54 protein-coding genes and 2 tRNA genes (1 of these 56 running past the window's edge) are annotated in these 57,671 nt (G+C 42.2%); 19 read left to right on the top strand and 37 right to left on the bottom strand.

What is annotated here, in order from left to right:
* Both ubiU and FVA72_RS19715 read left to right on the top strand, forming a co-directional pair.
* Window positions 1-798: the 3' portion of a ubiquinone anaerobic biosynthesis protein UbiU gene (gene ubiU / locus FVA72_RS19710; RefSeq protein ID WP_094961644.1), read on the top strand. Its footprint begins 198 nt before the window's first position; the window shows 798 of its 996 coding nt (coding positions 199-996); its start codon lies beyond the left edge, outside the window; its stop codon occupies window positions 796-798.
* Window positions 799-815: 17 nt separating this feature from the next.
* Window positions 816-1,691, top strand: a complete 876-nt coding sequence (locus tag FVA72_RS19715; RefSeq protein ID WP_096864325.1) for a U32 family peptidase — start codon at window positions 816-818, stop codon at window positions 1,689-1,691.
* 39 nt (window positions 1,692-1,730) lie between these two features.
* Here the strand turns inward: FVA72_RS19715 and FVA72_RS19720 are convergent, their stop codons facing one another.
* The 5 genes from FVA72_RS19720 to FVA72_RS19740 all read right to left on the bottom strand — a co-directional run bounded on the left by FVA72_RS19720 (window position 1,731) and on the right by FVA72_RS19740 (window position 5,729).
* On the bottom strand, window positions 1,731-2,048 hold the full coding sequence (locus tag FVA72_RS19720) for a type II toxin-antitoxin system YafQ family toxin (protein WP_110591061.1): 318 nt from the start codon (window positions 2,046-2,048) through the stop codon (window positions 1,731-1,733).
* Window positions 2,029-2,316: a type II toxin-antitoxin system RelB/DinJ family antitoxin gene (locus tag FVA72_RS19725; protein WP_004905876.1), complete on the bottom strand. Its 288-nt coding sequence runs from the start codon at window positions 2,314-2,316 to the stop codon at window positions 2,029-2,031. Before FVA72_RS19725 ends, FVA72_RS19720 begins: the two co-directional genes overlap by 20 nt.
* A gap of 130 nt (window positions 2,317-2,446) precedes the next feature.
* Entirely contained in the window at window positions 2,447-3,601 is a 1,155-nt protein-coding gene (locus FVA72_RS19730; protein ID WP_004905877.1) for an ABC transporter permease, read from the bottom strand.
* Window positions 3,601-4,746: an ABC transporter permease gene (locus tag FVA72_RS19735; protein WP_004905879.1), complete on the bottom strand. Its 1,146-nt coding sequence runs from the start codon at window positions 4,744-4,746 to the stop codon at window positions 3,601-3,603. The genes FVA72_RS19730 and FVA72_RS19735 overlap by 1 nt, the downstream gene beginning before the upstream one ends.
* Window positions 4,747-4,757: 11 nt before the next feature.
* Window positions 4,758-5,729 carry an HlyD family secretion protein gene (locus FVA72_RS19740; RefSeq protein ID WP_110591060.1) on the bottom strand — a complete coding sequence of 324 codons (972 nt, stop codon included), beginning with the start codon at window positions 5,727-5,729 and terminating at the stop codon, window positions 4,758-4,760.
* Between the two features lie 781 nt (window positions 5,730-6,510).
* On the opposite strand from FVA72_RS19740, the gene FVA72_RS19745 reads away from it, so the two are divergent.
* The 4 genes from FVA72_RS19745 to FVA72_RS19760 all read left to right on the top strand — a co-directional run bounded on the left by FVA72_RS19745 (window position 6,511) and on the right by FVA72_RS19760 (window position 9,715).
* Complete coding sequence (locus FVA72_RS19745; protein WP_094961673.1) at window positions 6,511-8,196, top strand: sensor histidine kinase; 1,686 nt, start codon at window positions 6,511-6,513, stop codon at window positions 8,194-8,196.
* Window positions 8,197-8,215: 19 nt separating this feature from the next.
* Window positions 8,216-8,932: a two-component system response regulator BtsR gene (gene btsR, locus FVA72_RS19750; protein ID WP_004905884.1), complete on the top strand. Its 717-nt coding sequence runs from the start codon at window positions 8,216-8,218 to the stop codon at window positions 8,930-8,932.
* Between the two features lie 153 nt (window positions 8,933-9,085).
* Window positions 9,086-9,355, top strand: coding sequence for a hypothetical protein (locus FVA72_RS19755; RefSeq protein ID WP_110591059.1), 270 nt, complete (start codon window positions 9,086-9,088; stop codon window positions 9,353-9,355).
* A 15-nt stretch (window positions 9,356-9,370) separates the two neighbouring features.
* Window positions 9,371-9,715: a type II toxin-antitoxin system RelE/ParE family toxin gene (locus tag FVA72_RS19760; RefSeq protein WP_164456148.1), complete on the top strand. Its 345-nt coding sequence runs from the start codon at window positions 9,371-9,373 to the stop codon at window positions 9,713-9,715.
* Window positions 9,716-9,796: 81 nt separating this feature from the next.
* Here FVA72_RS19760 and FVA72_RS19765 read toward each other — a convergent pair whose 3' ends face one another.
* From FVA72_RS19765 to rlmE, 16 genes are all read right to left on the bottom strand, one after another.
* The gene (locus tag FVA72_RS19765; protein WP_110591058.1) at window positions 9,797-11,728 is read right to left on the bottom strand and encodes a DEAD/DEAH family ATP-dependent RNA helicase; all 1,932 of its coding nucleotides are present in this window, start codon (window positions 11,726-11,728) and stop codon (window positions 9,797-9,799) included.
* A 170-nt stretch (window positions 11,729-11,898) separates the two neighbouring features.
* Window positions 11,899-12,816: a lipoprotein NlpI gene (gene nlpI / locus FVA72_RS19770; RefSeq protein ID WP_243154726.1), complete on the bottom strand. Its 918-nt coding sequence runs from the start codon at window positions 12,814-12,816 to the stop codon at window positions 11,899-11,901.
* A gap of 93 nt (window positions 12,817-12,909) precedes the next feature.
* Window positions 12,910-15,033 (bottom strand): polyribonucleotide nucleotidyltransferase, encoded by a 2,124-nt coding sequence (pnp, locus tag FVA72_RS19775; protein ID WP_094961648.1) that lies wholly within the window; start codon window positions 15,031-15,033, stop codon window positions 12,910-12,912.
* A 403-nt stretch (window positions 15,034-15,436) separates the two neighbouring features.
* A complete protein-coding gene (gene rpsO, locus FVA72_RS19780; RefSeq protein WP_004905890.1) occupies window positions 15,437-15,706 on the bottom strand; it encodes a 30S ribosomal protein S15 in 270 nt (89 codons plus the stop codon).
* A gap of 112 nt (window positions 15,707-15,818) precedes the next feature.
* Entirely contained in the window at window positions 15,819-16,772 is a 954-nt protein-coding gene (gene truB, locus FVA72_RS19785; RefSeq protein ID WP_110591057.1) for a tRNA pseudouridine(55) synthase TruB, read from the bottom strand.
* Window positions 16,772-17,182 carry a 30S ribosome-binding factor RbfA gene (rbfA, locus tag FVA72_RS19790; RefSeq protein WP_004905894.1) on the bottom strand — a complete coding sequence of 137 codons (411 nt, stop codon included), beginning with the start codon at window positions 17,180-17,182 and terminating at the stop codon, window positions 16,772-16,774. The genes truB and rbfA overlap by 1 nt, the downstream gene beginning before the upstream one ends.
* 86 nt (window positions 17,183-17,268) lie before the next feature.
* Window positions 17,269-20,007, bottom strand: a complete 2,739-nt coding sequence (gene infB / locus FVA72_RS19795; protein ID WP_094961650.1) for a translation initiation factor IF-2 — start codon at window positions 20,005-20,007, stop codon at window positions 17,269-17,271.
* A 23-nt stretch (window positions 20,008-20,030) separates the two neighbouring features.
* Window positions 20,031-21,539 (bottom strand): transcription termination factor NusA, encoded by a 1,509-nt coding sequence (nusA, locus tag FVA72_RS19800; RefSeq protein WP_004905898.1) that lies wholly within the window; start codon window positions 21,537-21,539, stop codon window positions 20,031-20,033.
* Between the two features lie 23 nt (window positions 21,540-21,562).
* A complete protein-coding gene (gene rimP, locus FVA72_RS19805) occupies window positions 21,563-22,015 on the bottom strand; it encodes a ribosome maturation factor RimP (protein WP_036958775.1) in 453 nt (150 codons plus the stop codon).
* Window positions 22,016-22,267: 252 nt separating this feature from the next.
* A tRNA-Met gene (locus FVA72_RS19810) sits at window positions 22,268-22,344 on the bottom strand.
* A 58-nt stretch (window positions 22,345-22,402) separates the two neighbouring features.
* Window positions 22,403-22,492, bottom strand: a tRNA-Leu gene (locus FVA72_RS19815).
* A gap of 115 nt (window positions 22,493-22,607) precedes the next feature.
* Window positions 22,608-22,952 carry a preprotein translocase subunit SecG gene (gene secG / locus FVA72_RS19820; RefSeq protein WP_004905902.1) on the bottom strand — a complete coding sequence of 115 codons (345 nt, stop codon included), beginning with the start codon at window positions 22,950-22,952 and terminating at the stop codon, window positions 22,608-22,610.
* A 220-nt stretch (window positions 22,953-23,172) separates the two neighbouring features.
* Entirely contained in the window at window positions 23,173-24,510 is a 1,338-nt protein-coding gene (glmM, locus tag FVA72_RS19825; protein ID WP_004905906.1) for a phosphoglucosamine mutase, read from the bottom strand.
* A 4-nt stretch (window positions 24,511-24,514) separates the two neighbouring features.
* Window positions 24,515-25,351, bottom strand: coding sequence for a dihydropteroate synthase (gene folP / locus FVA72_RS19830; RefSeq protein ID WP_110591056.1), 837 nt, complete (start codon window positions 25,349-25,351; stop codon window positions 24,515-24,517).
* Between the two features lie 66 nt (window positions 25,352-25,417).
* A complete protein-coding gene (gene ftsH, locus FVA72_RS19835) occupies window positions 25,418-27,397 on the bottom strand; it encodes an ATP-dependent zinc metalloprotease FtsH (RefSeq protein ID WP_110591055.1) in 1,980 nt (659 codons plus the stop codon).
* A 57-nt stretch (window positions 27,398-27,454) separates the two neighbouring features.
* Window positions 27,455-28,084: a 23S rRNA (uridine(2552)-2'-O)-methyltransferase RlmE gene (gene rlmE, locus FVA72_RS19840; protein WP_004905912.1), complete on the bottom strand. Its 630-nt coding sequence runs from the start codon at window positions 28,082-28,084 to the stop codon at window positions 27,455-27,457.
* Window positions 28,085-28,219: 135 nt separating this feature from the next.
* On the opposite strand from rlmE, the gene yhbY reads away from it, so the two are divergent.
* Window positions 28,220-28,513 (top strand): ribosome assembly RNA-binding protein YhbY, encoded by a 294-nt coding sequence (gene yhbY / locus FVA72_RS19845; protein ID WP_004905914.1) that lies wholly within the window; start codon window positions 28,220-28,222, stop codon window positions 28,511-28,513.
* A 118-nt stretch (window positions 28,514-28,631) separates the two neighbouring features.
* Here the strand turns inward: yhbY and greA are convergent, their stop codons facing one another.
* A complete protein-coding gene (greA, locus tag FVA72_RS19850; protein ID WP_004905916.1) occupies window positions 28,632-29,108 on the bottom strand; it encodes a transcription elongation factor GreA in 477 nt (158 codons plus the stop codon).
* A 245-nt stretch (window positions 29,109-29,353) separates the two neighbouring features.
* Here greA and dacB point away from each other — a divergent pair, with 245 nt between their 5' ends.
* Entirely contained in the window at window positions 29,354-30,802 is a 1,449-nt protein-coding gene (gene dacB / locus FVA72_RS19855; protein ID WP_110591054.1) for a serine-type D-Ala-D-Ala carboxypeptidase, read from the top strand.
* A gap of 60 nt (window positions 30,803-30,862) precedes the next feature.
* Here dacB and cgtA read toward each other — a convergent pair whose 3' ends face one another.
* The 3 genes from cgtA to rplU form a co-directional block, all read right to left on the bottom strand.
* Window positions 30,863-32,038: an Obg family GTPase CgtA gene (gene cgtA / locus FVA72_RS19860; protein WP_036958779.1), complete on the bottom strand. Its 1,176-nt coding sequence runs from the start codon at window positions 32,036-32,038 to the stop codon at window positions 30,863-30,865.
* Window positions 32,039-32,203: 165 nt separating this feature from the next.
* Window positions 32,204-32,461: a 50S ribosomal protein L27 gene (gene rpmA, locus FVA72_RS19865; RefSeq protein ID WP_004905922.1), complete on the bottom strand. Its 258-nt coding sequence runs from the start codon at window positions 32,459-32,461 to the stop codon at window positions 32,204-32,206.
* 19 nt (window positions 32,462-32,480) lie between these two features.
* The gene (rplU, locus tag FVA72_RS19870; RefSeq protein ID WP_004905925.1) at window positions 32,481-32,789 is read right to left on the bottom strand and encodes a 50S ribosomal protein L21; all 309 of its coding nucleotides are present in this window, start codon (window positions 32,787-32,789) and stop codon (window positions 32,481-32,483) included.
* 334 nt (window positions 32,790-33,123) lie between these two features.
* Between rplU and ispB the strand changes: the two genes are divergently transcribed.
* Entirely contained in the window at window positions 33,124-34,095 is a 972-nt protein-coding gene (gene ispB, locus FVA72_RS19875) for an octaprenyl diphosphate synthase (RefSeq protein ID WP_004905927.1), read from the top strand.
* 40 nt (window positions 34,096-34,135) lie between these two features.
* On the opposite strand, the gene FVA72_RS19880 is transcribed toward ispB, so the two are convergent.
* Both FVA72_RS19880 and FVA72_RS19885 read right to left on the bottom strand, forming a co-directional pair.
* Window positions 34,136-34,498 carry a DNA-binding protein gene (locus FVA72_RS19880; RefSeq protein WP_004905928.1) on the bottom strand — a complete coding sequence of 121 codons (363 nt, stop codon included), beginning with the start codon at window positions 34,496-34,498 and terminating at the stop codon, window positions 34,136-34,138.
* Window positions 34,499-34,630: 132 nt separating this feature from the next.
* The gene (locus FVA72_RS19885) at window positions 34,631-34,978 is read right to left on the bottom strand and encodes a DNA-binding protein (RefSeq protein ID WP_004905929.1); all 348 of its coding nucleotides are present in this window, start codon (window positions 34,976-34,978) and stop codon (window positions 34,631-34,633) included.
* Between the two features lie 516 nt (window positions 34,979-35,494).
* Between FVA72_RS19885 and FVA72_RS19890 the strand changes: the two genes are divergently transcribed.
* Window positions 35,495-35,767: a helix-turn-helix domain-containing protein gene (locus tag FVA72_RS19890; RefSeq protein WP_004905930.1), complete on the top strand. Its 273-nt coding sequence runs from the start codon at window positions 35,495-35,497 to the stop codon at window positions 35,765-35,767.
* A 94-nt stretch (window positions 35,768-35,861) separates the two neighbouring features.
* On the opposite strand, the gene metC is transcribed toward FVA72_RS19890, so the two are convergent.
* Window positions 35,862-37,034 carry a cystathionine beta-lyase gene (gene metC, locus FVA72_RS19895; protein WP_094961656.1) on the bottom strand — a complete coding sequence of 391 codons (1,173 nt, stop codon included), beginning with the start codon at window positions 37,032-37,034 and terminating at the stop codon, window positions 35,862-35,864.
* Between the two features lie 25 nt (window positions 37,035-37,059).
* The gene (locus FVA72_RS19900; protein ID WP_232062811.1) at window positions 37,060-38,247 is read right to left on the bottom strand and encodes an amino acid permease; all 1,188 of its coding nucleotides are present in this window, start codon (window positions 38,245-38,247) and stop codon (window positions 37,060-37,062) included.
* Window positions 38,248-38,506: 259 nt separating this feature from the next.
* Between FVA72_RS19900 and FVA72_RS19905 the strand changes: the two genes are divergently transcribed.
* Window positions 38,507-39,481 carry a LysR family transcriptional regulator gene (locus tag FVA72_RS19905; RefSeq protein WP_004905935.1) on the top strand — a complete coding sequence of 325 codons (975 nt, stop codon included), beginning with the start codon at window positions 38,507-38,509 and terminating at the stop codon, window positions 39,479-39,481.
* 79 nt (window positions 39,482-39,560) lie between these two features.
* Here FVA72_RS19905 and mdh read toward each other — a convergent pair whose 3' ends face one another.
* A complete protein-coding gene (gene mdh / locus FVA72_RS19910; RefSeq protein ID WP_004905937.1) occupies window positions 39,561-40,499 on the bottom strand; it encodes a malate dehydrogenase in 939 nt (312 codons plus the stop codon).
* A 493-nt stretch (window positions 40,500-40,992) separates the two neighbouring features.
* Between mdh and argR the strand changes: the two genes are divergently transcribed.
* Both argR and FVA72_RS19920 read left to right on the top strand, forming a co-directional pair.
* Complete coding sequence (gene argR, locus FVA72_RS19915; RefSeq protein WP_004907450.1) at window positions 40,993-41,463, top strand: transcriptional regulator ArgR; 471 nt, start codon at window positions 40,993-40,995, stop codon at window positions 41,461-41,463.
* An 85-nt stretch (window positions 41,464-41,548) separates the two neighbouring features.
* Complete coding sequence (locus tag FVA72_RS19920) at window positions 41,549-41,965, top strand: DUF6122 family protein (RefSeq protein WP_110591053.1); 417 nt, start codon at window positions 41,549-41,551, stop codon at window positions 41,963-41,965.
* A 43-nt stretch (window positions 41,966-42,008) separates the two neighbouring features.
* Here FVA72_RS19920 and mpl read toward each other — a convergent pair whose 3' ends face one another.
* The gene (gene mpl, locus FVA72_RS19925; RefSeq protein ID WP_110591052.1) at window positions 42,009-43,391 is read right to left on the bottom strand and encodes a UDP-N-acetylmuramate:L-alanyl-gamma-D-glutamyl-meso-diaminopimelate ligase; all 1,383 of its coding nucleotides are present in this window, start codon (window positions 43,389-43,391) and stop codon (window positions 42,009-42,011) included.
* A gap of 163 nt (window positions 43,392-43,554) precedes the next feature.
* On the opposite strand from mpl, the gene fbp reads away from it, so the two are divergent.
* Both fbp and ppa read left to right on the top strand, forming a co-directional pair.
* The gene (fbp, locus tag FVA72_RS19930) at window positions 43,555-44,562 is read left to right on the top strand and encodes a class 1 fructose-bisphosphatase (RefSeq protein ID WP_004905947.1); all 1,008 of its coding nucleotides are present in this window, start codon (window positions 43,555-43,557) and stop codon (window positions 44,560-44,562) included.
* Window positions 44,563-44,767: 205 nt separating this feature from the next.
* A complete protein-coding gene (gene ppa / locus FVA72_RS19935) occupies window positions 44,768-45,298 on the top strand; it encodes an inorganic diphosphatase (protein ID WP_004905951.1) in 531 nt (176 codons plus the stop codon).
* Between the two features lie 144 nt (window positions 45,299-45,442).
* On the opposite strand, the gene FVA72_RS19940 is transcribed toward ppa, so the two are convergent.
* The 3 genes from FVA72_RS19940 to tamA are packed head-to-tail and all read right to left on the bottom strand — an operon-like array spanning window position 45,443 to window position 51,309.
* Complete coding sequence (locus FVA72_RS19940) at window positions 45,443-45,790, bottom strand: gamma-glutamylcyclotransferase family protein (RefSeq protein WP_004905952.1); 348 nt, start codon at window positions 45,788-45,790, stop codon at window positions 45,443-45,445.
* A gap of 3 nt (window positions 45,791-45,793) precedes the next feature.
* Window positions 45,794-49,570 carry an autotransporter assembly complex protein TamB gene (gene tamB, locus FVA72_RS19945; RefSeq protein ID WP_096864337.1) on the bottom strand — a complete coding sequence of 1,259 codons (3,777 nt, stop codon included), beginning with the start codon at window positions 49,568-49,570 and terminating at the stop codon, window positions 45,794-45,796.
* A complete protein-coding gene (gene tamA / locus FVA72_RS19950) occupies window positions 49,567-51,309 on the bottom strand; it encodes an autotransporter assembly complex protein TamA (protein WP_094961660.1) in 1,743 nt (580 codons plus the stop codon). Before tamA ends, tamB begins: the two co-directional genes overlap by 4 nt.
* Before the next feature lie 133 nt (window positions 51,310-51,442).
* On the opposite strand from tamA, the gene msrA reads away from it, so the two are divergent.
* Both msrA and FVA72_RS19960 read left to right on the top strand, forming a co-directional pair.
* Complete coding sequence (gene msrA, locus FVA72_RS19955) at window positions 51,443-52,084, top strand: peptide-methionine (S)-S-oxide reductase MsrA (protein WP_110591051.1); 642 nt, start codon at window positions 51,443-51,445, stop codon at window positions 52,082-52,084.
* Between the two features lie 253 nt (window positions 52,085-52,337).
* Window positions 52,338-53,705, top strand: a complete 1,368-nt coding sequence (locus FVA72_RS19960) for a hemolysin family protein (protein ID WP_004905961.1) — start codon at window positions 52,338-52,340, stop codon at window positions 53,703-53,705.
* A gap of 74 nt (window positions 53,706-53,779) precedes the next feature.
* Here FVA72_RS19960 and FVA72_RS19965 read toward each other — a convergent pair whose 3' ends face one another.
* The gene (locus tag FVA72_RS19965) at window positions 53,780-53,986 is read right to left on the bottom strand and encodes a DUF1107 domain-containing protein (protein WP_004905964.1); all 207 of its coding nucleotides are present in this window, start codon (window positions 53,984-53,986) and stop codon (window positions 53,780-53,782) included.
* Between the two features lie 290 nt (window positions 53,987-54,276).
* Between FVA72_RS19965 and FVA72_RS19970 the strand changes: the two genes are divergently transcribed.
* Window positions 54,277-54,837: a YtfJ family protein gene (locus FVA72_RS19970; RefSeq protein ID WP_110591050.1), complete on the top strand. Its 561-nt coding sequence runs from the start codon at window positions 54,277-54,279 to the stop codon at window positions 54,835-54,837.
* A 195-nt stretch (window positions 54,838-55,032) separates the two neighbouring features.
* On the opposite strand, the gene qseC is transcribed toward FVA72_RS19970, so the two are convergent.
* Entirely contained in the window at window positions 55,033-56,394 is a 1,362-nt protein-coding gene (qseC, locus tag FVA72_RS19975; RefSeq protein WP_110592550.1) for a quorum sensing histidine kinase QseC, read from the bottom strand.
* Window positions 56,394-57,056, bottom strand: coding sequence for a quorum sensing response regulator transcription factor QseB (gene qseB / locus FVA72_RS19980; RefSeq protein ID WP_004905970.1), 663 nt, complete (start codon window positions 57,054-57,056; stop codon window positions 56,394-56,396). The genes qseC and qseB overlap by 1 nt, the downstream gene beginning before the upstream one ends.
* Before the next feature lie 179 nt (window positions 57,057-57,235).
* Here qseB and FVA72_RS19985 point away from each other — a divergent pair, with 179 nt between their 5' ends.
* Window positions 57,236-57,640, top strand: a complete 405-nt coding sequence (locus FVA72_RS19985) for a YgiW/YdeI family stress tolerance OB fold protein (protein ID WP_036958838.1) — start codon at window positions 57,236-57,238, stop codon at window positions 57,638-57,640.
* Window positions 57,641-57,671 lie beyond the last annotated feature (31 nt).

Genomic DNA, 57,671 nt, shown 5'->3' on the forward strand with positions numbered 1-57,671 from the left:
ACATTTGCGCACCCTAACGGTTACGAACGTTGGCAAAACTCTGTCGATCTTGCCGCGGATCTCGGTGCCGATGCCTTGATCTTAGCCGATATCGCAATGTTAGAGTACGCGGCAAATAAATACCCGCATATTGAAAGGCATGTTTCTGTTCAAGCCTCTGCGACCAATACTGAAGCCATACGCTTCTATGAACGTAATTTTCAAGTCCATCGTGTCGTCCTGCCGCGCGTGCTATCTATTCACCAAGTGAAACAATTAGCCAAAAATAGCCCTGTACCGCTTGAAGTATTTGCTTTTGGTAGTTTATGCATCATGGCTGAAGGCCGCTGCTATCTGTCTTCTTATCTCACGGGTGAGTCGCCAAATACCGTAGGAGCATGCTCTCCAGCCCGTTTTGTTCGTTGGCAACAAACTGAGGAAGGAATGGAATCACGCCTTAATAATGTGTTGATAGACCGTTACCAAAAAGATGAAAATGCCGGTTACCCAACACTATGTAAAGGACGTTATCTTGTCGATGAACAGAAATATCATGTCCTTGAAGAGCCCACCAGCCTCAACACCATTGAATTATTACCTGAATTAATGGCAGCGAATATTGCCTCTGTCAAAATTGAAGGCCGCCAGCGCAGTCCTGCTTATGTGACTGAAGTGACCCGTATTTGGCGCCAAGCCATCGACCGCTACAAATCCAACCCGAATAACTTTGTCACCGACCCTAAATGGCTAAAAGCATTAGGTGGGCTTTCTGAAGGAAGCCAAACTACATTGGGTGCCTATCATCGTAAATGGCAGTAATTTAAAAGGTAAATATCATGCAGTACTCGTTAGGATCTATTCTTTATTACTGGCCAAAGCAAACGCTGGAAGATTTTTATCAACACGCCGTTCAAAGTGACGCCGATATTATCTATCTCGGTGAGACTGTGTGCAGTAAACGTCGAGAAATGAAGCCCAATGATTGGATAGAACTCGCACAACAACTCGCGAAAAGTGGTAAACAGATTGTGCTGAGCACCCTTGCTCTCCTTCAAGCACCTTCAGAACTTAAAGAGATCAGCAAATTAGTTGATAATGGCGAGTTTCTCGTTGAAGCCCATGATTTTGGTGTGGTCAACATGTTAGCCGAGAGAGGACTTCCTTTTGTCGCGGGCCACGGTTTGAATTGCTATAACGCACAAACCTTAAATATTCTCTTACGCCAAGGCATGGTGCGCTGGTGTATGCCTGTAGAACTTTCTCGTGATTGGCTAGTCAATTTACTTCACCAATGTGATGACATCGGTATTCGTGGCAAATTTGATGTTGAAGTGATGAGCTACGGTCACTTACCACTTGCCTATTCCGCACGCTGTTTTACTGCGCGCTCTGAAAATAAGCAAAAAGACGAGTGTGAAACTTGCTGTATAAACTACCCACAAGGGCGCAAGGTGCTTTCCCAAGAACACCAACAGGTGTTTACATTAAATGGCATTCAAACGCTCAGTGGTGCTTGCTATAACCTTGGCAATGACCTGCATTCAATGCATGATCTTGTAGATATTGTGCGCATTTCCCCTGAAAGTATAGAATCCCTTGAGATAATCAAACAGTTTAAAGCCAATGAAAATGGGGATATTCCGCTGAATATCGTAAACCAAAACTGTAATGGTTATTGGCGACAAATTGCAGGGTTGTTGCTAGTGCCTTGATATACAATAGGTAATGAGCTCGAACTATAGCTCATTACCTTAACCAAATAATTCACTGTGCGAACCAATATCAACGAAAGTGATTAAATTACCTTTATCTGACAAGCGATAAACCAGTAAGAAATCACCACCAATATGAAGCTCCCTAGCTCCTTGCCATTCATGACCTTCTAATTCATGGTCAAGATATTCTTTTGGTATTATTTTTTGAGAAAACAGTATTTCCATAACGAGAACAGCCGCATTCATATCCCTACGGCCCGCTCGGTTATATCGTTCCCATGACTCCTTAAACGTTGGTGTATAAGCAACCTGCCTTGGTTGCTTAGCTCGCTTATTACTTGGCTTCTGAGTCAACTTTGCTTAACTCCACCATCATTTCGTTAATTGAATCGTAGTGCTGCTCAATAGCTTTAGCTTCTTTCAACGCTAGTGTAGTTTTCAGCGAAGGTTGCTTACGTTTTATTTCAAAGGGAACTCTTTGCTCTTGAACTACTTGTTCTAAAAACAAACGAATAGCTGCGCTAATAGTCAAACCACAATCTTGTAATACACTCGTGGCTTCCGCTTTTAATTGTTCATCAATTCGACTACGAACATCTGTTGTTTTCAATAGTGTTGACATATCATCCCCCTACACATATCAAACGTAGCTACATTGTGACTACATTGTGGTTGAGTTTAGCATTTGTCGATTAATTAGTCATTATTTCTTTAGGCCGCCTTTTCTAATAGACCATAAACACGATTAAATATTAATGCCGATGCCTGCGCCAGCGGTTAAACATATGGCTAATATGACGCAGTTCGCCATCTCGGAGCATACCAATAAATACCCCAATGACCGTATAAATAACCCCTAAAATCAGCATCATCACGATATCCATCAGGACATCGCTAAACGGTAGTCCCATTTGGTTAAGACCTGCCATGGCGTTTGTGGCCCATGTTGATGGTAGAGCCGATGCTATCATACGTACCCAATCAGGCATCGCTTGCAGTGGCCAAATCGTACCTGACATATAAAACACAGGGGTCGTAATAAATGCCAAAGTTAAATAAATCATTTCGACACTGCGCAAACATTCCGTCACTAACTTGCCAAGCCCCAGAACAGCCAAGAGGAATGGGAACGTGAACATCCAAATCACATACAATGGCGCTTCTTGCCGGTAACCCAATACCCACGGCCAAAGGGCAAAAAATACGGTAGATAAAAATAACCAAATCGGAATTAAAGCAGATAGCGCCCCTAAATAAACGGCTAATGGCGGTTTTCCTTTCGGCGTAGAACGAACCGCGATACTGACTCGCACACAGGCAATCAACAGGGAGTGCTGTAATAACATCACTAACAAGCCAGGAAAAACGATTGCTGCGAAGCTGATCCCTGGGTTATACAGTGGCTCAGTTTCACTGCGAATAGGGGTAATAATCACTTTCGCTTGTTCTTGGCTATAGCCTGCTTTAGTGAGTAACTGGGTGTTATAGGCATTGAGCAGTGTTTGGTAGGCTTTTGATAACTCTTGCTGAATTTGCCCACTTGCTAGCCGGTTGGTGCCATCACCATACACTGGCACAGTGATATTTTTACCACTCAATAAGTGTTGTTGAAAATCTGTTGGAATGATAATTATCGCAAATAACTTTCTCGCAATCATATCCTGACGAGCTTGAGCAAGGTTATCATAACTCTGCAATTGCACCTTCGGCGTCGCATCAAGATCACGGATTAACTCACGGCTTGCTGTGCTGTGGTCCATATCAATAACTGCAACAGGTAAGTCCCAAAGAACAGGCTTGGCATAAACTAAGCTCATAACGCATAGAGAAACCAATAATAACAGCCACATCGGTTTTTCCAACATCCCCAGCAGCACTTTACGAAAGGTTGCAAAATAGATAGCCATTAGACAACCCCTCCTTGGTTTTCTAACCGTTTTACTAGTCGCTTACGGATTAAAAAGCCAATCACGAATGGGTAAATCAATAAAAATAGACACACTTGAACGATGCGAGTAAAAGAAATCTCCCGCAAGAAAATATCAAACATAGCATTCAATGTATGTGTAAGTGGTTCAATATTAGAAATAATCTGTGCAGGCAATATCATTGATAGCTCAGGCACAGCCATACCCGAAAAGGCTAAGGCGATACTCACCAGCATCCCTATCAAGCTATACGCCATGATGGCACTTGAGGTAAAACTAAACAGCAATAAACCGATACTTTGCGCTGCTATCACATAGAAAAACCCTAATACAATCATATATAACGGGTTCCCTACCACTTTAGCATCAAAAATAGTGACTAGCGCCGCAATCTCTACGGCGAGCAATATACTGAAAAATAAGGTGTAAGGAGCTAACTTCCCAAGTAACGCCATGACAAACGGTTTAACACTTTGTAAGGTAGAACCTCGTGACATGGTGTAGATTGTTGCGGTAACAACAAATAGCTGTAGCATATGAATAGTTGCAGCAAACTGTTGATAATAAATATAACTACCGCTCGGATTGAACAAACTGTCATAAGAAAGTGTGACTTGAGCTAATGGCGGCAATGCCTTTCCCATGGACTTAGCCATTTCTTGGCGATACTTCGCATTCAGCTCTGCCACTAGCCCACTAAAATCTTGAATCGCATAACTACCTGATGCATAAAAGAGCGCATTATAATACATCCGCAGCTCAGGCTGACGCCCCCGTAAGACATCTTCTTCAAAGTTATGAGGAATATACAATAACGCGTAATCTTTTGAACTACCGAGTCTTTTTAATGACGTACTCAAATTATCATCAATCGTTTTTACATCAGCGTGCGGGCCTGCGTTAAGGTCACGAATAATTTGCCGAGACACGGGGCTATGGTTGTCATCCACCACAGAAACGGGTAAATCCATTAATGTCCCCTCTGAAAAGTTAGCGCTAACTAACGTAAACAGCATTAATGGAAACAGCCAACTTAACCAATGAAAAACAGGGCTACGAATAGCCATTTGGGTTTCACGGCTAAAGGCGTGCTCAAAACCGTGCCAAGCGAACTTAAATTTCATGGCAACACCTTTTACTTATCCCAGTGCCATAACACACTCATGCCAGGCCTTAACCCTTCGATCGGCTCTACAGAATATAAGCGAATTTCAAATGTTTTTAAATCGAAGTCACCCGTTGCACGTGTTGCTCGCTTAGTAGCATAGTCACCTTTTGGTGCAATATAACGAATTTCAGCTTCAACCACCTTATTACCCAACGCTGGGATATCCAGCTGTACTTTATCGCCTTTTTTCACATCAACTAAAATATCTTCACGCAAGTTATAGACAAAATAAGCTTGCGGTAGGCGTATTAATGAAACCAAAGGGCTTCCTGCATTAAATAGTTCGCCAATTTCAGCGGGGATAGGCCCTACTTCCCCATCAACCGGGGCTTTAACTTGCAAATCATCCACCTGAACTTGCAATTCAGCTAATTTTTGTTCTGCTTGGTCAAGCGCCGCCTCATATTGCTGACGTAATTCAATACGGTCACCATGTAAGCCTTCTTCCAACCGTGCTTTTGCCCCTTGAACTTGCGAAAATGCCACTTCTTTGGCCTTACGTGCGTTATCTAACTCATTCGCTGAAACATACCCTTTGTTTTTTAAATTACTTAAACGAGCATATTCACGAGAGGCATTTTGATATTGAGAGTTGGCTTGTGCCAAGGTGGCTTGAAGATCACGAATAGTTTCTTCGCGAGTACCATTAATAGAGAGTTCTAGCTGCGCCTTTGCTTGGTCTCTTGCCGCTTTTGATGCTGCATACTGCGCCTGTAGCTCAGGGCTTTCTAATGTTAAGAGAAGTTGCCCTTGTTTTACATCATCACCACGCTCAATATGGCGCTCAATCACCCGCCCTTTTGCTTTCGAGGTTACGATAACTTCAGGTGCATCGACTTCCCCCTGTAACAATAAGTATTGGTTATGGGAATGAAAAAGTGCCGCTGCTGCTATTAAGATAAGCATCAGCAAAATCAGTGCTATTGTTCTTTTTTTCATTATTTATGTGAACCTTAAATAATAACGGGGGAAACTACCATCCCTAGAGTATGACAAGAAAGTTAAATACAGCGTTAATAAATTCGTGCGCAAGATCACGAAAAGGTAGGTCATTGACTAATATTGAAGCGGTTTCAGCCTTATGTCAAATATTGATGAGTGTACTTTTCTCAAATGTCGATTACTTAACCAGTGACTTACGATATAATTTCAAGCCGAATAAAGACCACGAATAGATAGCAAGAATAAATAATTCCGCCACAAAATAAAAATCCCACAACGTATCATGCTCTAAATAGTTCACATTGTGGGTAGGCGACAAAAGAAGATAGCTTGGGGAGCATACACAAGTATGTGACCCAAGGAGCTGAACGTAGTCAACACCCCCAGAATGTGAAACATGACGAGCCATGCTCTAAATAGTTCGCATTATGGGTAGGCGACAAGAAAAGGTATCTTGGGGAGCATACACAAGTATGTGACCCAAGGAGCTGAACGTAGTCAACCCCCCCAGAATGTGAAACATGACGAGCCATGCTCTAAATAGTTCGCATTATGGGTAGGCGACAAGAAAAGGTATCTTGGGGAGCATACACAAGTATGTGACCCAAGGAGCTGAACGTAGTCACCCCCCCCAGAATGTGAAACATGACGAGCCATGCTCTAAATAGTTCGCATTATGGGTAGGCGACAAGAGAAGATAGCTTGGGGAGCATACACAAGTATGTGACCCAAGGAGCTGAACGTAGTCAACACCCCCAGAATGTGAAATATGACGAGCATGTACGAATTTGACTTAATATTACTCCTCCTCCAGCAAATGTGCGTCTACTTAGTGATCGCATGGGTCCTCAGTCGTACCCCGCTGGTTACCCCATTACTTAAAGTCACTATTCGCTTACCTCACAAGGTGATGTGCTACCTGATTTTCTCAGTATTTTGCATTATCGGTACTTATTTTGGTTTGCATATCAATGATTCTATTGCCAATACTCGCGCCATTGGTGCCGTGCTTGGGGGCCTATTAGGCGGCCCCGCTGTCGGCTTTGCCGTTGGTTTTACTGGTGGGTTGCATCGTTATTCATTGGGTGGTATGAGTGCATTTGCCTGTATGGTTTCAACGATTGTTGAAGGGTTGATTGGCGGGTTAGTTCATCGTTACTTTATGAAACGTGGCGAAATTAATAAAATTTTTAATCCTATGATTGCCAGCTGTGTCACTTTTATTGCTGAAATCATACAAATGCTAATTATTTTATTGTTGGCAAAACCTTTCGATGAAGCCCTCGAACTTGTTAAAAATATCGCTGCACCTATGGTCATCGCAAATACGATTGGCGCAGCCATGTTTATTCGTATTTTACTCGACCGCCGCGCTATTGTTGAAAAATACACAACTGCATTCTCTGCTCAGGCGCTAAAAATCGCCTTAACCACTGAAGGAATTCTGCGTAAAGGCTTTAATGCTGATAACAGTATGAAAGTTGCCAAGATTATTTATCAAGAACTAGAAATTGGCGCCGTCGCCATCACTGATCGTGAAAAAATACTCGCATTTATTGGTATTGGCGCTGATCACCATCGCCCGGGAACACCGATTTCGTCGAGTCAGTCAAGGCAAGCTATTGAGAATAATGAAGTTGTATATGCCGATGGCAATGAAACGCCTTACAAGTGTTCATTAAGCCCCACCTGTAAACTCGGTTCTGCATTAGTGATCCCATTACGCGGGGAAAACGAAAAAGTCATTGGTACAATTAAACTGTATGAAGCGAAAAATAGCCTATTTAGCTCCATAAATCGTACCCTTGGTGAAGGCATAGCCAGCTTATTTTCCGCGCAAATTCTCGCGGGCCAATATGAGCGCAATAAACAATCACTGTTACAATCCGAAGTTAAACTACTTCATGCGCAAGTGAACCCCCACTTTTTGTTTAATGTACTCAATACGCTGCAAGCCGTGATCCGCAAAGATAGCCAGCAAGCAGGCCAGCTTGTGCAATATATTTCGACATTTTTCCGCAATAATTTAAAACGACCTGAACAAAATGCCACGCTTGGTGAGGAAATTGAACATATCAACGCCTATTTGCAGATAGAAAAAGCCCGCTTTCAAGAAAGCTTACAAATTCATATTGAGATCCCAGATGAAGTCAAACAGGTTGAACTTCCGGCATTTACCCTGCAGCCACTGGTTGAAAATGCAATTAAACACGGCACCTCACAGTTATTAGAAACAGGATATATTACAATACGTAGTTATATCGGCAGTGAACATGTCTACATCGAAATAGAAGATAACGCGGGGCTATACAAGCCGACTAAAAAGTCCGATGGCTTAGGAATGGGGCTAGTCGATAAACGCTTACGTTTAAAATATGGTGAACAATATGGTATCAGCGTAGAACATGAGCCAGAAAAATTCACTCGAATGAAAATTCGCCTGCCTTATTTGGCTACAACATAATAATGATTAAATTACCTCTATGAATGTATTGATTGTTGATGACGAACCTCTTGCACGGGAAAATGTGCGTTGCCTACTTGAAGAACACGATGATATTGAAATTATCGGTGAATGCGCAAATGCGATTGAAGCGATTGGGGTCATTCACAAAAAAAAGCCTGATGTGGTTTTTCTTGATATTCAAATGCCGCGCCTAACTGGCCTTGAAATGGTACGTATGTTAGATCCAGAAGACCGCCCCTATATCGTCTTTCTTACCGCTTTTAATGAATTTGCCATCCAAGCTTTTGAAGAGCATGCATTTGATTACTTGTTAAAGCCCCTTGAAACAGAGCGATTAAAAAAAACCTTAAACCGCCTACGTCAAGGTAAGCAAAAACAGAACCTTGAACTGCTCAGCAACAATGAGCCGCTCAAATTTATCCCTTGTACTGGCCATAGCCGCATCTATTTGATGAAGCTTGATGAAGTGCTATATGCCACCTCACGTATGAGTGGCGTGTATGTAATGAGCACACAAGGGCAAGAAGGCTTTACTGAGCTCACATTACGCACATTAGAAACTCGTACACCTTTAGTGCGCTGCCATCGCCAATATTTGGTTAACATGACTCAGTTAAATGAAATTCTGTTTGGCGACGGTGGACAAGCCGAGTTGGTACTCAGTTCCGGTGAACATATACCTGTCAGCCGCCGTTATCTCAAGCCACTAAAAGAGGCATTGGGGTTAGTTTGAGTCGCGCTTCAACTTCCTACGCACAAACTTGGTGTATAAATTAATAATAAATTTGTACATCTAACTGATTTTTTCTATAATCAGAAATATAAGTTCAAAAAATACACAATACGTTATTCTGGGTTGTGTGTTCACTATTTATAGGAACAAAATATGTCTAATACAATGTCGCAAAAAGCAGCACGTGAAGGCCTTGGTAACCCTGAGCTCTTTAAGGGCGGCGTTTTTGTAACAAAAAATGGGCAATCTGAGCTGTTTATCCAAACAAGTGAAGAACGTGAAATAGAGCTAAAAGAAAGGGAAAGAGAGCGCCAAGCAAATGCACTGCTAAAATTGGTGATGGCAGCAAAAGATGATGTTAAAAATAAGAGAATCTTATCACCAGAAGAAGCGCTAGAAAAATTACGTGCAGCAAGAAAATAATGAAAGGAAATTGTGATGGAACAACCCTATACGGTCACCCTCGCAGAAACTGCATTATGGTCACTACAGGATGTAGAATCGTTTAAAATCAATTTTATGAGCAGTGTTCAAGCAGCCGCGTTTGTTGATGAGCTACTTTTATCATCCGTTAGAGCAATATCAGAAGATCCAAAGCGTTATCGCCCAAATCAAATGTTAGCCGATAATGGTCTACTAATTCGGGAGCGAATCGATATAACTAGCCAATATCGTTGTTTATATGAATTTGATATGCAAACAAATAACGTTGTTATCCTACTTTTTATCAGTACAGCACAAGATTTAGAAAAAACGCTTTATCGCTACTACATACTTAGGTAAAAATGGCTAGCAAAAAACCCGCATTTCCAAGAAGTGCGGGTTTTCATTTTATTAGGGAATAACTTCCCTAAAACCTAGCAATTACGCGTTATGGCTGCTGCTACGACGACGAGGTGCTGCATTAGTACCATCTTGACGTGGAGCAGAGTTACCACGATCACGGTTACCACCACCACGGCGTTCACCACCGCCACGACGTTCGCCACCGCGCTCACCGCCACGGTCATTACGACGACCTGCACCGAAGCCACCTTCGCTGCCGCCATCACGACGACCACCACCACGACGCTCACCACCACCGCGACGTTCGAACGGTTGTGCATCACCGATCAGCTGCATTTGAGTTGGCTTATTCAAAATGCGTGCGCGACTTAAATGCGTTAACACGTCAGTTGGCATACCTTTTGGTAATTCAATTGTCGAGTGCGTTCCGTACAATTTGATATTACCGATATAACGGCTGCTGATATCCGCTTCGTTAGCAATCGCACCAACAATGTGACGAACTTCCACACCATCATCACGGCCAACTTCAATACGGTACATTTCCATATCACCGACATCACGACGCTCACGACGTCCGCCACGCTCACCACGTTCTGCACGGTCAAAACCATTGCCGTTGCTGTTGCGGCGATCACCACGGCGATCATCGCGATCATTAAATTCACGACGTGGACGACGTGGCGCATCTGGTGGCAGGATCAGAGCACGTTCACCTTGTGCCATTTTCAGTAATGCTGCGGCTAAAGTTTCCATATCTACATCTTCTGATGGAGACATTTTTGCTAACAGTGAACGATATTGGTCTAAATCGCTGCTTTCTAATTGCTGTTGAATTTTCTCAGCAAATTTCGCCTGACGACGTTGGCTCAGCAGATCTGCATCTGGTAATTCAACTTCAGGAATAGTCAGTTTCATCGTACGTTCAACGTTACGTAGCAGACGGCGTTCACGGTTCTCAACAAACAGTAACGCACGGCCCGCACGACCCGCACGGCCTGTACGGCCAATACGGTGAACGTAAGACTCGGCATCCATTGGGATGTCATAGTTAACAACTAAACTAATACGCTCAACGTCCAAACCACGCGCTGCAACGTCAGTTGCGATCAAGATATCTAAACGACCATCTTTTAAGCGCTCTAAAGTTTGCTCACGCAGTGCTTGGTTCATGTCACCATTTAGTGCAGCACTGTTGTAGCCATTGCGTTCTAACGCTTCAGCCACTTCTAATGTTGCATTTTTGGTACGCACGAAAATAATTGCTGCATCAAAGTCTTCTGCTTCTAAGAAACGCACTAACGCTTCATTTTTACGCATACCGTACACTGTCCAATAACTCTGAGCAATGTCTGGACGGGTTGTAATGCTAGCCTGAATACGAATTTCTTTCGGGTCTTTCATAAAACGACGTGTAATACGACGAATTGGCTCAGGCATTGTTGCAGAGAACAGCGCAGTTTGGTGCTCAGCTGGAATTTGGCTCATGATGTTTTCAACATCTTCAATGAAGCCCATACGCAGCATTTCATCAGCTTCGTCTAAGACTAAGCCTTTTAATTTAGAAAGATCTAACGTGCCACGTTTTAAGTGATCAAGAAGGCGGCCTGGTGTACCCACAACAATTTGTGGTCCTTGGCGCAGTGCACGTAATTGTACGTCATAACGTTGACCACCATACAGGGCAACAACGTTAACGCGGTTCATATGTTTAGAGAAATCACTCATTGCTTCCGCTACCTGAACAGCCAACTCACGAGTTGGAGCAAGTACTAAAATTTGCGGAGCTTTTAAATCTGGGTCGATGTTATGCAGTAATGGCAAACTAAATGCAGCAGTTTTACCGCTACCTGTTTGTGCCATACCTAATACATCGTTGCCATCCATTAACAATGGAATACATTGCTGTTGGATTGGTGATGGTTTTTCATATCCCAGGTCATTTAGTGCTGTCAAAATAGATGCTGATAAACCTAACTCAGCAAAAGAAATATCGGTCTCAGTAGTCATGTAAAGGTGCCTCATACATAATGGCAGCCAGTTTACATAACCATGCGAAAATCATTTCGGTCATTTTCATTTAAAATGTGAACTGGCTCAAATTGTGTTTATTAAACGAACAAATAGGCCGTCACCCCGAGGGATGATGACTTAAAAATTTATCATGAAATGTTCGTCAGCTATTGCTGGCCCGATTCTAAAAGGTCGTCTTGTTCTTGGCCTAACAGCGCCAATTCCAACAATGCATAGCGGTGTTCAACAAAGCTGTGAGCGTTGTTAGCTACCGTCAGTTTGAATAACGCAACTGCGCTATCCTTATCCCCCAGACTTAGGTAATGCTTACCTAAATAGAAGTTAGTTTCACTGAGATGCTCAGCGAGCGAAGTGTTATCCGTAGATGTTTCTTTCAAACGCTCCATCAATGTATTTTCATTGATATTGCCAAGATAGAATTCTACGATATTCCAGCCCCATTGCCCTTTCTCCGCTTGGTTGTAGCGGGCAGCAAGATTATCTTGCGCCATACGCGGGTCTATGTCTTTCTCTACGAGGTAAAGCCACAGAGTACGAAAAGGATCATTTGGATCTATCTGATAATACGCCAGCAGATCATCCTGCGCTAGTTTGTACCGTTCACCGTAATATAATGCGATGCCACGATTCATTCGCGCGAAATTGTAAGTTGGATCAAGCTCTAAAACAGAATCAAACGCTTCATAGGCAGCATCATAATTGCCTGCCTGCGTAAAATATATCCCTAAAAAATTAAAAACTTCAGGAATATCAGGACGAATGGCTAACGCAGTTGAAAAATCATTACGTGCCAGCGCCCTTAAACCGAGACTATCATACAACACACCGCGCTCATATAAAAGCTGTGCGTATTCATCATCGGTTAAAGACCGACTCGCAAGGATTTGTTCCATACGAGCCAGTATCACTTCTTGTTGCAATGAAGGTTGAAGTGGAACGGCAAATACCTCGTTCTTTCGCCAATCTTTGCTACTACATCCAATAATAACAAAAAAGATAAGCGTCAAGAGCACACGCGGTAACGTGCGATAATCTCTCACCCGAAGACAGATACTGTTCAACATACTCCGCCCTTACATTACCACGCTTTACAAATGATGGTTTCAGCAAATTTAGGCTGATAGCGCCCTAACTTAATAGAGCGCTGTTAAGTCAGCTTACTCTGCTGAGTCCTGCGGTTGTGCACTTGCTTCTTCAGTTGCTACCGCTTCTTTCATGCTAAGACGGATACGGCCCTGACGGTCGATTTCCAATACCTTAACAGGAACTTCTTGACCCATTTGTAGGTAATCAGTCACTTTCTCAACACGTTTGTCCGCGATTTGAGAAATATGAACCAGACCTTCTTTACCGCCGCCAATCGCAACAAATGCACCAAAGTCGACAATACGGGTTACTTTACCTGGATAAATGCGGCCAACTTCAACTTCTGCTGTGATATCTTCAATACGACGAATTGCTTCTTTCGCTTTAATACCATCAGTTGCTGCAATTTTCACAGTACCGTCATCTTCGATCTCGATAGTCGTGCCCGTTTCTTCCGTTAACGCACGGATCACAGAACCACCTTTACCGATGACATCTTTGATTTTGTCTGGATTGATGCGGATAGTGTAAATACGTGGAGCAAATTCAGAGATTTCTTCACGTGGGCCATTGATTGCTTGTTCCATCGTACCAAGAATGTGCAAACGCGCACCTTTTGCTTGGTTTAAGGCAACTTGCATAATTTCACGCGTGATCCCTTCAATTTTGATGTCCATTTGCAGTGCACTGATACCCTCACGGCTACCAGCCACTTTAAAGTCCATATCACCTAAGTGATCTTCGTCACCTAAGATATCAGACAGAACAACGAAATCTTCGCCTTCTTTTACCAGACCCATTGCAATACCTGCAACAGCGGCTTTAATTGGCACACCAGCATCCATCAGTGCTAATGACGCACCGCAAACTGATGCCATTGATGATGAACCATTGGATTCAGTGATTTCAGACACAACACGTACAGTGTATGGGAAATCTGCGTGGTCAGGCATCACAGCTAACACACCGCGTTTCGCTAAACGGCCGTGACCGATTTCACGACGTTTTGGTGAACCCACCATGCCAGTTTCACCGACAGAGTATGGAGGGAAGTTGTAATGGAATAAGAAACGGTCAGTATATTCGCCCATTAATTGGTCGATAACCTGTGCATCACGCTCTGTACCTAAAGTTGCAGTTACCAGTGCTTGAGTTTCACCACGAGTAAACAACGCAGAACCGTGAGTACGTGGCAGAACCCCCGTACGAACGTCCAGTGCACGAACCATATCTTTTTCGCGGCCATCGATACGTGGCTCACCACGGATAACACGGCTACGAACAACTTGTTTTTCTAAGCTTGCTAAAATATCTGCAACTTCAGAAACATCAACGTTTTCGTCTTCAGCAACTAATACTGCAGTGACTTCTTCTTTGATTAAGTCAACCTGCGCGTAGCGCTCTTGTTTCTCAGTGATGCGGTAAGCATCGCCCATACGGCTTTCAGCTAATTGTGCAACACGGTCATGAAGAGCTTGGTTAACTGGCTCTGGCTGCCAATCCCATTTCTCTTTCCCAGCTTCTTTCACTAATTCATTGATATTCTGAATAACAACTTGTTGTTGATCGTGGCCAAATACCACTGCACCTAACATTTGCTCTTCGCTCAACAAATCAGCTTCAGATTCAACCATTAATACCGCGTTATCAGTACCTGCAACCACTAAATCCAAACGGCTGTTTTTCAGTTCGTCTGCTGTAGGGTTCAGAACATATTGGTCATTGATAAAACCAACACGTGCAGCACCGATTGGGCCATTGAATGGAACACCTGACAGTGCTAATACCGCTGATGCACCAATCATCGCAACGATATCTGGGTTAACTTGTGGGTTAACAGATACAACGGTCGCAATGATTTGAATTTCGTTATAAAAACCTTCTGGGAACAGAGGGCGTAGAGGACGGTCAATCAGACGTGCGATTAACGTTTCGCCTTCACCAGGACGACCTTCACGACGGAAGAAACTTCCAGGGATGCGGCCCGCTGCATATGTACGTTCTTGATAGTTAACAGTTAAAGGGAAGAAATCTTGACCTTCTTTCACTTTTTTCTGTGCAACTGCAGTCACGAATACTGCAGTGTCATCCATGTTAACCATAACAGCAGCAGATGCTTGGCGTGCGATCATACCGGTTTCAATCGAAACAGTATGTTGACCGTATTGGAATTTACGAACAATAGGATTTAACACTATATTACCCTTTTTGTAAGGCTACCTGAGATTCTCAGGGAGCATTGGTTTACTCTTCCTACTACAGCCTCGCGACTAATGAGAATACTGATGTTCTAGTGATCAATTCTCTCATTAGCCGCGCGAATCGGATGTAGCGAAGAGGCATTAATAAAAACAACTCACTACGATTTATAGCTTAGCATTTAAGTTAAGTATAATTCGAGTATTACTTCAACTTTCAAAATAACTTTTAGAAGAAAAGGGGCCTCTGGCCCCTTTTCTCTGAAACTGACTCTACTCGTCATACTTCAAGTTGCAACGTTGTTGACTACATTCACTCGTACTAGCCACATACTCATGTATGTACCTAGTAACTCACTCATTTGTCGCCTAGCTGCAACTCAAATTATCTAGAGTAAGATTAGCGGCGCAGACCTAAACGCTCGATAAGAGCAGTGTAACGCGCGATATCTTTACCTTTCAAGTAAGCTTGTAAGCGACGACGCTGAGCAACCATACGCAGCAGACCACGACGGCTGTGGTGATCTTTTTTGTGCTCTGCAAAGTGACTTTGCAGGTGGTTGATTTGTGCTGTCAGCAGAGCGATTTGAACTTCGCTTGAACCAGTGTCATTTTCACCGCGGCCGAACTCAGCAACGATTTTAGCTTTCGCTTCATTACTTAGAGACATAATAAACTCCAAAATGATTAATGTAAGTGATGAGAGCCAATCTCTAATTTAGCATCTCAAGATTAAGCGCCGCTATTCTACGCTGCTTAAGGCAGCAAAGCAATAAGCGCCACTACACGGACTGTTCATTTTCCACAACCAAACGCTTCGGTGCTATACGGCCATCTTCACTCACCAGAGCAATACCGATAAACCGCTGCTCTGCGCCACAAGTGACTCGGACCATACAACCTTCTTCAAGGCCTTGGACTGCGGCTCGCACAGGTTGACCCTGCTTAAAATAAGCCGCTGTTTCTTCTGTAATATTTACAGCTGGAAAATGAACGACTGCCGTATCCATTGGCAACAATAGAGAGTCGAGCAATGACTCAAAAGAGCCTTCACCCGCATCTACTTTTGCCCGTAAAGCAGCTAATTGTTCTAATGTTACCATTCGCTCATAAGGGTAATTAGCCACTTGCACTCGACGCAGGTAAATCACATGCGCACCACAGCCTAACATCTCACCTAAATCATCGATAATTGTACGAATATAGGTTCCTTTAGAACAGTGTATCTCCAGTTCTAATTCATTATTTTCTAAACGAATAAACTGCAATTCATACACTGTAATTGGGCGAGCTTCACGCTCAACTGTAATCCCTTTACGCGCATATTCATACAACGGACGACCTTGGTGTTTCAACGCTGAATACATTGAAGGAACTTGTAATGTATCACCGCGGAAAAATTCTAAAGCATCATCTAGTTGCTGCTGTGTAAACTCTACGTTACGCTCACTAATAATTTCGCCATGTGAATCTGACGTATCAGTACGTTGCCCAAGACGTGCAATCACGCGATAACGTTTATCTGAATCGAGTAAAAACTGGGAAAATTTCGTCGCTTCGCCGAGACAAACAGGCAACATACCTGTTGCGAGAGGGTCAAGTGCCCCCGTGTGCCCAGCTTTATTGGCATTAAAAAAGCGCCGCACTTTTTGCAGCGCATCATTTGAAGAAATGTCCGTGGGTTTATCCAGCAGCACTACGCCGTCAATATTACGGCCGCTACGACGACGCCCCATTATTTTTCCTCTTTATCACTAACATCCGCACGACGTTTTTCATCATCGCGGATCACATTTGACACTAAATTAGACATCCGCATACCGTCAACAAGAGAGTTGTCATATTCAAATGTTAACTCAGGAATAATACGCAAACGCATTGCTTTTCCAATTAATGAACGTATAAAGCCTGATGCTTCATTTAATGCTTTAATGCCATCTGCAACCATTTCTTCTTCGCTTTTATCGTTAGCGATATTGAAGAAGGTCACAAAGACTTTACCGTATGCGAGATCGCGAGATAACTCGACACCTGAAACGGTAGCCATACCAATACGTGGGTCTTTGATCTCACGTTGTAAGATGATCGCAATTTCTTTTTGCATCTCTTGCGCAACGCGTTGTGCACGACTGAATTCTTTTGCCATCGTTATATCTCCTGACAATAAAGGGGGCAAGCGCCCCCTCATTCATACTGTTTTCTCACCACGACATTTCGTGGGTACTCACAAAATTAACCGTCAATAGAACGTTTAACTTCAATAATTTCGAAAACTTCAATCATATCGCCTACACGAACATCGTTGTAGTTCTTAACGCCGATACCACATTCCATACCGTTACGAACTTCATTGACGTCATCTTTAAAGCGACGTAGTGACTCTAGCTCACCTTCATAAATAACCACGTTATCACGTAATACGCGGATTGGGTTATTACGTTTGATGGTGCCTTCAGTGACCATACAACCAGCAACCGCGCCGAATTTCGGTGATTTAAATACATCGCGAACTTCTGCAAGTCCAATAATTTGCTGTTTGTACTCAGGCGCTAACATACCGCTCATAGCTTGTTTAATTTCATCAATTAAGCTATAGATAACAGAGTAGTAGCGTAAGTCAACACTTTCACTTTCAATCACGCGACGAGCAGAAGCATCTGCACGTACGTTGAAGCCTAAGATGATAGCATTCGATGCCGCAGCTAATGTTGCGTCAGTTTCAGTGATACCACCTACACCAGAACCGATGATTTTAATTTTAACTTCATCAGTCGACAGCTTCATTAGAGAGTCGGTAATTGCTTCACAAGTACCTTGTACGTCGGTTTTCAGAACGATGTTCAGCTCAGACACTTTACCTTCTTCCATGTTAGCAAACATGTTTTCCAGTTTAGATTTCTGCTGGCGAGCTAATTTAACATCACGGAATTTACCTTGACGATACAAGGCAACTTCACGTGCTTTTTTCTCGTCACGTACAACGGTAGCTTCATCACCCGCTGAAGGTACGTTAGATAAGCCTAAGATCTCAACAGGCATTGAAGGGCCTGCAGACTGAACTTCTTTACCTAATTCGTTACGCATTGCACGAATACGGCCATATTCGAAACCACACAGGACGATATCGCCTTTGTTCAGTGTACCTTCTTGAACTAAGATTGTTGCAACTGGGCCACGACCTTTGTCTAAGTACGACTCAACAACGACACCGCTTGCCATGCCTGCATATACCGCTTTCAGTTCTAAAACTTCAGCTTGCAGCAAGATAGCATCGAGCAACTCGTCAATACCGGTACCTTTCTTAGCAGAAACACTGATGAACTGAGTATCACCACCCCAGTCTTCAGAAATAACACCGTACTGAGACAGTTCATTTCTAACGCGGTCTGGATCAGCTTCTGGTTTATCAATTTTGTTTACTGCAACAACAATTGGTACACCCGCTGCTTTCGCATGCTGAATAGCTTCAATTGTTTGTGGCATAACACCATCGTCTGCAGCAACAACCAGAACAACGATATCCGTTGCCTGAGCACCACGAGCACGCATTGAAGTAAACGCGGCGTGACCTGGGGTATCTAAGAAGGTAATCATACCCTTATCAGTTTGTACGTGGTAAGCACCAATGTGCTGAGTAATACCACCCGCTTCACCTGATGCCACTTTCGTTGAGCGAATGTAGTCAAGTAGAGAGGTTTTACCATGGTCAACGTGACCCATAATGGTCACAACTGGCGCACGTGGCTCTTGAAGTGCAGAACCTGTATCACGGTCATTCATTACCGCTTCTTCTAATTCGTTTTCACGACGCAGAATAACTTTGTGACCCATTTCTTCTGCAACTAACTGTGCAGTTTCTTGGTCAATCACTTGGTTGATAGTCGCCATTGCGCCCATCTTCATCATCGTTTTGATGACTTGAGAACCTTTTACTGCCATTTTATTAGCAAGTTCACCAACAGTGATTGTTTCACCAATCACAACATCACGGTTAACCGCAACTGCTGGTTTAGTAAAGCTTTGTTGTAAAGAACTACCTTTACGTTGCTTACCTTTGCTGCGACCCGAACGGCCTGCGGCACGTTCTTCTTCGCGATCTGCTTTTTCAGAAAGTTTATTACCTTTCTTCTGGCGAGGTGCTTTTGCAGTACGATTACGTGAACGACGGCCTTCTTCTTTCTCATCACTTTCATCTTCAGCTGCACGAGCGTGCGTTGAAGTTGTTGTGTGATAATCGCTGTCTTCTTCAGTTTTCGTTTCAGCAGTCCACTTTTCACCGTTTTCTTCTGCCATTTTGCGTGCTTCTTCAGCTACGCGACGTGCTTCTGCTTCAACTTTGCGCTGAGTTTCTTCTTCAGCTTTACGTTTTAGCTCCGCAGCTTCAGCTTCACGGCGTTGTTTGTCGGCATTACTTTCTACAGCTTTGCCTGGTTTTTGTTGATTTTCGCTTGGTTTCACTTTTTCTCTTTCCGCTGCTTCGCGCGTAGCTTTATCTGCTGCTTCACGTTTTGCTTTCTCTTCGGCTTCACGTTTTGCCTTTTCTTCCGCTTCACGTTTAGCTGTTTCTTCTGCTAATCGTTTTGCTTCTGCTTGACGTTGTGCCAGTTCTTCAGCTTCGCGCTGTGCCTGCTCTTCCGCTTCACGCTGCGCCTGCTCTTCCGCTTTTGCTTCTTCAGCATCACGGTTCACATAAGTGCGTTTTTTGCGGACTTCGACATTTACCGATTTGCTTTTGCCACCGGTGACGGGGACACTCAGCGTACTACGAGTTTTGCGCTGTAGTGTCAATTTGCTTGGCTGACCCGCTACCCCGCCTTGTTCACGGTTTAAATGGCTCAGTAAAGCTTCTTTTTCTGACTGGCTAACAGAGTCATTCTCACCTTTTTTGATCCCTGCTTCAGCAAATTGCTGTACCAGGCGATCAACTGTGGTTTGAATTTCCGTTGCCAATGTTTTTACAGTTTCTGTCATGCCGTTCCTTCCTGCTACAGTGTTTACGCATCGTTACCGAACCAGCAAATATTACGTGCGGCCATGATGAGCGTACCTGCTTTCTCATCATCCAGACCTTCAATATCAATCAGGTCGTCGATGCCCTGCTCAGCAAGATCTTCCAGTGTACAGATTCCACGAGTAGCCAAATTATAGGCAAGAGTACGATCCATACCTTCAAGATTCAATAAATCTTCTGCTGGCTGATTATCACCTAGGCTCTCTTTTTGAGCCAATTCTATTGTGGTGAGGGCCGCTTTCGCTCTTTCACGTAGAACTTCAACAGTCTCTTCGTCAAGACCATCAATTTCCAGAAGTTCATTAATAGGCACGTAAGCCAGTTCTTCTAACGTCGAGAAGCCTTCTTCAACAAGTGCAGTGGCAAACTCTTCATCAATATCAAGATGCTTGGTGAATGTATCAATAGAAGCATGTGCTTCTGCCTGATGTTTTGCATTAAGCTCTTCTGCGGTCATGACATTTAATTCCCATTTGTCATCACCACGGTGTTTTTTCAGTAACTGAGCTGCCAGACGAACGTTTTGACCGTTACGTCCAATGGCTTGTGCCAAATTACTACTTTCTACGGCAACATCCATCGTACATTTGTCTTCATCGACTACGATAGATGCAACATCAGCCGGAGCCATTGCATTAATAACGAATTGAGCTGGGTTATCATCCCATAACACAATATCAATTCTTTCGCCGCCTAATTCACTAGAAACGGCTTGAACACGTGCACCACGCATACCAACACAAGCACCAACTGGGTCGATACGCTTGTCATTAGTTTTAACTGCGATTTTTGCACGAGAGCCTGGGTCACGAGCAGCAGCTTTAATTTCAATAATTTCTTCGCCGATTTCTGGCACTTCAATGCGGAATAATTCAATCAGCATTTCAGGGCGAGAACGCGTAACAAAAAGTTGCGCGCCGCGTGCTTCAGGACGAACATCATACAGGACTCCGCGGATACGGTCACCTGGACGGAAGTTTTCACGTGGCAACATATCTTCACGCAGAATAACGGCTTCCGCGTTATTGCCTAAGTCTAACGTGATATTTTCACGATTAACTTTTTTCACCTGAGCAGTGATAATTTCACCTTGTTGCTCACGGAATTGGTCAACAACCATCGCACGTTCTGCTTCGCGCACTTTCTGTACGATAACTTGTTTAGCTGTTTGGGTAGTAATACGGTCGAATACAACAGATTCAATTTGATCTTCGACGTACTCTCCAAGCTGGAGCGCTGGGTCTTCATACTGAGCCGCTTCCAACGTAATTTCACGCGTTGGCATTGTAACTTCTTCCACAATTAACCAACGACGGAACGTGTCGAAATCACCTGATTTACGGTCAATTTCCACACGAACATCAATTTCTTGCTCGTATTTCTTTTTAGTCGCCGTCGCTAATGCAGTTTCCAGAGCCTCGAAGATTTTTTCACGAGGGAGGGATTTTTCGTTAGAAACCGCTTCTACAACAGCCAGAATTTCTTTATTCATCCTAGTTGCCTCATTGAACTTTATTAAAAGTGGGGTACCAAGTTAGCTTTCTGGATGTTGCCGAGGGCGAACACCTCATCCTTACCATCTACAGTAACCGTAATCATTTCACCGTCTATGGCCTTAATAATTCCTTGCCACTTACGGCGGTTCTGCATTGCTATACGCAAAGTCAATGCCACCTCTTCCCCCATAAAACGCTCATAATGCGCAATGGTGAATAATGGACGTTCAAGCCCTGGTGACGATATTTCCAGGTTATAAATGACAGAGATTGGATCTTCAACGTCCAATACTGCACTGACCTGATGGCTGACATCAGCACAATCATCAACAGTGATGCCTTCTTCACTATCAATGAAGACACGCAGTGTTGATGTACGGCCACGGACAAACTCTAAGCCTACAAATTCAAAGCCTAGCGCCTCCACAGGTGCTGAGATCATCTCTGTTAATTTCTGTTCTAATGTGGACAAGCCCACCCCCAGACATAAAAAAAGGGCTATAAAAGCCCAGTTAATTCGATTGTCAAATAACAAAAAACCCCGAAATTCGGGGCTTTATGCAACTGGACCCTGTAGTGCACGGGTTCACCATATTCTTATTATACCTGTAAAATCTAGAGAAATCGATGAGAAATTTTGAGAGCTGTTAGATAACTGCACTTGATTACTACACCGGATAACTACTATAGACCACGATACTGACAAGGTATGTTGAATAAGAAATGGTTGCGGGAGCCGGATTTGAACCGACGACCTTCGGGTTATGAGCCCGACGAGCTACCAAGCTGCTCCATCCCGCGTTCGAAAGCGTGTCATATTCTACACAGATAACCTGTAAATCACAAGCATCTTAAATAATGGTGCCGAGGACGGGACTTGAACCCGTACGCCCGTTTTGTAGGCACTACCACCTCAAGGTAGCGTGTATACCAATTTCACCACCTCGGCACTGAGGCGAGGTTATCAATATTTAATCAATAACCTCAAATTTTAACTTCTTACTCATCGCTGAGCTTACTACTTAATGATGGCATTAGTTGCCTTCATTCGGAATCTTTCACACTTAACGAGGGATATCGCTCGTTGGTGTAGCTGGTGCTGCCGGAACGTCTGTTGGTTGCTCGACTTTTGTAGGTTCACTAATGTTTTCCCACTTACTACCACTACCAGTTCCGTACTTGTTGGCAGTCATGTTGCCAAGTATTAAACTGATGATGAAAAACACAGCAGCCAAGATTCCAGTCATACGGGTCATGAAGTTACCTGAGCCCGATGAACCAAACAGTGTTGCAGAAGCGCCCGCACCGAATGAAGCTCCCATGTCAGCACCTTTACCTTGCTGTAACATAATCAGACCAATAAGCCCGATAGCCGCTAGCAAGAAAATAATCAAAAGAGCTACATACATTTGAGTTACCTATTCAGTTGCGGTGCATAGCCTAATGCTATGACCTTTATCACTGCACACCTGCTCATTTCGGCCGTAAAGAAACACTCTTACGGGATTGAGCAGGTGCGAATACTAACCAAAGCTGAGCCGACAAGCAAGTCTATTTTAATTCCATTTGATTATTTGCAGAAAAAAACAACAAATCATCAAAATATCGCTCAGCTTCACCAATAACAACTTAGCCAGCTGCTTTTACTGCATCAGCAATATGGTTTGCCATTGCAGTCACATCAGCTTCGTTTTCACCTTCAACCATAACTCGGATTAATGGCTCTGTTCCTGATTTTCTCAGTAATACGCGGCCTTTTCCTGCCAATTGTTTTTCAACTTCTTCGTTCGCTGCAACAACTGCATCACTTTGTAATGGGTCGTGTTGGCCTTTGAAACGTACGTTAACTAGCACTTGTGGTAATAATTTCATACCACTGCATAAGTCATGTAGGCTCATATGGTTACGTACCATAGCGCTTAATACCTGCAAGCCTGCAACAATCCCATCACCAGTGGTCGTTTTATCTAATAAAATCACGTGGCCTGAGTTTTCAGCCCCCATGCGCCAACCTTTTTCCTGTAATTTTTCGAGAACATAGCGGTCGCCCACTTTTGCACGCTCAAAAGGAATTCCTAGCTGTTTTAGGGCGATTTCTAACCCCATATTACTCATTAATGTTCCCACTACCCCACCTTTTAACTGGCCTTGGCGTAGCGCTTCACGAGCAATAATGAAGAGAATTTGGTCACCATCAACTTTTTCACCGAGGTGATCGACCATAATAATGCGGTCACCATCACCATCAAATGCTAAACCGACATGTGCTTTTTCTTCCAAAACTTTTTGTTGTAACTGGCGAACGTCTGTAGCGCCACACTCTTCGTTGATATTGATTCCGTTAGGATCGCAACCGATAGTGATGACTTCTGCCCCTAACTCACGGAACACATTTGGTGCGATGTGGTAAGTAGCCCCATTAGCACAATCAATGACAATTTTTAAACTTGCAAGGCTTTGTTCGTTCGGGAACGTACCTTTACAAAATTCAATATAACGGCCGGCAGCATCTACAATACGGTTTGCACGACCTAATTCAGCTGACTCAACGCAGGTGATCGGCTTTTCCATTTCAGCTTCAATGGCTTCTTCGACTTCATCAGGCAGCTTAGTCCCATCAATTGAGAAGAATTTAATCCCATTATCATAATATGGGTTATGAGACGCTGAAATAACAATTCCCGCTTCTGCGCGGAAAGTACGTGTTAAATAAGCAACCGCTGGGGTTGGCATTGGACCTGTGAAAGATGCGGATAAACCCGCCGCTGCTAAGCCCGCTTCTAATGAAGATTCCAACATATAGCCAGAAATACGCGTATCTTTACCAATAATAATTTTACGTGAACCATGACGAGCGAGGACTTTCCCTGCCGCCCAGCCTAATTTTAAAACAAAATCAGGGGTAATTGGGCTATCACCCACTTTGCCACGAATACCATCAGTACCAAAATATTTACGGTCGCTCATACGCTTATTTTTCCTTTTCTGACAGAGTCATCTGTACCACTTGCATCGCTTGCACGGTTTCTTTGACATCATGAACTCGAATGATGTGTGCCCCTTGCATCGCAGCAATCACTGCACAAGTTAGGCTGCCTGCGAGGCGTTCTTGTGGTGGAACATTCAATAATTGTCCAATCATAGATTTACGTGACATCCCTGCCAATAGCGGTAGTCCGAAATTATGAAATTGTTCTAAGTTTGCCAATAACTGGTAATTATGCGACAAGTTCTTACCAAAACCAAAGCCTGGATCAAGGATAATTTGTCGCCTCTCTATCCCTGCGCTCACACACCGGGTGATTTCAGCATCAAGATAGTCTTTTACCTCACGCACCACATTTTCATAATTTGGCGCTTCTTGCATCGTTCTTGGCTGGCCTTGCATATGCATAATGCAAACGGGTAAACCTGTTTTCGCGGCGACGTCTAATGCATCTGGCTCATGGAGAGAACGAATATCATTGATGATATGCATACCTGCGTTTGCTGCTTCCGCCATAACTTGGGCTTTAGAGGTATCGACTGAAATCCATACATCAAAACGCTGGGCTATTGCTTCAACAACAGGAATAACCCTATCAAGTTCCTCATTCACAGAAACTTCGGCAGCCCCTGGACGGGTAGATTCACCACCAATATCAATGATAGTCGCACCGTGTTCCACCATTTTTGCCACATGTTCAAGCGCATCATGATAACGATTATGAGTGCCACCATCTGAAAATGAATCAGGAGTGACATTCAAAATCCCCATCACCTTAGGTGTGGATAAGTCAAGGACACTGCCTCTCGCTTTGATTTGCATTGTTATTTTTCCTTAACGAAAAAAACCCCAGCGAACTGGGGTCTTAATATTTTATTTCACGACCGCTTATTGTGGTTTGCTGTCGTTATTATCTGATGGGTTTGATTCATCAGCATTATTACTATTATTTGTGTTATCTGGTTCTTCAGACTGTGGTTTTTCCGCTGTAGGTTCCGCTTTTGGCGCACCTGTACCGAACGAACCAGTGACATTACTCACTTTTTTGTCTTCATCCCAACCTGCTGGCTCACGCACTGGACGGCGGTTCATCAGGTCATCAATCTGTGGCATATCAATGGTTTCATATTTTAACAATGCATCTTTAGTCGCATGCAGAATATCAATATTGTCTTCCAATGTTTTGTATGCCAGTTGATAACAGTGGTCCAGAATTTTTTTAATTTCTTCATCGACAATACGTGCTGTCTCATCAGAAATTCCTGAACCATTACCTGAAGAGCGACCTAAGAACGCTGGGCCTTCTTCTTTCGAATACTGCATTGGGCCTAAGCGGTCAGAGAAGCCCCACTGAGTCACCATGTTACGCGCCGTATTCGTCGCAAACTGAATATCGGAAGAAGCACCCGTTGTGACTTTATCGCGACCATAAATCAGTTCTTCTGCAATACGACCTGCATATGCCGTTGCAATCATACCTTCGAGCTTCAAGCGGCTACGACTGACTTCATCACCTTCTGGTAAGAAGAAAGCAACACCTAACGCTTGCCCACGCGGAACGATCGTGACTTTATGGACAGGGTCATGTTCTGGCATTAAATGACCGATAATCATATGACCACCTTCATGGTAAGCCGTTGATTCTTTTTGCTCTTCAGTCATCATCAGAGAACGACGCTCTGCACCCATCCAAATCTTGTCACGCGCTTTTTCAAACTCAACCATAGAAACAACACGCTTATTCGCGCGAGCAGCAAACAATGCGGCTTCGTTCACTAAGTTTGCGAGTTCAGCACCTGAAAACCCAGGTGTTGCACGTGCAAGAATGAAAGTATCTACATTTGGGTCAATAGGAACACGACGCATATGTACTTTCAGAATTTGTTCACGGCCACGAACGTCTGGTAAGCCAACGACTACCTGACGGTCAAAACGACCTGGACGTAATAAAGCAGGGTCAAGTACGTCAGCACGGTTAGTTGCTGCGATAACAATGATCCCCTCATTACCTTCGAAACCGTCCATCTCAACTAGCATTTGGTTCAGTGTTTGTTCACGCTCATCGTGACCACCACCAAGACCCGCACCACGTTGACGACCTACCGCATCGATCTCATCGATAAAGATGATACAAGGCGCTGCTTTTTTCGCTTGTTCGAACATGTCACGAACACGAGAAGCACCCACCCCCACAAACATTTCCACAAAGTCAGAACCGGAAATGGTGAAGAATGGAACTTTTGCCTCACCAGCGATAGCTTTTGCCAGTAATGTTTTACCTGTTCCTGGAGGCCCTACCATCAGGACGCCTTTTGGAATTTTACCGCCAAGTTTTTGGAAACGAGCAGGTTCACGTAGAAACTCTACGATTTCGCCCACTTCTTCTTTGGCTTCATCACACCCAGCAACGTCTGCAAATGTTGTTTTGATCTGATCTTCTGTCAGCATGCGGGCTTTACTTTTGCCAAATGACATTGCCCCCTTGCCGCCACCGCCTTGCATCTGGCGCATGAAGAAAATCCAGACACCAATCAACAGAAGCATTGGGAACCAGGAAATAAAAATAGATGTCAGTAAGCTAGGTTCTTCTGGTGGTTCACCAACAACCGTCACATGCTTATTTAGCAAAGTGTCTAACAGCTTCTCATCCTGCATAGGAAGATAAGTTGTATAGCGGCTATTATCAGCCTTTCTGACGTTCAATTCACGACCTGTGATACGAACTTCACGTACCTGATCCTGGGCTAACTCATTGATAAACGTAGAATAATCAACTCTGCGACTATTCGAATCGCTTGGGCCAAAACTCTGGAACAAGGACATCAGAACAACTGCGATGACTAACCAGAGAATCAGGTTTTTCGCCATGTCACTCAAGGGATTAACCTCATATTACAACTGTGTTAACAAATAACGCTCAGGGTACTACAGTTTTAGCCCTGTCGCTACAATGTATACTTCACGTGACCGTGCGCGCGAAGATTCGGGTTTACGAACTTTTACTTTCGTAAACAGGGAGCGGATATCCCTAAGGTAATCGTCAAAGCCTTCTCCCTGAAACACTTTAACAATGAAACTCCCCCCAGGCGCCAATACAGCACGGCACATATCCAAAGCTAATTCAACTAGATACATAGAGCGAGGAATATCAACCGCTGGTGTCCCACTCATATTTGGAGCCATGTCAGACATGACCACCTGTACTTTTTTGTCGCCAACGCGTTCTAACAAAGCGGCGAGAACGGCTTCATCGCGAAAATCCCCTTGCAGGAAATCAACGCCAACGATTGGGTCCATCGGCAATAAGTCACAAGCAATAACCCGCCCATTATGACCTATTTGGCTAACAACGTATTGCGACCAACCACCAGGGGCTGCTCCTAAATCAACAACGGTCATACCTGGTTTAAAAATTTTATCACCTTGCTGGATTTCTTCCAGCTTAAACCATGCACGTGAGCGTAGCCCTTTTTTTTGTGCTTGCTGAACATATTTATCACTAAAATGCTCTTGCAACCAGCGACTTGAGCTTGCCGAACGTTTTTTATTGGCCATTGTGCTTTCCAACTATACTAAAAGAACTTCACCTAACTTGCTGCTTCTTTACCATCAAAAAGATATAATTGATGGTGATAGATATCAGATGGCGGTAGAATAAGCCATTTTCAATACTAACCAAGCAAAAAATCAATGAATCTTAATAAAAAACAAATTCAGCACCTAAAAAGTCTCGCTCACCATTTAAACCCTGTTGTTATGATCGGCAACAATGGTTTAACCGAAGGTGTTTTGGCTGAGATTGAACTCTCATTAGCACATCATGAGCTTATCAAAGTCAAGATCGCAGGCGAAGACCGTGATACTAAAAATTTGATCGCTGATGCGATTGTTCGCGAAACTGGTGCAGTAAATGTACAAATTATTGGTAAAATTCTTGTTATCTACCGTCCTTCGGCAGACCGCAAAATCATTTTACCTAAATAATCCCCCATCATTTATATAAAAATGCCATTGAAAGCATGTTTTATATGATGAAAAAGGCCGCCTGCGGCCTTTTTCTTTAAATCAGGGAAATAATATAACCAATTCAGGGAAATAGGAATCAGATATACTCAACTTTAAGAATTTCGAACTCGACATCACCACCTGGGGTTTTAATCGAGACCGCATCATCAACTTCTTTACCCACTAAACCGCGTGCTATCGGTGAGTTCACAGAAATCAGATTGATCTTAATATCTGCTTCATCATCACCAACAATACGATACGTTAGCTCTTCGTCAGTATCAACATTCAATACTGTCACAGTCGCGCCAAAGATAACACGACCGTTATTGACCATTTTAGTTACATCAATCACTTGAGCGTGAGAAAGTTTCCCTTCGATTTCTTGAATACGGCCCTCACAGAAACCTTGTTGCTCACGTGCTGCATGATATTCTGCATTTTCTTTTAAGTCACCGTGCTCACGCGCTTCTGCAATAGATGCAATAATTTCTGGGCGACGGACAGATTTAAGGAATTCTAGCTCTTCTCTTAGCTTATCCGCACCAAGTACCGTCATCGGGATCTGTTTCATTAATAAATACCTCGGTTCAATCCTATCTAAAAACAAGTATCTTCCTGATTTTGTAACAACAGTACACCGAACACCTGCGTAAAACCGGGGGTGTTCTAGTAAAAAAACGCAATCAGACTTATGTACTCATTTATCTTATCATAATGTACGCTATTTTAACTGAGACTTAATAACGGGTCACCGTTTACTTTCTTGGGCATTACACTTTAGTATGTATTATATGTCCACCCTAATGCGTGAAATATATGTCATTATTAACTTTAACCAGAAAATGGATAATCTCTTTAGGAATTACCTTAGCTAGTACGCAAGTTTTTGCGATTCCTATTGATGAATACAAACAATATTTACCTGATGGCACTAACCTTGCTCTGGTCGCGCAAAAAGTGGGAAGTAGCACCCCATTAATTGATTATAATGCACAGCAAATGGCATTACCTGCAAGTACACAAAAGGTTGTGACCGCTCTTGCTGCCCTATTGCAACTGGGGCCAGATTACCGTTTTGTCACCAATTTTGAAACTGATGCAAAACTTAGCAACAACACACTGACGGGTGATTTAGTGATCCGCTTCAGTGGTGACCCGACATTAACCCGCCAACAAATTCGCAATATGGCTAATGCATTAAAGCAGCTTGGGATCCATAAAGTTGACGGCGATCTCGTCGTTGATATTTCTGCTTTTACTAGCCATGACAAAGCACCGGGATGGGTTTGGAATGATATGACCCAATGCTTTAGTGCGCCACCCGCTGCGGCTATCATTGACCGTAACTGTTTTTCAGTTTCTCTTTACCCTGCTGAAAAAGCAGGAGATTTTGCATTCATTAAGGCGGCTAGTTTTTACCCTGTCAATATGTTCAGCGAAGTCAAAACATTAGCTAAAGGTTCCCCTGAAGCGCGCTATTGCGAACTTGATGTCGTTCCTGGTGAACTGAACCGCTACACCCTAACAGGTTGTTTAACTCAACGCAGCGAGCCCTTGCCACTTGCCTTTGCGGTACAAAATGGAGCGAGTTACTCCGGAGCAATTGTCAAAAATGAGTTAACCACCGCGGGTATTGAACTAACTGGCCATGTGAAAAAACGCACATTTCCTGCGGCTCAATCACAAGTATTAGTCAAAACCGAATCTAAGCCGCTACATGACTTGTTAAAAGTGATGCTCAAAAAATCCGATAATATGATAGCGGATACCGTTTTTCGTACCATTGGGCGTGAATATTATGGTGTTCCGGGAACTTGGCGTTCAGGATCCGATGCGGTAAGACAAGTACTGAAGCAAAAAGCGGGGATCGACCTTGGCAATACCGTGATGGTAGATGGATCGGGATTATCTCGCCATAATTTAATCACCCCATCAACCATGATGGAGATCTTGCAGTTTATCGCTAAAAATGATCAACAACTCGATTTTATTTCTATGCTTCCACTTGCCGGCCATGATGGCACTTTGCGTTACCGTGGTGGTTTTGATGAGGCGGGTGTTAATGGAAAAGTTTCCGCCAAAACGGGAGCATTACAAGGGGTTTATAATCTCGCTGGTTTTATCACAACCGCCAGTGGTCAACGTGTGGCTTTTGTGCAATTTATCTCTGCTTATGCGGTACCACAGAGCCAGCAACGTACTCGTCGAGTACCATTAGTGCGATTTGAAAGCCGTTTGTATAAAGATCTGTATCAGAAAAACTGATCATACGCGATTTAGACAGTAAAAAGGCGCTTTCGCGCCTTTTTACATTTCTAAGATAAACTATTTTTGATAAATAATTTCGACACCTTCGTCGTCATCTTCATCCCAATCGTCATCCCAGTCATCATCAAAATCTTCAGTACCAGAAAGTTGTTCTTTGTGATAATCATCCCACATGAATTCAACTTTTTCAGGTTGCTGTGTATCTTCAGTCGTTGCCATATCACGCGGTTGAGTATTCATAAATTCCATGATATCCCAACACAGTGCTTTCACACCTTCGTGGTTAACTGCTGAAATCATATAGAATTTATCTTCCCAGCCCATCGCTTTGGCAATTTCTGCTGCGCGCTGTGCTGATTCCTCTTCACCTAAGATATCAATCTTATTGAAGACTAACCAACGTGGTTTTGCTGCCAGCTTTTCACTGTATTTTTCTAACTCACTGATGATGATCTTCGCATTTTCGACAGGATCAGACTCATCAATAGGGCAAATATCAATCAAGTGAAGTAAGACACGACAACGTTCTAAGTGTTTCAGGAATTGGATCCCAAGGCCTGCACCTTCCGCTGCGCCTTCGATCAACCCTGGAATATCCGCAACCACAAAGCTTTGTTCGTTATCCATACGCACGACACCCAAGCTTGGGACTAAAGTGGTAAATGGATAATCAGCAACTTTTGGTTTTGCTGCTGACACTGAACGAATAAAGGTAGATTTACCTGCATTCGGCATACCAAGCATACCAACATCTGCTAACAGCATTAGTTCTAACAGTATTTCGCGAGTTTCCCCTTTTGTCCCCATGGTACGTTGACGTGGAGCACGATTCACTGAAGATTTAAAACGGGTATTTCCAAGCCCATGGAAGCCGCCTTTAGCGACCATATGACGTTGATCATGACGAGTCATATCACAAAGTACTTCATTGGTCCCTAAATCGCGTACACGCGTTCCTACAGGCACTTTAACTGTGATATCTTGACCCCGTTTACCTGTACATTCACGGCTTTGGCCATTCTGGCCGCGCTCTGCACGAAAGGATTTTTCAAAACGATAGTCGATTAGCGTGTTGAGGTTTTCGTCTGCTTGTAAGTAAACGTCCCCACCATCGCCACCGTCACCACCGTCCGGTCCCCCTTTAGGGATGTATTTTTCACGGCGGAAGCTGACACAACCATTGCCACCATCTCCTGCCACGACCAATATTTTGGCTTCATCTACAAATTTCATAATTCTCTCTCCGCTTCTGAGCCGCATAACGCTGGATGGCTGTTCTACTCAGAGATGGTGCATCTTTAATACGTGTGTAGTTCATTAAAGATCAAATATCTGAATATAAAAAGCCCCGCAAAAGGTTTTTGCAGGGCTTTAATTCTGAATTAAAGGTCAGAAAACTTATTCAGCTTCGATGCTGATAAATTTACGATTGTTTGGACCTTTAACTTCAAATTTAACTTTACCGTCCGCTAATGCGAACAGAGTGTGGTCACGGCCACAACCTACGTTGTTACCTGCGTGGAACTTAGTACCACGTTGACGAACGATGATGCTACCTGCTAATACAGCTTCACCACCAAAACGTTTAACACCTAAACGTTTTGCTTCTGAGTCACGACCGTTACGAGTCGAACCACCAGCCTTTTTGTGTGCCATTAATCTGCTCTCCTAAATCTTAAGCGATGACAGTGATCTTAACATCAGTGAACCACTGACGATGACCCTGTTGTTTACGGCTATGTTTACGACGACGGAATTTGACGATTTTAACTTTTTCGCCACGACCGTGTGCAACCACTTCCGCTTTCACTTTAACGCCTTCAACGACAGGAGCGCCGATTTGGATCTCATCGCCATTAGCAACCATCAGAACTTGATCAAATTCAACAGTTTCACCTGTTGCGATGTCCAGCTTTTCTAGGCGGACAGTTTGACCTTCGCTAACTCGGTGTTGTTTACCACCACTTTGGAAAACCGCGTACATATTAACTCCGCTTTCCGCGTACCCGCTAAATATTTCAATTCCAGAGCACGCTATAAAATATTCACAATAGGGCGCGAATTCTACGCAAAAAAGCAGCAGAACACAAGCCAATAATGCGGTTAGATGACAAAAAATACGACTTTTTTCTCAATAACCGTTTTTGAACGTTGATTTTGTCCCTATTCACTCAATTGTTACTTATTTAAACATTTTTTGCATCACACCTGATAATCTTATAATTAATAATGTTATGCTAGAAAGATAACTGTTCTATCGGTCTCCCAACTTTTTATTTCGGGAATGAACCAAAAACTAATAATATGAATAAATTAAGATGAATTTAGAATCTATTATTGAACTGACAACTGAGGATATGTCAGCGGTAAACGAAGCCATCCTCAGTCAATTGAATTCAGATGTTGCGCTAATTAACCAGCTTGGTTATTACATCGTCAGTGGTGGCGGTAAAAGGATCCGGCCTATGATCGCAGTGCTTGCTGGTCGATCCTTAGGTTACTCGGGTCATAAACATACCCAAGTTGCTGCATTGATCGAGTTCATTCATACAGCAACTTTGCTGCATGATGACGTCGTTGATGAGTCCGATATGCGTCGCGGAAAGCAAACCGCAAATGCTGTTTTTGGTAATGCCGCGAGTGTCTTAGTTGGTGATTTTATTTACACTCGATCATTCCAGATGATGACGGATCTCGATTCAATGCGGGTGCTAAAACTGATGTCTGAAGCGACGAATGTGATCGCTGAAGGGGAGGTTTTGCAATTGATGAACTGCAACGATCCTAACATTACTGAAGAAAACTATATGCAAGTGATCTACAGTAAAACCGCACGCCTTTTTGAAGCAGCAGCCCATGCATCTGCGATTTTAGCCAATGCGACACCAGAGCAAGAAAAAGCACTACAAGATTATGGCCGTTATATTGGGACAGCTTTTCAGTTAATTGACGATCTACTCGATTATGATGCAGACAATGCTCAGCTGGGGAAAAATACGGGGGATGATTTAGATGAAGGTAAGCCTACACTTCCCCTACTTCACGCGATGCAAAATGGTAATGAAGAAGAGTCAGCATTGATCCGCCAAGCGATTGAACAAGGTAATGGGCGTCATCTGTTAGATACTGTTCTTGCAACTATGAAACGCTGTGGTTCCCTTGAATATACTTATGCAAGAGCCCAAGAAGAAGCACAAAAAGCGATTGATGCCTTAAACATAATTGAAGATTCAATTTATAAAGATGCATTGATCGGCTTAGCTTATATCGCAATCCAACGCCATTCTTAGTCACTAGAAAAGGCAAAACAGGTCAAGAAAAGGGGAAACGCTATTTTTCCCCTTTGTCTTCTTCATCGATTTGCGCAAGCAGTGACGACAAACCATAACGCAGGATATATTTCACTATTTTATTGCGCTCAGACTCTGTCAATTGATAATACGCTTCTGACCAGATCTGTAATGCATCTGTTCTTTGACTTTGGTAAGTTACCGAAGGCTCATGCAGGCTAAGTTGCCCTTGGATTTCCCCCGGTAAGCTTTCATAATAATACTCAACAGCCTTACCTTGCACCCCTCTTTTACGGCGGTTTTTCCAGCCTTCTCGTCTTGCCATTAGGTTAATTCCCTGGGGTGATGTCGGGAGTCCTTCTAACCCAGCTAATTCTTTGGCAGTGAACCACAATTTTTTCATTTTTCACTTCACACTTATATTATGAAACCTGCTGTTGCAGCTTTACTAAAATGTCATCTGTTAAAAAATTTTTTAAATTCAATATAATATTATTTTTATATATTAATTATTTACACCTTAAGTAATTGTAAATTATTTATTATTAATTAAATCAATTAGTGCTAATGTGCCTTCACGCATAATAAATGTCAGGATAGTGTCTCGTTCATCATTAGAAAGCTGGTTATAAGCTTCCTGCCAAATAAAGGCATTATCATTTCGTTTTACTTGATAAGGAGATGAAGTTTCGTTAGCAAACTGCCCCTCAAAAATATCGATAGGTAAAGAACTAATATGGTACTCCAACGCTTTGCCTTGAATACCTCGCCTTTTACGGCTTACCCAGTTTTCACGCCTTGCCATTGCATTAATACCTTGAGTTGTCATGGGAAGCCCTTGTAACCCAAGCAGCTCTTTTGCCGTTAGCCATTCCTTGTACATGCTGACCCTCCTAGTCATGATGACAATTTAATTTTCAGTTGTTGAAAACTATCTATATTTTCTCAAAACCTCATTAACTCATTCGTTTTATTTATGCCTATAAATAATAATATACAAATTATATTTGTTATTAGCATTCTAATTTCTTTTAATAACAGACAATTAAATAATTTACTCACTAATAATTTAACTAATTTTATTAACTAATCTAGATATATTACGAGTACGAGTAAAAAGTAGCATTAAATATGCCATTTCTATCCCTAACTAGAAAGAGTTAGTTTTAACATCAAAGTTTTATCCTAATTCACAGTTATTCATTCTGACTTTCTATTTAATTTCATAAAAACCACGATAGTTTCATAAAATGAATTTTTAAGAAAAAATCAGAAATTATTTTGGGAAATTTCTGTTATTTTATTTCCAATAACTAAACGGATGTACTGAATGTATCATAATTTTCGGTTACTCGTACCACTAACTCTACATGATTCTAAGTGAAAAAAGGACTAAAAAATGATTTTACGGAAGTCGGACTGGCACCCTGCAGATATCATTGCAGCTTTACGTAAGCGTGGGACAACTCTTGCCGCAATTTCGCGCGAGGCAGGACTAAGCTCTTCAACGTTAGCAAATGCACTATCACGCCCTTGGCCTAAAGGGGAATGGATTATTGCCAATTTCTTAGCGATCCACCCCGCTGAAATTTGGCCAAGTCGTTATTATGACCCAATTACAGGGGATTTATTAGAAAGAAAAGTCAGAGTAAAAACACCAGCAGAAGATTAAAAATTGAATTGATATAATTATAACGCCGTGAATAATAAATCAATTTATTCACGGCATTATCCTTAGATGGCTCTCCAATAAAGAACGGTCTTGTTTATTTCATCCGAGAAAAACCGTCAGCGAGATCTTGTTTTAAGTCATCTAAATTTTCTAAGCCAATCTGCAGTCGTAATGTCGGTCCACCAGGGTTCCAATTAGTCACAGTTCGATATTCAGCACAATTAAATGGAATAATTAAGCTTTCAAAACCGCCCCATGAATACCCCATACCAAAAATTGATAAACCATCCAGCATTTTTGCAATATCTGTTTGGGTATATTTAGGGTCAAGTACAATGGAAAACAGCCCCGATGAACCAGTAAAATCCCGCTTCCAAATTTCATGGCCTGGGCAATCAGCAAATGCAGGATGTAAAATACGAATCACTTCGGTTCGTTCTTGCAGCCAATGTGCAATATTTAAAGCTCTTTCTTGAGCTTCTTTTAAGCGAATAGGTAAGGTTCGCAAACCCCGCAATGCAAGAAAACAGTCCTCTGCTCCCGGCAACATGGCCATGTAATCATAAGTTTCACGTAGTTTCGGCCACCACGCTTGATTCGCCGAGACAATTCCCATTAGCAAATCAGAATGGCCGCCTAAATATTTGGTGCCTGCTTCCAGCGAGATATCACAACCCAGTTCATGAGCTTTAAAAAATAAAGGTGTCGCCCATGTATTATCAATAATCGTCGCAATGTCATGGCGTTTTGCAACCTCAACAATTGCAGGCACATCTTGAATTTCAAAACTTTGAGAACCTGGAGATTCTAAAAAAATTGTGCTGGTATTTGGCGTTACCAGTTTTTCAATGTCAGCACCAATCATCGGGTCATAATAGGTTGTGATGATCCCCATTTTATCCAACAGACCATGACAAAACTTACGTGTTGGCCGATAAACACTATCAGGCATTAATAAATGATCACCTGTTTTCAATGTTGTCAGCAATGCCAACACAATCGCGCCTAAACCAGATGGTGAAAGCACCGTCCCTTCGGCTCCAGCAAGAGCGGACCAAGCTTGCTCCAATTGCTTAATTGTTGGCGTGCCCGCTGTACCATAATTAAATTCCGCCCTATCATTGATTAAGGCATCAACAGTTGGAAATACGACCGTCGAACCACGATAAACGGGAGCATTTACAAAACCAGCTTGCTTAGCAGGGTCTCTCCCTAGCTGGGTGACTTGTGTATCAACATGAAATTCAGATACCGCTTTTTTCTTCATGAGATCCTCTCAACAACATCATTATTTATTCGAAAAATTTAAAGAATGGAGATAGGCATAACAGCACACCAAAGAAAATGATGAACCACACTGTTGGGCCTTTAAATTTGTGTAATGCCGGAACTTTGTAAACCAGATAGCAAGGAATTAAGCAAGAAACGATACCAAATAATGGGCCGCCAAGTTGCATGAAAAACAGAATAGAAAACCGTGTTGAAACCCAAAACCACAGTGCAATGATAACGCCTAAGCATACCCCATAATGTAGCACTGTTTGGTTAATGCGTTCTTCAGGAATAAATCGACTCAATAGATTGACAACAATGCCTTTGATTGCTTCTTGAAAGCCTAAATAAATTCCTAAGAATGCCGTCAAGATTGCAAAAATATTGAGTAATGCGGTCATCACTTTCACTATTGCCCCAGGTATCACTTGAGCAGCAATCGCTAATGCTGAAATATTTTGTTCAAAGGCCGATACGGCTTGCTCATGGCTAATTGAGAAAGTAAAAGAAAAAGCAAAAAACAAGACTGCAACGGCGAGAATAATATACGCAACACGGTTAGCGCGTATTGCTCGGTATGTCGCGATACGCTTATTACTTTCTATTTTACGATACGCAATGTTCATGGGGCTCAATATTTGCACAAACAATATAGAAAATAAGGTAAATGGTAGTGTTAAAAAAACATCTCTCATAAATGGGAGAAAATCAGGAAATGCTGTGATATTGGCAAAATTCCAATATGGAACCATCACTATACCAAGCAGTACGATAATACCGAATTTTACAATAACCATTGGACCAGAGACTTTAAACAGTAACCGCTCCCCTTGTGCAGCAATTGCGACTAATACTGAAATAATAATCAACCCATACCAAACAGAATCAGATAATAGCCCTTCCGTCAATCCAAACGTTTTAATGTAAGAAGCACTATCGAAGGTGACCGCCAGCGAGTAAGAGAACATTCCATGCAATAACATCAAAAAATAGGCAATCCCTAATGCTATCCCCCAGTTTTTACCTAAATATTGTGTAATAACACTGGCGTAGTCATTACATTCTTCAGATTCAGATAATGTTCTGAGATATAAATTTTGTAGCCAATAAATTGCTGGATAAGAAAGTATTGTTGCAGCAATAAAGACCCAAATACCTTTGATACCAATTTGCACAGGCATAAAAACAATCCCTGAACCAATTGCCATACCAATGCATAAAATAACCCAACCAACATCATATTTTGTAAAGGGAATCTTTTTTGTATTAATCGGATTATCTGCACTTGCCTGAATACTATTAGACATAGTCTATTCCTCAACGTTATAGATTTAATTATTAAAAAAGTTAGGAACAACAATATTGTGTAGAAGCTACATTTTTTTTAAAACTGGAGTGGCATGAGTAAACTGCGATAAATTCACAATTATAGTATGCTGGAATAAACGGGTTTAATAGGGCATGACAATGCTAATAAATAAAAACACTTTTGCATTTAAAGCAAAAATTGACAGCTACGCGATTTTTCGGCATTTAGAGTTATTCATCAAAATCGTCGAGTGTAATAGCTTCAGCCTGGCTGCAAAGAAGCTGAATGTAACACCATCATCAGTTAGTCGAGGCCTTCAACAACTCGAAGATCAATTGGGGGTTGTACTCCTAAAGCGCACAACGCGAAATTTTATTTTAACAGACGCAGGGCGCTATTTATTGCAACGATCGCAAAACTTATTGGCCGATCTCGATGACTCACTGGTCAATACCGCCAGCTTCTATCAACATGCTCAAGGTCAATTAAAAATTACCTGTTCTATTGCATTTGGAGTTTGTCATTTAATGCAAATATACAGTGAATACCGAGAAACCAATCCTAAAGTGAGTTTGTCTGTTGACCTTAATGACGAACTTATTAATTTAAATGAAGTTGATTTCGATATTGCATTACGAATTACCAGCCACCCACCTGAAAACTTTGCATTACGGAAAATTTGTAATATTAATTGGGTATACTGTGGAAGCCGTACTTATTTCGAACGATATGGTATTCCTCAATCCCCTGCCGATATTGCATCACACAATTGTTTAATTAATCCAAATATTCCTGACACCTGGCGCATGACGGATAAAGACGGTAGCGCATATCCTCTAGAAATTAATAATATGATTGAGGTAAATAGTAGTTTAGGGTTATTAGAGGCAGCACGCTGCCATCAAGGTATCGTTTGTTTACCTACTTATATGCTAGGCAATTATATTGAAAACGGAGAGTTGCTCCCTGTCTTATTGGATTATGACCCTAAATCCACCCCATTTGCCCTATATGCTTTATACCACCCAGCCCATACACACTCACCTAAAATCAGGACATTTATTGATTTTTTAGTAGAGAAAATACCATCAGATCCGCATTGGGACCATTGGATGCGACAGCATGCTTCATGATGACTTACCCAATAAAAAAGGTTGAGTTCTAAACGAAACTCAACCCTTCACATTCACTATTAGGAAAAATTAATTGGCATTAGCCATTAATGAATTTTTCACCTAATTCGATATCTGCTTTTAATACATCTAGCATGTCTTTCAGCGCTTTCTCTTCAAATGCGCTTAATTTACCGATTGGTAAGTGCTTTTCGATACCGTTTTTACCTAAAACAACTGGTTGTGCGAAGAAGCGAGCGTGTTCACCATCACCTTCAGTGTAAACACATTCAACTACATTGCTTTCGCCTTGGAGACCACGAATTAAAGATAAACCTAAACGTGCAGCTGCTTGGCCCATAGATAAAGTTGCAGACCCGCCACCGGCTTTCGCTTCAACGACTTCTGTACCTGCGTTTTGAATACGTTTGGTTAACGCGGCAACTTCCTCATCAGTGAAACTAACACCTTCAATTTGAGATAACAATGGCAGAATAGTCACACCTGAGTGGCCGCCAATCACAGGCACTTCAAGGTCATTAACATTTTTGCCTTTCAGCTCAGCAACAAACGTATTAGAACGAATGATATCTAACGTCGTCACACCGAATAAACGGTTTTTATCGTATACTCCTGCTTTTTTCAGGACTTCCGCAGCGATAGCAACGGTGGTATTCACTGGGTTAGTGATAATACCAATCAATGCTTTAGGGCAGGTTTCAGCAATTTGTTGGATCAGATTACGGACGATACCCGCATTGATGTTAAATAAGTCAGAACGATCCATACCTGGTTTACGTGCAACACCCGCAGAAATAAGAACAATGTCAGCACCTTTCAATGCTGGTTTTGCATCTTCGCCGGCAAAGCCTGTCACTTTAACATCAGTTGGGATATGGCTTAGGTCAGCAGCAACACCTGGAGTAACTGGTGCGATGTCGTAGAGGGAGAGTTCTGAACCTGCTGGGAGCTGGTTTTTGAGAAGAAGGGCGAGAGCCTGACCGATACCACCTGCTGCACCTAGGACTGCAACTTTCATTCTGAAACTCCTTAATTTGTACTTTAAAAAGATATCACTTTATTTGTTATACACTTAACACATTACGTATAAAAAACAATTTGTTAACAGATAGAGAGAGAGTTTAACGCAAGAGAACTTGTTTATTAATTGCCAGTATTCTAAACAAATTCCTTATCTGTTAATGAGATAACGGGCACTTTTTTAACAAATAGTTTTTCAGGGTATTGCATTTCGCACAATAAGTTGTTTTTAGTGTATATTATTCAATCAAAAATATTTTTATTAACAATAAATTTACAGCAGACATCTGAAAAATTCATTGTTCTATTATGCTAATTTTTCATTCCCACAATTTACGATAAATAAATACTTCTGACTATCAGCTCGAAACAAGCTTATCTAACTTTAAGTTATTCACTGGTTATAAAATCATCATAACGCAATTTTGTTGCATAAAAATGCACTTTTACGGATAATACAACTTGGTTCAATGCAAAAGAATGGGTTAATTATGCGCACTCCGTCTAAACAAGAAGACTTGGTTAAGGCTTTTAAAGCCCTACTTAAAGAAGAAAAATTTAGCTCGCAAGCTGAGATCGTCACAGCTTTGCAAGAAGAAGGCTTCGAAAATATTAACCAATCAAAAATTTCCAGAATGCTTACCAAATTTGGTGCAGTTCGCACCCGTAATGCAAAAATGGAAATGGTATATTGCCTGCCTACAGAGCCTGGTGTCCCTACCGCTACCAGTCCACTCAAAAACTTGGTTTTGGATATAGACTATAACCCTTCTGTTGTCGTGATCAGAACTAGCCCTGGAGCTGCACAGCTTATTGCACGTTTGTTAGATTCATTAGGCAAAGCAGAAGGGATTTTAGGTAGTATTGCTGGTGATGATACTATCTTCTCAACACCGGCAAATAATTTCACCACAAAAGAACTGTATGAAGCGATTCTAGCGTTATTTGAACAAGAGCTTTAATCTATTGATATACATTAGCTTAAGAGGGAAATTGATTTCCCTCTTATTGTTTTTGTCTGTTTCTATTCTATTTTGAGACATCATTTTGCTATTTGATATTTTCCGTAACTTCATACACTACGGCTTTCACTTCCTAATGCCAATTGCCTTTGGTTACCTATTTTGGCGAAAAAATTGGAAACTAGCGGCCCTGATTATGATTGCCACGATAGCTATCGACTTAGATCATCTGCTAGCTGATCCGATTTTCGACCCAGAGCGCTGTGGCATTGGTTTCCACCCACTCCATTCCTTTTGGGCTGCAGTTGTCTATGTCGTATTATTATTCATGCCATCATGGAAGCTTAAAGCCATTGCTGTTGGTTGTTTATTCCACCTTTTTACTGATTCAGTAGATTGTTATATGGGAAGTTTAAAAAAAGAAATGAATAGTCCAATAACATTAAGTCTCGTCACAGAACAGTGCCCATTGGGTATGCCAAACATAAAAAAAACCCAGTAATCATAAGAATCACTGGGGTTATCAAATAGCTAGCTAAGAGAATTTAATCATCTCGCTCTGTTTCTGCTTTCGCTTTCAAACCTGCGAGCAATTTGCCATGAATGCCACTAAAGCCACCGTTGCTCATCACCAAAATATGATCGCCCGGTTGTGCGGTTTCAATAATCATATTGGTGAATGCCTCAATATCTGCACTCCAACGCGCGGGTTGGACGCATTTTTCAGCGATGTCTGTCACCATCCAAGGGATATTGGCGGGTTGGAAAAGAAACACTTCATCTGCACGGCCAAGCGCAGGCGCAATATCATTTTTATTGATACCCATTTTCATCGTATTCGAGCGAGGTTCGAGCACCGCAAGAATACGTGAAGTTCCGCCAACTTTGCTGCGAAGTGCTTCTAACGTCGCCAAAATAGCGGTTGGATGATGTGCGAAGTCATCGTAAACACTGACACCATTTTCAACGCCTCGTAGCTCAAGACGACGACGTGCATTGATAAAGCTATTCAAGGCGAGACAAGCTTCTTTTACTGGAACGCCCACATGGTGAGCCGCTGCAATCGCCATCAATGCATTTTGGATATTATGGTTACCCACTTGTGACCAAGTGACTTCTCCAACTTTTTCTTGTTGGTAATACACCGCAAAATGGCTGCCATCGTGGCTGAGCTTCTCAGCTTGCCATCCGCCATGCTCCCCACCCACCAGCTCTTGTTCACTCCAACAGCCCATTCCAATCACTTGTTTTAAATGATTGTCGTTGTCCGGTGTGAAAATTTTGCCACTGGCGGGCACAATACGTACAAGATGATGGAACTGTTTTTGAATCGCTTCGAGGTTTTCAAAGATATCCGCATGGTCGAATTCAAGGTTGTTCAATACCAAGGTTTTCGGGCTGTAATGAACAAATTTAGAACGTTTATCGAAGAATGCACAGTCATATTCATCAGCTTCGATGACAAAAAACGGGCTTTCACCAATCTTAGCGGAGACATCAAAGTTACCTGGGACACCGCCGATTAGAAAACCTGGCTTGTAACCGCAGTCTTCTAAGATCCACGCAAGCATCCCCGCGGTGGTCGTTTTACCATGTGTCCCCGCCACAGCCAGTACCCAACGTTCCGGTAACACATAGTCATGGAGCCACTGTGGGCCAGAAGTATACGGCAAACCTCTTTCTAATACGGCTTCAACACAAGGGTTTCCACGCGTCATTGCATTACCAATCACCACCATATCCGGTATTGGGTCAAGCTGAGCCGGATCATACCCCTGAATAAGCTCAATCCCTTGATTTTCAAGCAATGTGCTCATCGGTGGATACACATTGGCATCCGAACCCGTCACTTTATGTCCTAAAGAACGAGCCAATATTGCTAAGCTTCCCATAAAGGTACCGCATATACCTAAAATATGTATGTGCATTCTTTTTCATCCAATTAGCATGAGGTTGGTCACTATTCTACCCATCAAAAACAGGTTTATAAATGCATTAACCTATTAATCTTTTTTTTATTTAGTTAAACTCTTCCCGCGCGAGGGTAAATGCCCCGCAAAACCTCTGTCAATTTTATTCAGGACCTTCGTCATGAAAACATTAGGCGAATTCATCGTCGAAAAGCAACAAGATTTTCCTCATGCAACAGGTGAGCTGACTTCTTTATTATCAGCTATCAAACTGGGCGCTAAAATTATCCATCGTGATATTAATAAAGCTGGACTTGTCGATATTCTTGGCACTAACGGTGTTTCGAATATTCAAGGTGAAGTTCAGATGAAGCTTGACCTGTATGCAAACGAAAAACTGAAAGCGGCTTTAAAAGCACGCGGAGAAGTCGCCGGTATCGCCTCTGAAGAAGAAGATGAAATTGTCATTTTCGAAGGAGACCGCGCAGAAAACGCAAAATATGTTGTTTTAATGGACCCACTTGATGGTTCTTCAAACATCGATGTAAACGTTTCCGTTGGAACAATTTTCTCAATCTACCATCGTATCACGCCAATTGGCCAACCGGTTACAGAAGCGGATTTCCTGCAACCTGGTAACCGCCAAGTGGCTGCGGGCTACGTGGTTTACGGTTCATCAACGATGTTGGTTTACACCACTGGTGTTGGTGTACATGCGTTTACTTACGACCCATCATTGGGCGTGTTCTGCTTGTCTCATGAAAAAGTGATGTTCCCATCAGAAGGAAAAATGTACTCCATCAATGAAGGTAACTATATTAAGTTCCCGATGGGTGTTAAAAAGTACATTAAATATTGCCAAGAAGAAGATAAAGCAACAAATCGCCCGTATACCACGCGTTATATCGGTTCTTTGGTTGCAGACTTCCATCGTAACTTGCTCAAAGGGGGAATTTATATTTACCCAAGTACGGCAAGCCATCCAAATGGGAAACTGCGCCTTCTGTACGAATGTAACCCAATTGCATTTTTAGCAGAACAAGCCGGTGGTAAAGCCAGTGATGGAGCAAACCGCATTTTAGATATCATACCTAGCGAATTACACCAACGTGCGCCGTTCTTTGTCGGAACTGAGTCGATGGTAGAAAAAGCAGAATCATTTATGCGTGAATTCCCTGACACGGAATAATCTAATTCATTAATTATAAGGCGGGGCTTCCCGCCTTTTTTGTCCCTTTTTTTCACCAACTAGTGAGTTTTGTCCCCTTTTACGGCTATAATGTCCCTCACGCTATCTACTCTATTATTTAATTTGCCTAAAGGCGGCAATAAATGCGATGCCAGTGACAAATTAAAATGAGTAAATTCATTATTCACACAAAGGATACATTTAAATGGGCCTGAACAATGTACCGGCAGGTAAAGATCTGCCAGAAGATATCTATGTTATCATCGAAATCCCAGCGAACGCAGATCCTATCAAATATGAAGTTGATAAAGAGTCTGGTGCGCTGTTTGTAGACCGTTTCATGTCAACAGCGATGTTCTATCCATGCAACTATGGTTACATCAACAATACCCTGTCTTTAGATGGTGACCCAGTTGATGTATTAGTTCCAACTCCATACCCATTACAACCAGGCTCAGTCATCCGTTGCCGTCCTGTTGGCGTACTGAAAATGACTGACGAGTCTGGTGAAGATGCAAAATTAGTGGCTGTTCCGCACACTAAATTAAGCAAAGAATACGATCACATTAAAGATGTGAACGACCTGCCAGAATTACTGCGTGCTCAAATTACTCACTTCTTTGAACATTACAAAGATTTAGAAAAAGGTAAGTGGGTTAAAGTTGATGGTTGGGAAGACGCGGCATCTGCAAAAGCAGAGATCATCGAATCTTTCGAACGCGCTGCAAAAAAATAATCCCCCTATAGGGAGATTATGAAAGCTCTGGTTAATACCAGGGCTTTTTTTATGGGTTATAATCAGTTAATTAATCTATAAAAAACGCCAGCTATCATAGCTGGCGTCCTATATAACTATAGCATTCAATATAATATTGGATAGCTACTTTTCTTCATCACGTTTCAACCAGTCGCCACTTTTTATTTGGCGTAGACCATCAACGGAATGTTTATATAGATAAATCCAAGCATTGCCATACGGCGTTGGGATGAGCTCCCTCACATAGTCTTGAGAATTTTTCTTTAGCTCATCTAACTCTGTCAAAATGGACGGGTTGATTCGATAAACTTCGCACTCTATCGCCCCATCCCCTTTGACAACCGCTGGATAATATCCAAGATCATACAGTTCATAGCCTTCTAGCTTATGCTCACCAAGTAGTTGGGCATAAGTCATCCAGTGATGATTTCCTTGCTTTTGTCTTAAGCTGCCATAAACAATTACACGCATAATCTAAAACTCAAATTGGTAAAGGAGATCCAATGCCTGATTAACACCAGACACAGCTTCTAAATACAGTTTTGGCATCAATCGATAACGTAAAGTTAACGTCGCCAATGAGTCAAAGATACCAACTCCATACTTCACTTGTAAATCATTAGTGATCTTACCACTTACAACGACTTGAGAACCATCCCCCACACCTTGGGTATCGACGGCTAAATCAGAGACCCCAAATGTCTCACCAATTTTGCCCACGAGTTGCCCACTTTGTGCTACACCTAAGCCTATTAACATAGATGTCATTTGTGAACCATTTGCGTCCCCACTGTCTAAGCCCTCTCCTCTTAATAAGTAAGACAGCGCTTCTTGTTGTGTTTTCGCCGGTTCAGAGAATATTTCTACTTTCGGTTTATCTGCAAGCCCAGTGACCTTCACCCCTGCAATCACGCCATCTGCCGTGTTGTCTGGGTTACGTATAGCTTCTAAGTTTAAGAATGGTTGGTCCGCAGGGCCTGAGAACTGAATTTGCCCCTTACGTACAATCAAATCTTGCCCATAAGCACGGAAACGACCAGCTGGAATATCCACCTGACCATTGATGTGCAAGCCATGGATATTTTGAACCACTTTCAATAAACCCGTCAGGCGCGCTTTTAAGCCAAACGCATCCAATCGAACATCGTTACCAATTTTAATATCCAAATTGGTCTGAATAGGAATGGATGGCGCTTTTTGTTCAATTGGCTGTAAGTTGCTATCTAACATCACCACATCTGAAGATGCGCTTACCGCCGACTCAGGGAGCTCTTGAACAGTAATTCGAGCCCATGGAATATTGACCGTACCATTTAACGTGAGTACCGAAGGTGATGCATCAAATACAATATCCGGTTGAACATCAATTTGGATCATCGGCGGTAAAGAAACACGGAGGTTATTACCTCGCGCCATGATTTTTGCACGCCATGCATCAATATTGCGCCAATCTGCGTCACCATCAATGTTCAGATAGCCCTCTGGCGTGTTTATCTGACCATTCATGACTGAGCTCGTGCCGTTGAAATTAACACCTAAATGACCACTTTTGATATCAAACGGGATCATTGCAGATCTCACTTCTAAACTCGAAAGCGCTAAATTACCATTTAATAATGGGTTATTCGCTGACCCGCCTAAGCGTAGATTTCCACTTAAACGGCCATTCGCCACTTCCTTCTGGCCCAGTAACGGCTTGATTAAATCTAATGTCACCGAATTAATTTCAACATTACCCGACAACAAGCGACGTTTCTCAATATCAGACACTTGGATGTTACCGCGCATCTGTCCGTTATTAGCCAACCCAAATAACCAACTAAGGTCAGCCTTACCATTTTTCAACCCAGCACTTAACGTTAAGGTATCAAAAGCAATAGGCAAACGGGTTCCATCCACGAACTGAACCGCTTTGACATCATTTCCTCGCAAGTCCAGCTTCACTTGTGGCATGCTGCCATCCGCTTTCCAAATGGCATTGGCTTTACCCGTAAATACGCCACTGACTCGAGTATCTTGTGGCATAAATGGTTTAAGCATTGCGAGATCAAAACGTTCTAGCACGATATCCGCGCTACCACTTTTACCCGCTTTAATCGGTTTTGGTACACACAAACGGGCATTCGGGTTAACCCAACAATGTCTGCCAATGGTCACTTCTTGTGTTTGGTTGGCATAATCGAGTGACATTGCTTGGTTTAAGCGCCATTCACCCACCACCGTATCAAATAAGGTATTGGTTAAATTCCCTTTCCACACTTCAGTCTGCCGGTCAAAACTCCCCGCTAATGCTAATTGCCCAGAAACCGGCTCACCCTTCATATTTAATTTTAAAGTGTGCTGTTTTTCACTGCCTTTCGCATCTAAAGTCAGGTTATTGACGACAAGATCGCCTTGTTTTAGCTGACGCAGAACAACGGATAAATCCCCTTTAATTTGTTCGCCTGTTGCCACATTTCCTTTGATAACAACATTTTCGATAGCAAGGTCATCCTGCCACTTCACACCACGTGCCGTAAGGTCAACAAGGGCTTCTGGTGTTTGTAAATTACCACGTAATTTCACATCACCCGCAATCACACCACCTAAGCCCGGTAGCAAACCATTGAGTGCAGGGGCATTAATTTTGGCATCAAGATTCCATTTATCGGCAAGAGAACCTTTTACATCAACATTGTTTTTACCTAATGCCAAATTAAAGTTCGGAATATCCCATTGGCCTGCTGCGTTACCTTTGGCTTTACCCCGTGCTTTTAAAAGATTATTTTTAACATTACCGTCTAAGATAATTTCAGGAATATCCAACTGCCAGCTGCCACCGTATAAACTTCCGCGTGTGGCAATTTTGCCATCCACTTTAGCAGGCCATTCAGGGTACTGTTTTGCCGTATTAATACCCGAAAGAGTCAATACTGCATTCCAACTAATCGCCTTGCTCCAGTCCGCAACGCCAGTAATATCCGCATTACCTTGCAAAGCGGCTAAACGTAAGCGAGTTAAATTAATTTGCTCTTCATTACCTTTCGCATCTAATAGCAAGGTAGAAGGAGGGAGATCCTGCCCAGTGATCGCTGAGCGTACAGACATATCATAAGCCGATGGCCGGCCATTTAGGCGCAGACGTGTCCCATCGAGTTGATATTGCGCATCCCCCACTAACGGCCACGTTAACTTATCACTTTCTAATGTAAGCAAAATAGGCAGGTCTGCTTGTGACAAATCCGTTTCTGCATCTAGTTTTGCATTAATTGGCCCATGTAAATTCAATGCCAATTTTAGCTCATCAATCAAACCGCCTTTTAAGGAGAGATCTACCTTTTGCCCATCTAAATCGTCTAAACGGCTTTCCCCCACGACTGACAATGAGACTGGCCATTTATCTTGCAAGGTCGCCGTGCCAGATAACGCAATATTCCCCTGCGGTGCATCGACTTTTAACTGTTTAACGAGAACTTGTTGCCCTTCATTTGAAAGACTCAGGTGCAATTGGTTAATTTTGAGATCAGTCGCACCCGTTAATTGAAAATTCGAAGCATTAATACCGTCGACATTCAAATCAACAGGTAAAATAACTTCTGGTAATTCAGCAAGTAACGGTTTAGAAAATAGCGCTTTTAATTCATCTGCTAATGATTTTTGTTCATTAATCGGCGTTGGCTCTGGCTGTTTTTCTTCAGCGACGGCATCTGATTTGGTTTCAGGTAAATTAATCGCCAAATCAATGATATCAGTTGGAATAATAGTGATCGCTTTCCCTTCCCACGTGACCCCTGTGGTAAATTTAGCTAAATCAATATCCATACCATCCACATTGACGTGCGTTGAAACCAAAGCCAATTGATTCAAACGAATAGTCAAAGGCGCCTTGAGTTCAGTCAAAGGTTCAGATGGTGGCGTTTCTTCAGCAGGGGGAAATTGGGTGGTATCGACAGTAACAGTAACATTTTCCGTGCCTAAGTTGTCGACACATAGCTCACGGCTTGTTAAACAACCTAGACGTACCGCTAAATTTAATTTCCCCGCATTAACATCAACTCCCGGCATTTGATATTTAACGCCACTTAGCGTTAAGTTACTAATATCACCGTCAATTTTATCAATGGTTAATTCAGGAACAAAACGTGTCGCTGTATTTAATGCAAAGTGAAGACCTGATTGCGTTCCAATCACCCAACTGAGTGCGGCAACAACCAGAACGAGAATTAATAAAATGGAAAGACTGGTCCATTTTAGCCACTTCAACCACCTCATAACTCAGTCCCCAAGCCGATATAAAACTGTATTTTGTTGTTATCTGGATCACCGATAGGTTTTGCTAAGTCTAATTTTATTGGACCAACCGGTGAGACCCAGCGGATACCGACTCCCGCACCCGTTTTAAAATCATTATCTTTAAAGTTATCAACGGCTTCACCACTATCAATAAAGGTCGCTCCCCACCAATTTCCTGTAAAGTTATATTGGTATTCCACAGAGCCTACCGCCAATTTTGATGCCCCTGTCAGCTTACCTTTACTATCTTCTGGCGAGATCTTTTGATAACCATATCCACGCACGCTGCCGTCACCACCCGCAAAGAAACGCAAGTCCGGTGGAACTTTGTCGAAGTCATTGGTTTCAATCCAACCGATATTTCCACGAACGACAAAGCGATGACCTTCCCATGGCGTTCTGATCCATACATTTTTGGCTTGTAGTACAGCGAAGTCGATATCTGAACCCCAAATTTTATTCGAATAATCAATAGAATAGCGTTGACTATCTCCCCATGTTGGCATCACACCGCCGCGTTGGCGAATGCGGCTTACATAGGCCCCGGGATACAGCAACATCGTCGTATTCGTCACGTTAGCTTGGGTAAAGTTACTCAGCATCCAACGCATGTTTACGCCATATTGCCAACCGGATGAATAATCCCAGTTACGAGACACATTCAAGGTTGTTGTATTCGCTTGTGTATCATTCAAATCTGTCCGTTTAAAGCCCCCTTGAACCGCATAATATTGCTCAAGCGGGTTCGCTTTTAATGGAATTTTATAACTCGCATCAATTAATTGTTCTGGTTGGGATAAACTAATATTTGACGTTAAACTCTGCCCACGAGAGTTAATCCAAGGCTTATTCCATGTGGCTTTAACGCGAGGGCCGACATCGGTGGCATAGCCTCCCCCAAGCTCAATAAAGTTTTTCGCTCTAGGGGTCATTACCGCTTCCATCGGTAACTCATAAGAATTTGCTTTGCGCGCACTCACAATACGCGGTGTCACAATTGCAGAAGAGAACCAACCTGTTTCAGCTAACCGACGGTTAAACTCAGCAAGTTGCTCTGATGTGTAGTATTCCCCTTTTTTAAAAGGGGCTAGGTTATTCAGGTAATCTTCTCGGATTTGTGAACCTGAATAAGAAATTGCACCAAACCGATAACGTTCACCACTGTTAAAATCAAAATCCCAATAAGCCGCATGGTGATCAAGAGAAATACCCAGTTGGCTTTTCTCCATCATCGCATCAAAATAACCTTTGCGAACAGCTAAACTACTAAAACGTCCTTTAAATTCTTCGTATTCGCCATCATTTTGAACTGTATCAAGCTTTGGCGTATATTGTTTGAGCATCTTTTCATAGTCGGGATCCGTTTTTGCTCCACCTTGCAATTCAACAGTCACTCCCTTCAATAAAATAGGTTCTCCAGGAGTGACCTTGGCGGTTAAAACGGAACGAGCAGGCGGGGTTTTTTCTTCATAGCTAAATTCAACCGTGGGTTGGTAGTAACCTAAAGGCTTTAAACCTTCTTTAATTGCTTTCTCAACACGGGCTCGAAAACGACCATTTGGCACAACTTCATCTTGCGATATATTAGACAGTTGTACTCGAACGTTTTGATTAAGTTGTCCTTCAAGGCCTTCAATATTAAGACGAAGATTAGCTGCGTGTACCACTGGCACTGCCGCAGTTAGGCAGAGAAAACAAATTAGAGGGTATTTCGACACGCCTACTCCTAAGGTGATTGTTCGATTGACTAAATACTTCATATCAATTTATTTTGAGTAAAATTCGCCATATACACAAGTTTTTATCCCTATTTTTAGATTATTTGTGTGGTCAATACATATAGGAATCATTATGCCTTTTAATAAATTTCACTCTGCAAGTATTGCACAACCTCTGCCCGGCAGAGCAACTGCTATGACTTACTCACCATATCATGCGCTTAACCATCATTCGATTGAGATTATTCCTAAGAATATGGAAATTGCTTATTTTGCCATGGGTTGTTTTTGGGGAGTTGAACGATTATTTTGGCAGCAAGCTGGGGTTTATTCAACTTCTGCTGGGTATTGTGGTGGAGTGACCCCTAACCCGACCTACGAGGAAGTTTGCTCTGGGCGAACTGGCCACGCAGAAGCGGTTCGTGTCGTTTTTGATCCGCAAGTTATCAGTTACTCTCAACTATTGACATTATTTTGGGAAAACCATGACCCTGCACAAGGCATGCGCCAAGGAAATGACATGGGAAGCCAATATCGTTCCGCAATTTATACTGTGTCAGATGAGCAAGACCAGCAAGCGATGGAAACACTGCAAGCTTACCAAAATGCAATGATAGCGCAGCATGACTCTCGTGCAATCACGACCGAAATAGCGCCCTTAGACACTTTCTATTTTGCCGAAGATTACCACCAGCAGTACTTATACAAAAACCCGAATGGATATTGCGGATTAGGAGGGATTGGTATCTGTTTACCACCTTCGTTAAACAAATAAATCAATAACATAATACAGTGAGTTCATCTTCCCAACCATTCAAGTTGCTTTTCAATATGACTTAAAGCAGCTTGAATGATGATGAATATCTAGGCAGATAAATCACCTCAGTGCTATACTAATGCAACATATCAACAATTTGCGCATATTGCGCAACATATATTTGCATACTCAATATATTTAAATACACGAGACTATGCCTTCAGAGATTTTTGAATTTTATGGATTCTTCCTTTGATTGGCTGGATAACTTATGCTCAACAGTTTATTAATTGTTCTATTATTATGTGCAATTAGCGCATTCTTTTCTTTGTCAGAAATTTCTCTGGCAGCTTCCCGCCGCATTAAACTTAAACTTATGGCCGACGAAGGCAACATTAATGCGGCTCGCGTGCTTAAATTACAAGAAATGCCGGGAATGTTTTTTACCGTCGTTCAAATTGGTTTAAATGCCGTTGCTATCCTTGCCGGTATTGTGGGGGAATCTGCTTTTTCTCCAGCTTTGTACGATATCTTTATTCAATTTTTATCCCCAAGCTGGGCTCAACAAGTTTCATCAATCCTGTCATTCACCATTGTGACAAGCTTGTTTATTTTAGTGGCTGATTTAACGCCTAAACGCATCGGTATGGTAAAACCTGAAGCCATTGCGATTCGTATTGTGAATCCGATGCGCTTCTGTTTAGTGGTACTGAGCCCATTCGTCTGGTTTTTTAATGGCCTTGCGAACCTGTTTTTTAAATTATTCAAATTACCTACATCACGCAATGAAGATATCACTTCTGATGATATTTTTGCGGTCGTTGAAGCAGGTGCTGTAGCGGGTGTGTTACGTAAACAAGAACACGAATTAATTGAGAACGTGTTTGAGCTGGAATCACGTACTGTACCATCAGCGATGACTCCGCGTGAAAGTATCATTTATTTTGACAAAGACGAGTCAGAAGAAAGCATCAAACATAAAATTTCAACCCAGCCACATTCTAAGTTTCTAGTATGTGCAGGGGGTATTGACCATGTTATTGGTTATGTTGATTCGAAAGAATTACTTAACCGTGTACTCAATGGGCAGAGCTTAAGTTTAAAAGATGGTGTTCACATTAGAAATACGCTCATGATCCCTGACACCCTCTCATTATCAGATACCTTAGAAGCATTTAAAACAAACGCCGTCGATTTTGCTGTGATTCTCAACGAATATGCATTAGTCATGGGTATCATTACCATCAATGATGTAATGATCACTTTAATGGGGGACTTAATTGGCCCAGGGCAAGAAGAGCAAATCGTAGTACGTGATGAGAATTCGTGGTTAGTTGAAGGCGGAACGCCAATTGAAGATGTGATGCGCATTTTAGATATTGATGATTTCCCTGACTTTAGCAACTATGAAACCATCGCAGGGTTTATGATGTACCGGCTAAGAAGAATGCCGAAACGGACAGATTATGTGAAATATGCGGGCTATAAATTTGAAGTCGTCGATATTGATAATTACAAAATTGACCAATTACTCGTAACTCGCCTGACTACAGCGCCATCACCTGTCGTTGTACAACCCGGAAAAAATACTATTGAAACGGCTGGCGCAAAACAACAAACAAAAGATACAGGACATTAATGCTTGATAGCGAAGCCGTTTCTTTCAATGCGCCACCTATGTGGCGCGTTGTTAACCAAAAACTGCTGATTAACCTACCCCAGTTCTGCCTGCAATAATGAAACCTGTTTATTGACCTCACTCATCACATTGTAATGGCGCTTATCACTGATTTTAGGTGGTAGAATTTTCCCATAGTTAAACTCAAATGCCCCAAAATCCTTAATATAGAGCCTGCCACGGAATAGCGTTTTGACGTAAAGAGCAATCTTAGATGGGTTATAACGGTTAAAAATTTTCATTAGAACTTTGCCTCCCCTTTGTTCTTACGATATTCAATAACTCATACCGTACAATAATCATAGACCAGAAATTTTTATTTTGGTTCTAAAATTGCAGTTTTATTCAATTTACTGACATAACATGACACTGTAAATTAACTGTTAAAACCCCATAAACTTTGCTTTTGTTCTAAATTTTAAAAAAATGTTAAATTATCTCTTGTAACTCATCCGATGAGCTATGCTATAAATAGTAGTCAGCAGACAAACCACTAGGCTCACATGGCAAAATAATCAATCAAGGGGCTTTTATGATAAAAAATTATTTACTTTTAATATGCTTGCTTGGGGTATCTGCAGTAGCTTCTGCAGCAAATATTCAATTAAACCAATCTGTTCCTGCTGTTTCTGTCACTGACAAGGGTGAGCTTGTCATGAATAATGACGGGAAATTGGATTATCAACCGTGGAAAAGCCAACAGCTCGTTGGAAAGGTGCGTACTATCCAACACATTGCTGGCCGTTCTTCAGCAAAAGAACTCAATGCCCCCTTAGTTGAGGCTATCAAGCAAGCCAAGTTCCCTCACGATAGCTATCAAACAACAACAATCATTAATACCGATGATGCAATTTTCGGTACGGGTGTATTTGTGAAAAACAGCGTTGAAGATAGCAAAAAAGAGTTTCCATATTCACAATTTATTGTTGATAGCGAAGGTACGGTGAAGAACGCATGGGGCTTGAAACCAGAAAGTTCAGCAATTATCGTATTGGATAATCAAGGGAAAGTGTTGTTTTTCAAAGATGGTGAATTAAATACCCAAGAAGTTCAAAAAGTCATTAGTTTGTTAGTCTCATCACTAAACCAATAACGTCTACCTTTTGCTGTTACTAAGTTAGTATGTAGTGTGCGCAATTTCGCACACTACAATTTCTCACACGCGACAGGTAGTTAGCCCTATCTCACTTGAGTTAAAAATAGTGAGTTATGCTAAAATGCCCTTACATTAAATATGCATAATTATGATTATTATTTTAATAAACAATCATAATTAATGTGCTTATTATCACGTTTTAGTTTCATTCCAATACACTTTGGCACAAAAGCCCCCATTAACGCCATGAGTAAAAATAACTTGTAAATGATGCAATTGCGCAATCCGTTTAACAATAGAGAGCCCTAAGCCACTCCCAGTTTTTTCTTGTCCCGGCGGACGATAGAAGCGCTCACCTAATCGCCGTAAAACTTCAGGTGTCACGCCATTACCATCATCTTGAACTTCAAGGTGATCAGCATACAAAATAATCTCCACTCGCCCCTCTATTTTTCCATAACGGATTGCATTATTGAGCAAATTTCTCAGCAACGCATTGAGTAGTAATGGCTGACCTTGAAAATCAGGGGGGCTAGCAACTAAAGTATTTATTATCGTTGTTTGCTGCTCTTTAGCTTCCGGCTCTACATCTTTTATCGCCGCTTCAATTAACTCAGGCCAAGATACAACTGTAATATCATCAAGTTGCGTGGATGACTCTAACCGAGACAACATCAGTAGTTGGTCAACGAGCCTTGTCGCCCTATCAATACCTTCCGATAAATTAGCCACTGCATGATTACGGATATCTGCATTATTCCCTGCAATTTGTACCACTTCTGCCTGCACCCTTAATGCTGCAAGTGGGCTACGTAGTTCATGAGCCGCATCCGAGGTAAATTGTCGTTCACGAGCAAACATTTCATTAATACGGCCAAACAGTACATTCATAGAGTCAATAATAGGTCTTACTTCACTGGGAATTCGCGTCACTTGTACTGGGGTTAGTTCATCAGGTTTTCGGTGATACAACTGGGTTGCTACGTCCTTCAATGGGCGTAAAGCTCGTGTCAACAGCCATAAAAATAGTAATAACATGATTGGCAAAGCAATCAACCAAGGCATAAATTGTGCAACCATAATATCGGTTGCCATTTCTTGTCGGTATTCCCACTCTTGCCCTACTGCAATGATATATCGACCATCTTGAGATTTTAGCCACACAAAACGCCAAGGGTCGTCACTTCCTTGGATCATCCCATCGCTAAACCCTTCTCGCTTAAATTGATAGACGATGTCTCTACCGTTATCACCGTCGTTTAATACCATTTCGCCGCCTGGTGTAAAAATAGCAAATGCCAGTGCATCGTCATCTTGATGGCCACGGTTCTTTCGCAATAGTTTTTTGGTTTTAGTCAGTGAAGGCTGGCTCAATTCAAAGCCTGATGGTAAAACAGATAACCGTTTAGCAAACGCCATTTGCTGGGTATCAAACAGCTCATTAATCGTTTTATAGCTTTGGTACCACGCTAACGAACTGGCGATCCCCCATGTCAGTAAAGCTAACAAGAGCAGCATTAAAGTGAGTTTCAGCCTAAGACTAAATGTCTTCATCATTTATCATCACCTAATCGATAACCAACACCATGAATGGTTCGAATAAACTTATTGCCTAATTTACGCCTTAAATGATGGATATGTACCTCAACCGAGTTACTAGAGACCTCTTCATCCCAGTTATATAATTTTTCTTCAATTAAAGGGCGAGAAAAAACTTTATTTGGGTTATGCATAAATAAAGAAAGTAAAGCAAACTCTTTCCCTTTTAGTTGTACAGGTTCACCTTGCTGTGTCACCGTCATTGCAACTGGATCCATTTCGACATCACCATGCGTAAGTTTAGAAGATAATTGCCCACTTCGGCGGCGGATCAACGCTTGCAAACGCGCCATGACTTCCATTAAAGCGAATGGTTTACAAAGATAATCATCAGCCCCTTGTTGAAGTCCTTGAACACGCTGATCCAAAGCATCCCGTGCCGTCAAAATCAAGACTGGCTCATCACGCCCCTCCTTACGCCAATGCTTCAAAATATCCATTCCATCAATATTTGGTAACGAAAGATCGAGTACAACAGCGTCATAAGGTGCATCAAATAAAGCGAGTTGCCCCTGTTTACCATCCATAAACCAATCAATGGTAAATCCTAATTGGGTTAAGCCCACTTTTAAGCCATCACCAATTAACCGGTCATCTTCAATTAGTAGAATTCGCATAATCTACCCCCATATTAGAATATTATTATATTTATCCTATCAGCTATAATATGACTAGCTATTATTGGCAAAATTAAAAATATAATTCGTTAGTTAAGTTTCTTAAGATCCTGTTAAGATTTACTTGGTTTAATACCCTCCATACAAACAAGTTTACATCCAATTTGGAGATACCGATGATGAAAAAATTACCTGTAATTGCTTTAGTTGCTGCACTCGCAAGTGCACCTGTTTTCGCTGCAAATGGCGGGTTTGACGGCCCTGGCGCTGCCACAAATACAACAGCCCAAACCTCTCCAACCGGTGGTTTCATCGGCCCAAATAGTGGGGAAATGACTGTCGCAAAAGCACTTGATATGTCAGATGACAGCTGGGTTATTTTACGTGGGAATATCGTTAAACAACTCGACCATAAACATTATGAGTTCACTGATGGTACTGGCACCATTAATTTAGAAATCAGTGAAAAGCGTTGGAACGGGATCAATGTAACGCCAAAAGACAAAGTTGAAATTCGCGGTAAAATTGATAAAGACTGGAATTCAAGAGAAGTCGAAGTTAAACAAATCCAAATAATTAAATAACCCGCAAGTTTACAATGGGATATGCTCTAAA

The sequence above is a fragment of the Providencia sp. PROV061 genome, assembly GCF_011045655.1.
GTDB lineage: Bacteria > Pseudomonadota > Gammaproteobacteria > Enterobacterales > Enterobacteriaceae > Providencia > Providencia hangzhouensis.

What these genes read in the sequence shown, in the direction of transcription:
- FVA72_RS19715 (WP_096864325.1), top strand. Translation starts at nt 816, where the DNA reads ATGCAGTACTCGTTAGGATCTATTCTTTATTACTGGCCAAAGCAAACG.
- FVA72_RS19725 (WP_004905876.1), bottom strand. Translation starts at nt 2,316, where the DNA reads ATGTCAACACTATTGAAAACAACAGATGTTCGTAGTCGAATTGATGAA.
- FVA72_RS19730 (WP_004905877.1), bottom strand. Translation starts at nt 3,601, where the DNA reads ATGGCTATCTATTTTGCAACCTTTCGTAAAGTGCTGCTGGGGATGTTG.
- FVA72_RS19735 (WP_004905879.1), bottom strand. Translation starts at nt 4,746, where the DNA reads ATGAAATTTAAGTTCGCTTGGCACGGTTTTGAGCACGCCTTTAGCCGT.
- FVA72_RS19740 (WP_110591060.1), bottom strand. Translation starts at nt 5,729, where the DNA reads ATGAAAAAAAGAACAATAGCACTGATTTTGCTGATGCTTATCTTAATA.
- FVA72_RS19745 (WP_094961673.1), top strand. Translation starts at nt 6,511, where the DNA reads ATGTACGAATTTGACTTAATATTACTCCTCCTCCAGCAAATGTGCGTC.
- btsR (WP_004905884.1), top strand. Translation starts at nt 8,216, where the DNA reads ATGAATGTATTGATTGTTGATGACGAACCTCTTGCACGGGAAAATGTG.
- FVA72_RS19755 (WP_110591059.1), top strand. Translation starts at nt 9,086, where the DNA reads ATGTCTAATACAATGTCGCAAAAAGCAGCACGTGAAGGCCTTGGTAAC.
- FVA72_RS19760 (WP_164456148.1), top strand. Translation starts at nt 9,371, where the DNA reads ATGGAACAACCCTATACGGTCACCCTCGCAGAAACTGCATTATGGTCA.
- FVA72_RS19765 (WP_110591058.1), bottom strand. Translation starts at nt 11,728, where the DNA reads ATGACTACTGAGACCGATATTTCTTTTGCTGAGTTAGGTTTATCAGCA.
- nlpI (WP_243154726.1), bottom strand. Translation starts at nt 12,816, where the DNA reads ATGTTGAACAGTATCTGTCTTCGGGTGAGAGATTATCGCACGTTACCG.
- rpsO (WP_004905890.1), bottom strand. Translation starts at nt 15,706, where the DNA reads ATGTCTCTAAGTAATGAAGCGAAAGCTAAAATCGTTGCTGAGTTCGGC.
- truB (WP_110591057.1), bottom strand. Translation starts at nt 16,772, where the DNA reads ATGGGGCGTCGTCGTAGCGGCCGTAATATTGACGGCGTAGTGCTGCTG.
- rbfA (WP_004905894.1), bottom strand. Translation starts at nt 17,182, where the DNA reads ATGGCAAAAGAATTCAGTCGTGCACAACGCGTTGCGCAAGAGATGCAA.
- infB (WP_094961650.1), bottom strand. Translation starts at nt 20,007, where the DNA reads ATGACAGAAACTGTAAAAACATTGGCAACGGAAATTCAAACCACAGTT.
- nusA (WP_004905898.1), bottom strand. Translation starts at nt 21,539, where the DNA reads ATGAATAAAGAAATTCTGGCTGTTGTAGAAGCGGTTTCTAACGAAAAA.
- secG (WP_004905902.1), bottom strand. Translation starts at nt 22,952, where the DNA reads ATGTATGTAGCTCTTTTGATTATTTTCTTGCTAGCGGCTATCGGGCTT.
- glmM (WP_004905906.1), bottom strand. Translation starts at nt 24,510, where the DNA reads ATGAGCGACCGTAAATATTTTGGTACTGATGGTATTCGTGGCAAAGTG.
- folP (WP_110591056.1), bottom strand. Translation starts at nt 25,351, where the DNA reads ATGCAAATCAAAGCGAGAGGCAGTGTCCTTGACTTATCCACACCTAAG.
- ftsH (WP_110591055.1), bottom strand. Translation starts at nt 27,397, where the DNA reads ATGGCGAAAAACCTGATTCTCTGGTTAGTCATCGCAGTTGTTCTGATG.
- rlmE (WP_004905912.1), bottom strand. Translation starts at nt 28,084, where the DNA reads ATGGCCAATAAAAAACGTTCGGCAAGCTCAAGTCGCTGGTTGCAAGAG.
- yhbY (WP_004905914.1), top strand. Translation starts at nt 28,220, where the DNA reads ATGAATCTTAATAAAAAACAAATTCAGCACCTAAAAAGTCTCGCTCAC.
- greA (WP_004905916.1), bottom strand. Translation starts at nt 29,108, where the DNA reads ATGAAACAGATCCCGATGACGGTACTTGGTGCGGATAAGCTAAGAGAA.
- dacB (WP_110591054.1), top strand. Translation starts at nt 29,354, where the DNA reads ATGTCATTATTAACTTTAACCAGAAAATGGATAATCTCTTTAGGAATT.
- cgtA (WP_036958779.1), bottom strand. Translation starts at nt 32,038, where the DNA reads ATGAAATTTGTAGATGAAGCCAAAATATTGGTCGTGGCAGGAGATGGT.
- rpmA (WP_004905922.1), bottom strand. Translation starts at nt 32,461, where the DNA reads ATGGCACACAAAAAGGCTGGTGGTTCGACTCGTAACGGTCGTGACTCA.
- rplU (WP_004905925.1), bottom strand. Translation starts at nt 32,789, where the DNA reads ATGTACGCGGTTTTCCAAAGTGGTGGTAAACAACACCGAGTTAGCGAA.
- ispB (WP_004905927.1), top strand. Translation starts at nt 33,124, where the DNA reads ATGAATTTAGAATCTATTATTGAACTGACAACTGAGGATATGTCAGCG.
- FVA72_RS19880 (WP_004905928.1), bottom strand. Translation starts at nt 34,498, where the DNA reads ATGAAAAAATTGTGGTTCACTGCCAAAGAATTAGCTGGGTTAGAAGGA.
- FVA72_RS19885 (WP_004905929.1), bottom strand. Translation starts at nt 34,978, where the DNA reads ATGTACAAGGAATGGCTAACGGCAAAAGAGCTGCTTGGGTTACAAGGG.
- FVA72_RS19890 (WP_004905930.1), top strand. Translation starts at nt 35,495, where the DNA reads ATGATTTTACGGAAGTCGGACTGGCACCCTGCAGATATCATTGCAGCT.
- metC (WP_094961656.1), bottom strand. Translation starts at nt 37,034, where the DNA reads ATGAAGAAAAAAGCGGTATCTGAATTTCATGTTGATACACAAGTCACC.
- FVA72_RS19900 (WP_232062811.1), bottom strand. Translation starts at nt 38,247, where the DNA reads ATGGCAATTGGTTCAGGGATTGTTTTTATGCCTGTGCAAATTGGTATC.
- FVA72_RS19905 (WP_004905935.1), top strand. Translation starts at nt 38,507, where the DNA reads ATGCTAATAAATAAAAACACTTTTGCATTTAAAGCAAAAATTGACAGC.
- mdh (WP_004905937.1), bottom strand. Translation starts at nt 40,499, where the DNA reads ATGAAAGTTGCAGTCCTAGGTGCAGCAGGTGGTATCGGTCAGGCTCTC.
- argR (WP_004907450.1), top strand. Translation starts at nt 40,993, where the DNA reads ATGCGCACTCCGTCTAAACAAGAAGACTTGGTTAAGGCTTTTAAAGCC.
- mpl (WP_110591052.1), bottom strand. Translation starts at nt 43,391, where the DNA reads ATGCACATACATATTTTAGGTATATGCGGTACCTTTATGGGAAGCTTA.
- fbp (WP_004905947.1), top strand. Translation starts at nt 43,555, where the DNA reads ATGAAAACATTAGGCGAATTCATCGTCGAAAAGCAACAAGATTTTCCT.
- ppa (WP_004905951.1), top strand. Translation starts at nt 44,768, where the DNA reads ATGGGCCTGAACAATGTACCGGCAGGTAAAGATCTGCCAGAAGATATC.
- FVA72_RS19940 (WP_004905952.1), bottom strand. Translation starts at nt 45,790, where the DNA reads ATGCGTGTAATTGTTTATGGCAGCTTAAGACAAAAGCAAGGAAATCAT.
- tamB (WP_096864337.1), bottom strand. Translation starts at nt 49,570, where the DNA reads ATGAGGTGGTTGAAGTGGCTAAAATGGACCAGTCTTTCCATTTTATTA.
- msrA (WP_110591051.1), top strand. Translation starts at nt 51,443, where the DNA reads ATGCCTTTTAATAAATTTCACTCTGCAAGTATTGCACAACCTCTGCCC.
- FVA72_RS19960 (WP_004905961.1), top strand. Translation starts at nt 52,338, where the DNA reads ATGCTCAACAGTTTATTAATTGTTCTATTATTATGTGCAATTAGCGCA.
- FVA72_RS19965 (WP_004905964.1), bottom strand. Translation starts at nt 53,986, where the DNA reads ATGAAAATTTTTAACCGTTATAACCCATCTAAGATTGCTCTTTACGTC.
- FVA72_RS19970 (WP_110591050.1), top strand. Translation starts at nt 54,277, where the DNA reads ATGATAAAAAATTATTTACTTTTAATATGCTTGCTTGGGGTATCTGCA.
- qseC (WP_110592550.1), bottom strand. Translation starts at nt 56,394, where the DNA reads ATGAAGACATTTAGTCTTAGGCTGAAACTCACTTTAATGCTGCTCTTG.
- qseB (WP_004905970.1), bottom strand. Translation starts at nt 57,056, where the DNA reads ATGCGAATTCTACTAATTGAAGATGACCGGTTAATTGGTGATGGCTTA.
- FVA72_RS19985 (WP_036958838.1), top strand. Translation starts at nt 57,236, where the DNA reads ATGAAAAAATTACCTGTAATTGCTTTAGTTGCTGCACTCGCAAGTGCA.